The organism is Bradyrhizobium sp. MI1.10, assembly GCF_055811035.1.
In genome coordinates, this window is record NZ_JBVVPN010000006.1 from 28,970 (window position 1) to 84,764 (window position 55,795).

The 55,795-nt window shown below is 63.6% G+C and carries 54 protein-coding genes (1 of these 54 only partly in view); 22 read left to right on the forward strand and 32 right to left on the reverse strand.

The genetic code is table 11. From position 1 onward, the window contains the following. Positions 1-116: 116 nt before the first annotated feature. The gene (locus AC0L3K_RS08335; protein WP_219680264.1) at positions 117-377 is read right to left on the reverse strand and encodes a hypothetical protein; all 261 of its coding nucleotides are present in this window, start codon (positions 375-377) and stop codon (positions 117-119) included. A 134-nt stretch (positions 378-511) separates the two neighbouring features. Between AC0L3K_RS08335 and AC0L3K_RS08340 the strand changes: the two genes are divergently transcribed. Then, entirely contained in the window at positions 512-1,741 is a 1,230-nt protein-coding gene (locus AC0L3K_RS08340) for a lytic murein transglycosylase (protein ID WP_219680266.1), read from the forward strand. 31 nt (positions 1,742-1,772) lie between these two features. On the opposite strand, the gene AC0L3K_RS08345 is transcribed toward AC0L3K_RS08340, so the two are convergent. The 3 genes from AC0L3K_RS08345 to recJ form a co-directional block, all read right to left on the reverse strand. Further along, positions 1,773-2,570, reverse strand: a complete 798-nt coding sequence (locus AC0L3K_RS08345; RefSeq protein WP_219680267.1) for an aldolase — start codon at positions 2,568-2,570, stop codon at positions 1,773-1,775. 109 nt (positions 2,571-2,679) lie between these two features. Beyond that, the gene (locus AC0L3K_RS08350) at positions 2,680-3,489 is read right to left on the reverse strand and encodes an SDR family NAD(P)-dependent oxidoreductase (protein ID WP_219680269.1); all 810 of its coding nucleotides are present in this window, start codon (positions 3,487-3,489) and stop codon (positions 2,680-2,682) included. 44 nt (positions 3,490-3,533) lie between these two features. Then, complete coding sequence (gene recJ / locus AC0L3K_RS08355) at positions 3,534-5,375, reverse strand: single-stranded-DNA-specific exonuclease RecJ (protein WP_219680271.1); 1,842 nt, start codon at positions 5,373-5,375, stop codon at positions 3,534-3,536. A 278-nt stretch (positions 5,376-5,653) separates the two neighbouring features. Between recJ and AC0L3K_RS08360 the strand changes: the two genes are divergently transcribed. After that, positions 5,654-6,730, forward strand: coding sequence for a methyl-accepting chemotaxis protein (locus AC0L3K_RS08360; RefSeq protein WP_007591471.1), 1,077 nt, complete (start codon positions 5,654-5,656; stop codon positions 6,728-6,730). 160 nt (positions 6,731-6,890) lie between these two features. Here the strand turns inward: AC0L3K_RS08360 and AC0L3K_RS08365 are convergent, their stop codons facing one another. After that, positions 6,891-7,877 (reverse strand): helix-turn-helix domain-containing protein, encoded by a 987-nt coding sequence (locus AC0L3K_RS08365; RefSeq protein WP_007591473.1) that lies wholly within the window; start codon positions 7,875-7,877, stop codon positions 6,891-6,893. A gap of 499 nt (positions 7,878-8,376) precedes the next feature. Between AC0L3K_RS08365 and AC0L3K_RS08370 the strand changes: the two genes are divergently transcribed. From AC0L3K_RS08370 to AC0L3K_RS08380, 3 genes are all read left to right on the forward strand, one after another. Then, a complete protein-coding gene (locus AC0L3K_RS08370) occupies positions 8,377-9,390 on the forward strand; it encodes a formylglycine-generating enzyme family protein (protein ID WP_219680276.1) in 1,014 nt (337 codons plus the stop codon). 237 nt (positions 9,391-9,627) lie between these two features. Then, on the forward strand, positions 9,628-10,371 hold the full coding sequence (locus AC0L3K_RS08375) for an SDR family oxidoreductase (RefSeq protein WP_007591489.1): 744 nt from the start codon (positions 9,628-9,630) through the stop codon (positions 10,369-10,371). 10 nt (positions 10,372-10,381) lie between these two features. Further along, positions 10,382-10,798: a cupin domain-containing protein gene (locus AC0L3K_RS08380; protein WP_007591502.1), complete on the forward strand. Its 417-nt coding sequence runs from the start codon at positions 10,382-10,384 to the stop codon at positions 10,796-10,798. Between the two features lie 41 nt (positions 10,799-10,839). Here the strand turns inward: AC0L3K_RS08380 and AC0L3K_RS08385 are convergent, their stop codons facing one another. The 9 genes from AC0L3K_RS08385 to AC0L3K_RS08425 all read right to left on the reverse strand — a co-directional run bounded on the left by AC0L3K_RS08385 (position 10,840) and on the right by AC0L3K_RS08425 (position 19,748). After that, positions 10,840-11,838: a L,D-transpeptidase family protein gene (locus tag AC0L3K_RS08385; RefSeq protein WP_219680279.1), complete on the reverse strand. Its 999-nt coding sequence runs from the start codon at positions 11,836-11,838 to the stop codon at positions 10,840-10,842. A 12-nt stretch (positions 11,839-11,850) separates the two neighbouring features. Then, positions 11,851-12,912 carry a glycosyltransferase family 4 protein gene (locus tag AC0L3K_RS08390; RefSeq protein ID WP_219680282.1) on the reverse strand — a complete coding sequence of 354 codons (1,062 nt, stop codon included), beginning with the start codon at positions 12,910-12,912 and terminating at the stop codon, positions 11,851-11,853. Between the two features lie 135 nt (positions 12,913-13,047). After that, positions 13,048-13,257 (reverse strand): hypothetical protein, encoded by a 210-nt coding sequence (locus AC0L3K_RS08395; protein WP_007591507.1) that lies wholly within the window; start codon positions 13,255-13,257, stop codon positions 13,048-13,050. A 137-nt stretch (positions 13,258-13,394) separates the two neighbouring features. Then, complete coding sequence (locus AC0L3K_RS08400) at positions 13,395-14,399, reverse strand: 4-hydroxythreonine-4-phosphate dehydrogenase PdxA (protein WP_219680285.1); 1,005 nt, start codon at positions 14,397-14,399, stop codon at positions 13,395-13,397. Further along, complete coding sequence (locus tag AC0L3K_RS08405; RefSeq protein ID WP_473365753.1) at positions 14,396-15,958, reverse strand: tripartite tricarboxylate transporter permease; 1,563 nt, start codon at positions 15,956-15,958, stop codon at positions 14,396-14,398. Before AC0L3K_RS08405 ends, AC0L3K_RS08400 begins: the two co-directional genes overlap by 4 nt. A gap of 11 nt (positions 15,959-15,969) precedes the next feature. Continuing rightward, a complete protein-coding gene (locus AC0L3K_RS08410) occupies positions 15,970-16,452 on the reverse strand; it encodes a tripartite tricarboxylate transporter TctB family protein (RefSeq protein ID WP_035992756.1) in 483 nt (160 codons plus the stop codon). A 193-nt stretch (positions 16,453-16,645) separates the two neighbouring features. Then, positions 16,646-17,638, reverse strand: coding sequence for a Bug family tripartite tricarboxylate transporter substrate binding protein (locus AC0L3K_RS08415; RefSeq protein WP_007591514.1), 993 nt, complete (start codon positions 17,636-17,638; stop codon positions 16,646-16,648). A gap of 46 nt (positions 17,639-17,684) precedes the next feature. Next, entirely contained in the window at positions 17,685-18,944 is a 1,260-nt protein-coding gene (locus tag AC0L3K_RS08420) for a CaiB/BaiF CoA transferase family protein (protein WP_219680289.1), read from the reverse strand. 9 nt (positions 18,945-18,953) lie between these two features. After that, positions 18,954-19,748 (reverse strand): enoyl-CoA hydratase/isomerase family protein, encoded by a 795-nt coding sequence (locus tag AC0L3K_RS08425; RefSeq protein ID WP_219680291.1) that lies wholly within the window; start codon positions 19,746-19,748, stop codon positions 18,954-18,956. 117 nt (positions 19,749-19,865) lie between these two features. Between AC0L3K_RS08425 and AC0L3K_RS08430 the strand changes: the two genes are divergently transcribed. From AC0L3K_RS08430 to AC0L3K_RS08440, 3 genes are all read left to right on the forward strand, one after another. Further along, positions 19,866-20,531 carry a GntR family transcriptional regulator gene (locus AC0L3K_RS08430; RefSeq protein ID WP_246648619.1) on the forward strand — a complete coding sequence of 222 codons (666 nt, stop codon included), beginning with the start codon at positions 19,866-19,868 and terminating at the stop codon, positions 20,529-20,531. A gap of 189 nt (positions 20,532-20,720) precedes the next feature. Then, complete coding sequence (locus AC0L3K_RS08435; protein WP_007591519.1) at positions 20,721-21,692, forward strand: MBL fold metallo-hydrolase; 972 nt, start codon at positions 20,721-20,723, stop codon at positions 21,690-21,692. Positions 21,693-21,884: 192 nt separating this feature from the next. Further along, positions 21,885-23,705 (forward strand): peroxidase family protein, encoded by a 1,821-nt coding sequence (locus tag AC0L3K_RS08440; RefSeq protein ID WP_219680296.1) that lies wholly within the window; start codon positions 21,885-21,887, stop codon positions 23,703-23,705. A gap of 30 nt (positions 23,706-23,735) precedes the next feature. On the opposite strand, the gene AC0L3K_RS08445 is transcribed toward AC0L3K_RS08440, so the two are convergent. Next, positions 23,736-24,464: a haloacid dehalogenase type II gene (locus tag AC0L3K_RS08445; protein ID WP_219680299.1), complete on the reverse strand. Its 729-nt coding sequence runs from the start codon at positions 24,462-24,464 to the stop codon at positions 23,736-23,738. Positions 24,465-24,775: 311 nt separating this feature from the next. Here AC0L3K_RS08445 and AC0L3K_RS08450 point away from each other — a divergent pair, with 311 nt between their 5' ends. From AC0L3K_RS08450 to AC0L3K_RS08460, 3 genes are all read left to right on the forward strand, one after another. Beyond that, positions 24,776-25,051, forward strand: coding sequence for a hypothetical protein (locus tag AC0L3K_RS08450; RefSeq protein ID WP_473365754.1), 276 nt, complete (start codon positions 24,776-24,778; stop codon positions 25,049-25,051). Between the two features lie 90 nt (positions 25,052-25,141). Further along, positions 25,142-25,495, forward strand: a complete 354-nt coding sequence (locus tag AC0L3K_RS08455) for a hypothetical protein (protein ID WP_473365755.1) — start codon at positions 25,142-25,144, stop codon at positions 25,493-25,495. 2 nt (positions 25,496-25,497) lie between these two features. After that, positions 25,498-25,821, forward strand: coding sequence for a hypothetical protein (locus AC0L3K_RS08460; protein WP_473365756.1), 324 nt, complete (start codon positions 25,498-25,500; stop codon positions 25,819-25,821). A 91-nt stretch (positions 25,822-25,912) separates the two neighbouring features. On the opposite strand, the gene glpX is transcribed toward AC0L3K_RS08460, so the two are convergent. The 4 genes from glpX to AC0L3K_RS08480 form a co-directional block, all read right to left on the reverse strand. Continuing rightward, entirely contained in the window at positions 25,913-26,914 is a 1,002-nt protein-coding gene (gene glpX, locus AC0L3K_RS08465; RefSeq protein ID WP_007591522.1) for a class II fructose-bisphosphatase, read from the reverse strand. A 138-nt stretch (positions 26,915-27,052) separates the two neighbouring features. Beyond that, on the reverse strand, positions 27,053-28,369 hold the full coding sequence (locus AC0L3K_RS08470) for a homoserine dehydrogenase (protein ID WP_007591523.1): 1,317 nt from the start codon (positions 28,367-28,369) through the stop codon (positions 27,053-27,055). 29 nt (positions 28,370-28,398) lie between these two features. Continuing rightward, positions 28,399-29,619 (reverse strand): LL-diaminopimelate aminotransferase, encoded by a 1,221-nt coding sequence (locus AC0L3K_RS08475; RefSeq protein WP_018454429.1) that lies wholly within the window; start codon positions 29,617-29,619, stop codon positions 28,399-28,401. Positions 29,620-29,833: 214 nt separating this feature from the next. Continuing rightward, positions 29,834-30,109 (reverse strand): hypothetical protein, encoded by a 276-nt coding sequence (locus tag AC0L3K_RS08480; protein ID WP_035992760.1) that lies wholly within the window; start codon positions 30,107-30,109, stop codon positions 29,834-29,836. A gap of 255 nt (positions 30,110-30,364) precedes the next feature. Here AC0L3K_RS08480 and AC0L3K_RS08485 point away from each other — a divergent pair, with 255 nt between their 5' ends. After that, positions 30,365-32,173 carry a PHA/PHB synthase family protein gene (locus AC0L3K_RS08485; RefSeq protein ID WP_376707485.1) on the forward strand — a complete coding sequence of 603 codons (1,809 nt, stop codon included), beginning with the start codon at positions 30,365-30,367 and terminating at the stop codon, positions 32,171-32,173. Between the two features lie 65 nt (positions 32,174-32,238). Beyond that, the gene (locus AC0L3K_RS08490; RefSeq protein WP_007591527.1) at positions 32,239-32,637 is read left to right on the forward strand and encodes an MAPEG family protein; all 399 of its coding nucleotides are present in this window, start codon (positions 32,239-32,241) and stop codon (positions 32,635-32,637) included. Positions 32,638-32,659: 22 nt separating this feature from the next. On the opposite strand, the gene AC0L3K_RS08495 is transcribed toward AC0L3K_RS08490, so the two are convergent. The 6 genes from AC0L3K_RS08495 to AC0L3K_RS08520 all read right to left on the reverse strand — a co-directional run bounded on the left by AC0L3K_RS08495 (position 32,660) and on the right by AC0L3K_RS08520 (position 39,672). Next, the gene (locus tag AC0L3K_RS08495) at positions 32,660-33,247 is read right to left on the reverse strand and encodes a class I SAM-dependent methyltransferase (RefSeq protein ID WP_007591528.1); all 588 of its coding nucleotides are present in this window, start codon (positions 33,245-33,247) and stop codon (positions 32,660-32,662) included. Positions 33,248-33,261: 14 nt separating this feature from the next. After that, positions 33,262-34,308, reverse strand: a complete 1,047-nt coding sequence (argC, locus tag AC0L3K_RS08500) for an N-acetyl-gamma-glutamyl-phosphate reductase (protein WP_007591529.1) — start codon at positions 34,306-34,308, stop codon at positions 33,262-33,264. 99 nt (positions 34,309-34,407) lie between these two features. Continuing rightward, the gene (gene argC, locus AC0L3K_RS08505) at positions 34,408-35,406 is read right to left on the reverse strand and encodes an N-acetyl-gamma-glutamyl-phosphate reductase (protein WP_219680302.1); all 999 of its coding nucleotides are present in this window, start codon (positions 35,404-35,406) and stop codon (positions 34,408-34,410) included. Further along, entirely contained in the window at positions 35,403-36,071 is a 669-nt protein-coding gene (locus AC0L3K_RS08510; RefSeq protein ID WP_219680307.1) for an FMN-binding negative transcriptional regulator, read from the reverse strand. Before AC0L3K_RS08510 ends, argC (AC0L3K_RS08505) begins: the two co-directional genes overlap by 4 nt. Positions 36,072-36,365: 294 nt before the next feature. Next, entirely contained in the window at positions 36,366-39,023 is a 2,658-nt protein-coding gene (locus tag AC0L3K_RS08515) for a DUF3857 domain-containing protein (RefSeq protein ID WP_246648623.1), read from the reverse strand. 118 nt (positions 39,024-39,141) lie between these two features. Next, entirely contained in the window at positions 39,142-39,672 is a 531-nt protein-coding gene (locus tag AC0L3K_RS08520) for a DedA family protein (protein ID WP_354167694.1), read from the reverse strand. A 273-nt stretch (positions 39,673-39,945) separates the two neighbouring features. Between AC0L3K_RS08520 and parE the strand changes: the two genes are divergently transcribed. From parE to AC0L3K_RS08540, 4 genes are all read left to right on the forward strand, one after another. Next, complete coding sequence (parE, locus tag AC0L3K_RS08525; protein ID WP_007591536.1) at positions 39,946-41,988, forward strand: DNA topoisomerase IV subunit B; 2,043 nt, start codon at positions 39,946-39,948, stop codon at positions 41,986-41,988. A gap of 480 nt (positions 41,989-42,468) precedes the next feature. Next, complete coding sequence (locus AC0L3K_RS08530; RefSeq protein ID WP_007591537.1) at positions 42,469-43,251, forward strand: outer membrane protein; 783 nt, start codon at positions 42,469-42,471, stop codon at positions 43,249-43,251. A gap of 222 nt (positions 43,252-43,473) precedes the next feature. After that, positions 43,474-43,659, forward strand: a complete 186-nt coding sequence (locus AC0L3K_RS08535) for a hypothetical protein (RefSeq protein ID WP_007591540.1) — start codon at positions 43,474-43,476, stop codon at positions 43,657-43,659. 21 nt (positions 43,660-43,680) lie between these two features. Then, the gene (locus AC0L3K_RS08540) at positions 43,681-44,451 is read left to right on the forward strand and encodes an SDR family NAD(P)-dependent oxidoreductase (protein WP_473365757.1); all 771 of its coding nucleotides are present in this window, start codon (positions 43,681-43,683) and stop codon (positions 44,449-44,451) included. A gap of 109 nt (positions 44,452-44,560) precedes the next feature. On the opposite strand, the gene AC0L3K_RS08545 is transcribed toward AC0L3K_RS08540, so the two are convergent. Both AC0L3K_RS08545 and AC0L3K_RS08550 read right to left on the reverse strand, forming a co-directional pair. After that, entirely contained in the window at positions 44,561-45,328 is a 768-nt protein-coding gene (locus tag AC0L3K_RS08545; protein ID WP_007591542.1) for an outer membrane protein, read from the reverse strand. A gap of 179 nt (positions 45,329-45,507) precedes the next feature. Continuing rightward, positions 45,508-46,764 (reverse strand): FAD-dependent oxidoreductase, encoded by a 1,257-nt coding sequence (locus AC0L3K_RS08550; RefSeq protein ID WP_219680310.1) that lies wholly within the window; start codon positions 46,762-46,764, stop codon positions 45,508-45,510. Between the two features lie 119 nt (positions 46,765-46,883). Here AC0L3K_RS08550 and AC0L3K_RS08555 point away from each other — a divergent pair, with 119 nt between their 5' ends. Beyond that, the gene (locus AC0L3K_RS08555) at positions 46,884-47,018 is read left to right on the forward strand and encodes a hypothetical protein (protein ID WP_473365758.1); all 135 of its coding nucleotides are present in this window, start codon (positions 46,884-46,886) and stop codon (positions 47,016-47,018) included. A 142-nt stretch (positions 47,019-47,160) separates the two neighbouring features. On the opposite strand, the gene AC0L3K_RS08560 is transcribed toward AC0L3K_RS08555, so the two are convergent. After that, complete coding sequence (locus AC0L3K_RS08560) at positions 47,161-48,675, reverse strand: caspase family protein (RefSeq protein WP_219680313.1); 1,515 nt, start codon at positions 48,673-48,675, stop codon at positions 47,161-47,163. A gap of 211 nt (positions 48,676-48,886) precedes the next feature. Here AC0L3K_RS08560 and AC0L3K_RS08565 point away from each other — a divergent pair, with 211 nt between their 5' ends. From AC0L3K_RS08565 to fabA, 4 genes are all read left to right on the forward strand, one after another. Then, positions 48,887-49,852, forward strand: coding sequence for a helix-turn-helix transcriptional regulator (locus tag AC0L3K_RS08565; RefSeq protein WP_473365759.1), 966 nt, complete (start codon positions 48,887-48,889; stop codon positions 49,850-49,852). A 298-nt stretch (positions 49,853-50,150) separates the two neighbouring features. Further along, entirely contained in the window at positions 50,151-51,737 is a 1,587-nt protein-coding gene (locus AC0L3K_RS08570) for a DEAD/DEAH box helicase (protein ID WP_007591547.1), read from the forward strand. Positions 51,738-51,903: 166 nt separating this feature from the next. Then, the gene (locus AC0L3K_RS08575) at positions 51,904-52,971 is read left to right on the forward strand and encodes a GGDEF domain-containing protein (RefSeq protein WP_219682618.1); all 1,068 of its coding nucleotides are present in this window, start codon (positions 51,904-51,906) and stop codon (positions 52,969-52,971) included. Positions 52,972-53,079: 108 nt separating this feature from the next. Further along, positions 53,080-53,610, forward strand: a complete 531-nt coding sequence (fabA, locus tag AC0L3K_RS08580) for a bifunctional 3-hydroxydecanoyl-ACP dehydratase/trans-2-decenoyl-ACP isomerase (RefSeq protein ID WP_473365760.1) — start codon at positions 53,080-53,082, stop codon at positions 53,608-53,610. 60 nt (positions 53,611-53,670) lie between these two features. Here the strand turns inward: fabA and AC0L3K_RS08585 are convergent, their stop codons facing one another. The 4 genes from AC0L3K_RS08585 to AC0L3K_RS08600 all read right to left on the reverse strand — a co-directional run. Next, positions 53,671-54,081 (reverse strand): TfoX/Sxy family protein, encoded by a 411-nt coding sequence (locus AC0L3K_RS08585; RefSeq protein ID WP_219682617.1) that lies wholly within the window; start codon positions 54,079-54,081, stop codon positions 53,671-53,673. A gap of 136 nt (positions 54,082-54,217) precedes the next feature. Then, the gene (locus AC0L3K_RS08590) at positions 54,218-54,628 is read right to left on the reverse strand and encodes a HesB/IscA family protein (protein WP_081747958.1); all 411 of its coding nucleotides are present in this window, start codon (positions 54,626-54,628) and stop codon (positions 54,218-54,220) included. Positions 54,629-54,702: 74 nt separating this feature from the next. After that, entirely contained in the window at positions 54,703-55,074 is a 372-nt protein-coding gene (locus AC0L3K_RS08595) for an SUF system Fe-S cluster assembly protein (RefSeq protein WP_007591551.1), read from the reverse strand. Continuing rightward, positions 55,071-55,795, reverse strand: the 3' portion of a protein-coding gene (locus AC0L3K_RS08600; RefSeq protein ID WP_473365761.1) for a cysteine desulfurase. It continues 523 nt past the right edge of the window; the window shows 725 of its 1,248 coding nt (coding positions 524-1,248); the start codon falls outside the window, past its right edge; its stop codon occupies positions 55,071-55,073. Before AC0L3K_RS08600 ends, AC0L3K_RS08595 begins: the two co-directional genes overlap by 4 nt.

The window sequence follows — 55,795 nt, forward strand, 5'->3', positions numbered from 1 at the left end:
CGTCGGCCTCTTCGCCGCGCCGGGGGCGGCCCTCCCACCCCCCCCCCCCCCCCGGCGGGGCCCCCCCCGCCCCCGCCCGCCCGCCGCGCCCCCCCCCCCCCCCCCCCCCCACTCCATCAGTCGTTGTCGTGATGAATCACGGTCTTGCTGCGATTGCCGAATTCATCTTCCTTCTTGATCACCGTGGTGCGATCGGCAGGTTCACGCTCCTTGATGACGGTGGTGCGGTCGCGATCGCGGTCCCGCTCACGATATTCGTGAGACTGTCCGACCGTCACGCCGGCACCGACCGGACCGACGTGAACGCCGACTTCGTCGGCAAAAGCAGGCGCAGCGATGGCGGTGACCATGGCCGCGGCAAACAGATATTTCCTCATCTTCTTCTCCTCCAAATTGGTGCTGGGGGAATGCGGGAGTGCGACAGTTTGTTCCGGGGAACGCGGGGCCCGCGTCTGTTCCTCCAGTTCCAGGAACCGGTCACAGCCGCCATGTTTCCCGCTAGAATGCATCCATGAAACACGCTGATTCTATATCCTCTCGCAGCCGCCGCGCTCTGCTTCGATCGACGCTCGGAGCAGCCGCCCTCATCGCATTCCCAACGCGCATCCTGGCCGCGCCTCCGGGCTTCGAGGAATGGCGTGAGGGTTTTCGCGCTCGTGCAATGGCCAAGGGCATCTCGGCTGCGACATGGCAGCGCGCGATGGCGCGGGTCGAGCCCGACATGAGCGTCTTCAAGCAAATGCGCAACCAGCCCGAATTCCACGAGCAGGTCTGGCAATACATCAATCGCCGCGTCTCCGACTGGCGCATCATCAACGGCAAGATCGCGCTGAAGAACAACGAGGCGCTGCTCGCGCGCATCGAGCGCGATTTCGGCGTCGGGCGCGGTACGCTGCTGGCGCTGTGGGGCGTCGAGTCCGCCTATGGCGATCCGCTGGTGCAGCAGAACCACATGACGCCGGTGTTTCCCTCGCTCGCCGCCCTCGCCTGGAACGAGCCGCGCCGAAAAGCCTATTGGGAAACCGAGCTGATCAACGCGCTGCGCATTGTCGACAAGGGCTGGAGCACGCCGGAGCAGATGCAGGGATCCTGGGCCGGCGCAATGGGGCATTCGCAATGGATGCCGGAAGTCTGGCTCAATGTCGGCATCGACTATGACGGCGACGGCAAGGTGTCGCCGTTCGGCAAGCCCGACGACGCGTTGGGCTCGACCGCAAAATATCTCGTCAATCGCGGCAAATGGCACCGCGGCGAGCATTGGGGCTACGAGGTGCGCACGCCCGGTGAGATGAGCGGCAGCCGGACCTATGCGGCTTGGCAGGCGGCCGGCGTCACCCGCGCCGACGGCCAGCCGTTTCCGCAAGCCTCCGCATCCGCGCAGATGTGGACGCCGGTTGCGGGCGGGCCGACATTTCTGCTGGGACCGAATTTCAACGCGGTGAAGAGCTACAATCCCTCGATGAACTATGCGCTGGCGATCTGCCATCTCGGCGACCGCTGCCTCGGCGCCCCGCCTTTCATCCAGCCATTCCCCGGCTCCGAGCGCGCATTGACGCTCGCCGAGGTGCAGGAGATGCAGACGCGCCTGACCAAGGCGGGTTTCGATACCGGCGGCACCGATGGCCGTGTCGGCAACGACACCATGAAAGCGATCAAGGACTTTCAGCAGCGCGCGGGCATCACGCCTGCGGACGGCTATGGCGGGCTGAAGGTGCTGGCGAAGCTGCGCCAGGGGTCTTAGTTATGGCTCCATCCGGGCTACGACGCGATCGCTAGTGCCGGTACTGCGGCTCTTCCGCATCGAGCTGGCGGCGGATTGCGGCAAGATGCAGCCGCGCGGATTCGGAATCGCCCTCGCGCATCTGCCTGTAGGTTTCGGCCGCAATCGCGGGATCGACCGGCAGCACCTGTCGCCCGGTCGACATCGCCAACACCTGCACCTCGGCGGCGCGTTCGAGATAATAAAGATCGTCCCAGGCCTCCGCGATGGTCGGCGCCAGCACCATCACGCCGTGATGCTTCATGAAGATGATGTCGGCATCCCCCACGGCCGACGCGATGCGTGCGCCTTCGCGGTTGTCGAGTGCGAGGCCGTTGTAGTCGCGGTCCACGGCCGTTCGACCGTAGAATTTCAGCGCGGTCTGGCCGGCCCAGATCAGCGGATCCCCCTCGGTCATCGACAGCGCCGTGGCGTAGGGCATGTGGGTGTGGAAGGCGACCTTGGCGCGCGGCAGGCGCTTGTGCATCTCGGCATGGATGTAGAACGCGGTCGCCTCGGGCACGCCCTCGCCCTCGAGCACATTGCCGTGGAAGTCGCAGATCAGAAGTTTTGACGCGGTCAGCTCGCGGAAGGCGTAGCCGTAAGGGTTGACCAGGAAGAGATCGTCATGGCCCGGCACCACGGCCGAGAAGTGGTTGCAGATGCCCTCCTCAAAGCCGTTGCGCGCCGCCATCCTAAAGCAGGCGGCAAGATCCTCGCGCGCGCTGCGGATCGCGTCGCTCGCGAGATCCGGACGGTTCGATCGAAACGTTGCTGGCGTGGATGACGAAGAGTGAAGGCTGTGCGCCATGGCGGAAGGACACCTCTGTCGATCGGACGACGCCCGCGTTGTACAGGTCCGACGCCTGCGCGTCAGCCCCCGCGGGCGCCACCCTGCCCTTCGCAGCCCGCGCGGCGGGCTATTGCCGCCGCGGCACGCCGCCAGCATTCATGCCGCCGTCGATGACGAGCTCGCTGCCGGTGACGTAGCGCGAGGCATCGGAGGCCAGATACAGCACGCCAGAGGCAATTTCCGCAGCCTGACCGGCGCGGCCGAGCGGCGTTACGACGCGCGCACGCTCCTCGGGATCGATCGGCGCATTGCCCTGGTTGCCGGTCGCGCCCGTCGGGATCTTGCCCCAAATCGGCGTGTCGATGATGCCGGGATGGACGGAGTTGACGCGGATGCCGTCACAGGCCGCCGCGCACTCCATCGCGATCGACTTTGCGAACAGCCGCACGCCGCCCTTGGTCGCTGAATAGGCCGACAGCCCGGGCGCGCCGCGCAGGCCCGCAAGCGAGGACATCATGACGATCGAGCCGCCGCCGGTCTTGCGCATCAGGGGCAGGCAATGCTTGACCGAGAGGAAGACGCCGTCGAGGTTGATCGCGTTCTGCTTGCGCCAATCGCTGAGCGTCATGTCGACGATCGAGGGCACGGCAATGCCGGTGCCGGCGTTGGAGACGAGAATATCGAGCCGGCCAAAGCGCTTCGCGATCTCGGCTGTGATCTCGATCCAGCGCTCTTCGCTGGTGACGTCCTGCTCCAGGAAAATCGCCTTGCCACCGGCCTTGGTGATGCTATTGGCGAGCTCGGGGCCGCGCAGCTCGTCGATGTCGGTGGCGATGACGGTGGCGCCCTCGCGCGCGAACATCTCGACGACGGCCTCGCCGATGCCAGAGGCGCCGCCGGTCACCAGCGCGACCTTGCCCTCAACCTGCCCTGCCATGTTCACTCCCTTTTTTGCTATTCGTTTTTTGTTGTTTGCCGGACCTATCTAATCATGGATGGTCCCTGGTCGGGTAGCGCGACGTCGACGACGCGGAATTGCACACGCTCGGCGCCTTGGTAGCGATCGAGCGACAATGATCCCGCGACATGCAATTGCTGGCCGCGATTGGCAACGAGCGCATTGCCGAGCTTCTGTCCGATCGAACGGAACGCGATGCCGTTGACGATGGCGCCGTCGCCCGACTTGAAGCGTAGCCTCAAATGTGCCTGTCCCACCTCGTCGGCATAGACGAGCTGGTGCGCCGGCAGCGCCAACACGACTTCCGGATTGCCGCTGCCGAAGGGACCGGCGCGGTTGAGCGTCGTTGCAAGCTCGGTCGTCACCGCGCGCGCGGAGACCGCGCCGTCGATGTAGAGCTCGTTGACGTGGCGCGCCTCGGCAACGTCGCGGGCCAACGCATGCTCGAGGTAGGCGCGAAATTCGGCGAGCTTTTCCTTGCGCAGCGTGACGCCCGCGGCCATGGCGTGGCCGCCGCCCTTGAGCAGAATGCCGTCGGCGACCGCCTGGCGCACTGCCTTGCCGAGATCGACGCCGGCAATCGAGCGGCCGGAGCCGGTGCCGATGCCGCCGGGCTCCAGCGCGATCGCGAAGGCGGGCCGCGAGAACTTCTCCTTCAACCGGGACGCAACGAGACCGACCACGCCGGGATGCCAGCCTTCGGAGGCCGTCACGATCACGCCGATCTTGTCCTCGAGCCCGATCGAGGCGAGCGCCTCGGCTTCGGCCTGCGCTTCGGCCGCCTGCTCGATGATACGGCGCTCGCTATTGAGGCGGTCGAGCTCGGCGGCGATCCGCGCGGCCTCGACGCTGTCACCCTCCAAAAGCAGCCGCACGCCGAGATCGGCGCGGCCGATGCGGCCGCCGGCATTGATGCGCGGCCCCAGCATGAAGCCGAGATGCCAGGCCTCCGGCGGGCCGTTGAGCCGCGCCACGTCCATCAGCGCGGTGTGGCCGACATGGTCGCGCCGCCGCATTGCGATCAGGCCTTTGGCGACGAACGCGCGGTTGAGACCGATCAGCGGCGCGACGTCGGCAACCGTGCCGAGCGCAACGTGATGCAGCATGCCGAGCAAATCCGGCTCGGGCATCTCCGCGGTCCAGAAGCCGCGCTGGCGTAATTCACGATTGACCGCGACCAACGTCACCAGCACGAGGCCGACGGCGGCGAGATGGCCGAGGCCGGAGAGATCGTCGAGCCGGTTCGGATTGACCAGCGCATCGACCAGCGGCAGCTCCGTGCCGGCCTGGTGATGGTCGATCACGACGACGGACATGCCGAGACGTTTTGCTTCGGCGAGCGGCTCGATGCTGGTGGTGCCGCAATCGACGGTGACGAGCAGCGTGGCGCCCTTTTCGGCCAGCGCACGCACGGCTTCCGTGTTGGGCCCGTAGCCCTCGAAGATGCGGTCGGGAATGTGGATCAGCGGGTCAAGCCCGCAATGGCGCAGATGCCAGGTCAGCAGCGCCGCCGAGGTCGCGCCGTCGACATCGTAATCGCCGAAGATCGCTACCTTCTCGCCGTTCCCTGCGGCATCCGCGATCCGCTTCGCGGCGGCTTCCATCTCCGTCACCGTGAACGGGTCCGGTAGGAGCTTGCGGATGGTTGGATCGAGGAAATCGGCGACGGCATCGCTGTCGACACCGCGACCTGCCAGCACCCGCGCCAGCAGCTCGGGCAGTTGGTGGCGCTGCACGATGGCAAGCGCCTTCGCCGCCCCGCGCGCATCCAGCCGGTCACGCCAGAGCTTGTCGGTGAGCGAGCGCGCCACTCCCAGGAACGCCTGGGGCGCTTCGACGGGCAAGGCGGTGGCGGGCGGCGTCATGAACAGCGGTCGGTTTGAGGAACCTGGGAGCCGGAGGTATTGCATCGCCCGGCCGACGGAACGATTGGCCCGCAATCCCCCGGGATTTGCAATGTCTGCGCCGCACAAAGCGGTGGATTGCCGCTTTGCTGCGCGGACTGACTATCATTTGAGCATTCCGCAAAACAGCAAATTAAGCAGGCGTTAGGCGGAATCTTCGAAAAAGAATTGTATTCGATCTGTCAGTGATTGTTCCGGGTTCGTTGCAGATCAGACCTCATTGCCAAGGGAAGCCCCCGATGTCTGCTGCGCTGGGTCTCAAAGCCAAGCCGATCGCAAATGAATCCGCCGAGGATGATTCCGACATCTCCGCGCTGATCAACCGCCTTACGGCGGAGGTCAACCAGATCGCGGTCGATAAGACCAAGTCGATCCAGCAGATCACCAACCAGATGAAGATGCTGGCACTGAACGCGCTGATCGAAAGCTCGCGTGCCGGCGCACAGGGCGCGGGCTTCGCCGTGGTGGCGCAGGAGGTCCGTGGCGTCGGCCAGCAGGTCGAGACCATCGCCCGCGAGCTCGAAAGCCAATTGACGAAACGGACTGGCGATCTCGTCTCCTCGATCGACCGGATGAGCCAGCGCTCGCGCGGCGAGCGCATGGTCGATTTGTCGCTCAACGCCATCGAGCTCATCGACCGCAACCTCTATGAACGGACCTGCGACGTGCGCTGGTGGGCGACCGATTCCGCGTTGGTCGATTGCGCGGCCTCGCCCGACGGCGCGGCCGTGTCCCATGCCTCGCAGCGTCTCGGCGTGATCTTGGGGGCCTACACCGTCTATCTCGACCTCTGGCTCTGCGACCTCGATGGCAACGTCATCGCCAACGGCCGCGCCGACCGGTTTCACGCCGTCGGCCAGAACGTCGCCCACACCAAATGGTTTCGCGAGGCCAAGACCCTGCGCTCCGGCGACGACTATGTCGCCGGCGACGTCGAGAACCAGCCGCTGCTCGGCAATGCCCAGGTCGCGACCTATTGCGCCAGCGTCCGCGCCGGTGGACAGGCCAACGGCGCGCCGATCGGGGTGCTCGCCATCCATTTCGACTGGGAGGCACAGGCCCGCGCCATCGTGCAAGGCGTGCGTGTCGGCGACAGCGACAAGGCGCGCGTGCTGCTGGTCGACTCCAATCTTCGCGTGATCGCCGCTTCCGACGGACAAGGCATTCTCAGCGAACGCATCTCGCTGTCGCTCAATGGCCAGCGTTCCGGCTTCTATCAGGACGGCTCGGGCACGCTGGTCGCGTTCCATGCCACCCCGGGCTACGAGACCTATCGGGGTCTGGGCTGGTATGGCGTGATCGTCTGCGGGGCGTAAAGCTGAAGGCGGCCTGCCTATCCAACTCAAAACTGTGAAAACAACCCCATGCACAGTAGCCATCTGGTTGTTTTCATGACGGTTTTTTTCGCCGTTTCACGCCGGCAAAACACCGGCACGCATGCCATCATGGCGTCGTTCGCGGTCCAGACTCAGAGCGCTAGGTTCTGGTGATATCGTCTTCGACGGGCTGCACCGTCGCAATTCCAAGCGTTTGCGACGGACGCTCCCCGAACATTGCCAGGTAATATTGCGAAAACCGGCCGAGCTCGTAAAAGCCCTGTTGCATGGCGACGGCTGTCACGGTGGTCGAGCCAGGTGCGCTCTGGTGCAGGATCGAATGAACAGCGCAGAGACGCTTGTGCCTGAGGAAGGTGACCGGACCGAGACCGAATACCTCCTGAAAGGCGCGGTGGAGGGTGCGCCGCGATACGCCGAGCGCCGCGCAAATTTCCGACACGTGCACCGGACGGGTGCCGGCGTCGTCGAGAAACTCCTCGACCTTGCGGATCAGCCGGCGTGCGGAAGGGAGCCAGCCATTCCCGTCGGGTGGCAGCGACGACGCGACGTTGGCAGCCATGCATTCGGCGATCGATCGTTTCCAGAAATCGGCAGTTGATAGCGTCAGCCCATATTTGTTGTCGCGCAGGTGCGACATGATCCGGACCAGGCGGCGCGAGGCGATCGCGCCGGTCTCGATGTGCGCGCGGAAATGACCGCGGCTGCGCCAGGTGTCGGGATCGCTTAGCCGTGCTTCTCCGCCGAACAGCGTCGCGACCTCGTTGATGTCGAATCGCATGGCGGCGTAGGCGGAGCCGCCGTGAAAAACACCGTCATGTTCGAGCCGCGGCGGAATGACGAGCACATCATTGAGCTGCATGTCGAACGACCAGTGGGCGACGCGCTCTTCGGCCGCGAGCAGCATCCCGATGATCAGTCTGTCGTCGCTGGAAACCCGCTGCGTGCGCATGCCGACGTTGAAAGCACCAATGCTGAGCGAGAAGTCGCCGATGCCGACATGGGATAAAGTTCCGCGCAACCGACCGCGGCCGAGTTGCATCACATCGACATGCGAGCCGTGGACGGCCTGCTGAAGACCTTCGAAACCATCCAGCTTGCGCGAATCAACCAGAAGGAATTGCCCCATGGCTGTACCGTGTTACTGAAGCGCGACAATTCTGCGGCACGCGATAGCGAAGTACCACTACAACGCGAGGTGGGTACGACAAGCTGACTTCGCGTTTTCAGGCAAGTCATCGCCGAATTTGTCGCAAGATTTGCTCTCAAATGCCTCTGCACTGAAGGATCTGAGCCATGGGGCATTAGGTCTCACTGTCCGGGCAGACTGGCACAAATTGCACATCACAGCCGTCCAATCTTCGGGTATCATTTGCAACCTTAGCGATATTAAGCGGAAGCGTTCTGCGGGTGGCAGAGCGCACGCGGCATGGATTTGCCGCGTGTTCGAAGACGTGCGTGCAAAGGAAAGAGATGTGGACGCAATGCAGCGTCCTCCTCTGCCCGGAGCGCCAAAAAAGTGGGGGACCAGACAATGCGTCCAATGGGCCGGACAAGGAGCCATCGTCGAAGTCTGCCAGAGGTAGCGCAGTAGCATCGGGTGGAATGCGGGTATCGGAGCTTCCACCATGTTGCGAGCGGATCTGGATCACTGCGAGTGGTTGCCGGATGATTTGAAGACCGGCGAGATGGTCTTCATTCCCGGCGGAACCTTTCGCATGGGATCCGACCATCATTATCCCGAGGAAGCGCCGAGCCATCGCGTCGCTGTCGACGGCTTCTGGATCGACCGCACGCCCGTGACTAACCGGCAGTTCAAGCAGTTCGTCAACGCAACCGGCCATGTCACCGAGGCGCAGGTCGTTCCGGATCCGAAGGACTATCCGGGCGCGCTGGCGAAGATGCTCTACGCGGGATCGCTGGTGTTCTCCCCGCCGCCGCGCATCACCGATCTCACCGACTGGAGCCAGTGGTGGACTTTCCTGCGCGGCGCCAACTGGCGCCATCCCTATGGTCCCGGCAGCAACATCAAGGACCTCGACGACCATCCGGTCGTTCACGTCTCCTTTAGCGATGCGGCAGCGTATGCCCACTGGGCCGGCAAGGACTTGCCGACGGAGGCGGAGTGGGAGTTCGCCGCGCGTGGCGGCCTCGAGGCGGAGGAATACGCCTGGGGCGATGCGCTGGTGCCGGGCGGCAAGCACATGGCCAATATCTGGCAGGGCAACTTCCCCGTCCAGAATCTCGGCGAGGATGGGTACGAGCGTACCTCGCCGGTCATGGCCTTCCCGCCGAACGGCTACGGTCTCTACGACATGATCGGCAACGTCTGGGAGTGGACCTCCGACTGGTGGTCGTCGAAGCACGCCGCCGACGCTGCAAAGCCCTGCTGCATCCCCAAAAATCCCCGCGGCGGCGGTGAGCACACAAGCTACGACCCTCGCCTCCCCGACATCCAGATTCCGCGCAGGGTCCTCAAGGGCGGCTCGCATCTTTGCGCGCCGAACTATTGCCGCCGATATCGCCCGGCTGCGCGGCACGCCGAGCCGGTCGATACCTCGACCGGCCATGTCGGGTTCCGCTGCGTGGTGCGAATGCCGTCTGTAACCGAACGCCAACGAGAAGGACGTGCTGCAATCTAGCGAGCGCCGCTGGCGGATGCCGGCGTCAGCGGTGCGCTCCGTGCGTCGGACTATTTCGATACGCAACTTTATCTATCGGCGATTGGACAGACGTCTTCAGCATTTTTGGACAAGGCAGGCCGGTTACAGGCAAGAGCCTGCCCCATTTCCCCGGTAAGAGTCGCCTCATCGCTTTCGCGACGCGGGCGCCGTCGATCCTGAAAGGCTCGCGCTCGCAACGTGCCGAGGAGATAGGCCATGAAGATCGTCGTGATCGGCGGGACCGGATTGATCGGATCCAAGCTCGTAACGAAGCTCAAGCAACAAGGCCACGACGCTGTTGCGGCTTCGCCGAAGTCAGGCGTGAACGCCGTGACCGGGGAAGGCCTCGCAGCAGTGCTGGCGGGTGCGGATGTCGTGGTTGACGTTGCCAACGCGCCGTCCTGGGAGCCTGCCGCCGTGCTTGAATTCTTCGAGCGTTCGAGCAAAAACCTCGCTGCGACCGAGGCGGCTGCGGCCGTGAAGCATCATGTGGCGCTCTCGATCGTCGGGACCGAGCGCTCGCCCGACATCGCCTATTTTCGTGCCAAGCTGGCGCAGGAGACCATCGTCAAGGCATCTCCGGTCCCCTATTCGATCGTCCGCGCCACCCAGTTCTTCGAATTCCTCAGCGCCATCGGTGACATGGGTGCGGCCGAGGGCCGGATCGTCGTTCCCACGGCATTGTTTCAACCCATCGCGGCCGACGACGTGGCTGATCGCCTCGCAGAGGTCGCGATGGGCCAGCCGCTCAACGGCACGATCGATATCGCAGGACCTGAGAAGGCGCCCTTCAACGAATTCATCGCACGGCGCCTGAAGGCGTCCGGCGACGCTCGACCCGTGGTGGGAGACCCAAAGGCGCCGTACTACGGCGCTCCCATCGACGACACATCGCTGAACCCTCTCGGCGAGGCGCGGCTCGGCAAAACGTCGCTCGCAACATGGCTCGCGAGGCTTTGAGGAGACTCCCATGCGCAAATTGCTGATCGCAACCGCTGTCTATGCCGCATCATTCCTGACGGCCCATGCCGCCGAGACGGCGGCCCCCACGGCCAAGGTGACCGTCGTGTTCGACCAGGCGCTGCCCAATGTCCCGGGGAAGAGCATGAAAGGCGTGCTGGTCGAGTATGGTCCCGGAGGCTCCTCGCCGGCCCACATCCACGCGCCCTCGGCTTTCATCTACGCCACCGTCCTGGAAGGCGCGATCCGCAGTCAGGTCAATGACGGCCCCGCCAAGGTCTTTCACAAGGGCGAGAACTTCTCTGAAAAACCCGGCGACCGTCATGCCGTCAGCGCCAATGCCAGCGACACCGAACCCGCAAAATTGCTGGCTGTCTTCGTGGTGGATACGGCCGACAAGGAGCTGACGATGCCGATCCCGAAATAGCGCACAATCGGCGAGCGGCGTTGCCACCTCGAGGCGTTCGTTCATCCGGGGCTGCCCACGAATGCCACCGGCGTGCCTTTCGAGACACGGCCGGCGACGCGCTCGGCATCCCAATTGGTCAGACGCACGCAGCCGTGAGATTCCGCCTTGGAAATCTTCTCCGGCGAAGGCGTGCCGTGAATGCCGTAGCCCTCGGCAGACAGGTTGATCCAGACCGTGCCGACCGGATTGTTCGGGCCGGGCTTGATGGTGAAGGGCTTGCGGGAATGGACGCCCTTGAAACGATAAGCGGGATTGTAGCGATAGTACGGATTTCGGCTGACTTCCGTGACCTTGAGCGTGCCTGAAGGCGACGGCTTCTCTTCGCTGCCGACCGTCGCGGGATAAAATCCGATCAGCGCATTCGATTTGTCGAACAGTTTTACAGTCTGCCTGACCTTGTCGACCTCGATCCTGTCGGCCTTGGTGGAGATGCCCTCGCCTGCGCCTGATGTGTCCACCACGACGATGGTGTCGCCGGCGCGATCGAAATGGCGCCCGGAGTTGAGCGCGGCCAGGAGCTGCTCGCTCATGTGAAATTTCTCGGCCAGGGCCTCGCGCGCACTGGTGAAGCCTAGCTTTGTAAGCTCCATCATGTCCTCCATCTTCGACGGCAGCTTTTTCAGGAAAGGACCCGCCACGTCCTGCTCGGTGATGGCATAGGTCATCGTCACCGGCCGGTCGTCCGCCCGTAACGCGGTCCAGACATCGTCCGTCACGGTGTCCGAAACCGGCAGCTGCCGCGCTTCGGCATAGGCCCGCAACGCCTTTTTGGCGTTCTCGCCGAACCTGCCGTCGATCTCGCCGGGCGAGAAGTGCGCGCGGTCCAGCAGGACCTGCAACCGGACACCCGCCGCGGTCGGCTTATCGTTCGACAGGGTTTTCTTCGACGGCTCAGCGACCTTGATGGCAGCGGCGTCGATCTCCGCGGCGAACGCCGGCGGCGCAGCCAGAGCGAAGACCAGAAAGATGCAAATCTGCCCCGCTTTTCCGAGCGACATCGCCGGGTCCTTTCACGTTTCCGACGGTTCAGTGATCAACTCCCGAGCCGCGGCGGCAGCCAGTTTGCGGTACTGGTCTTCGTACTGCCTCGCCATTCGGCTCGCGGAAAAGCGCTCCTCGAAGCGGGCGCGCACCTTCCTTCGATCCAGCTTGCCCAATTCGCCGACTGCCCTGACGGCCTGCTCCTCGTTCTCGACGATGAAGCCTGTCAATCCGTGCTCGACGACTTCGGGGACAGAGCCGGAGCGATAGGCGATCACCGGGGTTCCGCATGCCATCGCTTCGATCATGACCAGCCCAAACGGCTCCGGCCAGTCGATCGGAAACAACAGCGCAGCGGCTTCGGCAAGGAAGGGCTGTTTCTCCGCGTCATCGACTTCACCAACAAGCTGGATGTTCTTACCGTCGATGTTGGGCTCGATGTGCTTCCTGAAGTAGGCTGTCTCGGCGCGGGGGACCTTCGCGGCGATGCGGAGGGGCATCTGGACCGCACGTGCGATGCGAATGGCGTCTTCCGGACCTTTGTCTGCGGTGAGACGCCCGAGAAACGCCAAATAGGACCCCTGTTCGTAGGACGGACGAAACAGGTTGGACGGCAGCCCGTGCTGGATGGTTCCGATCCATTTCGCATCGGGAAGCGGCAGGCGCTGATGATCGGAAATCGACACAAAGCATGCTTCAGGGAATTGCCTGGCTACGTCGGGTAGCCCGGGCAAGTCGAGGCGACCGTGCATGGTCGTGAGGAACGGCACGCCGAGACGGCTGAGCAACGGCAACGACAGCCAGTCGACATGCGCGTGGATCACGTCGAACTCCTTCGCACGCCTTGCAATCGCCTCCATCAGCATGGCGCTCGCGGCCGTCGGGTCCGCCCCCTTCCGCCCGAGACGCAGCGCGCGTGGCCAAACCGGATGAAGCGCACCATTCGTCCTGGAATCGCCGCTCGCAAACAGCGTGACCTCGTGGCCGAGCTCGACCAGCCCATCCACCAGCCAGGCCACTACCCGCTCGGTGCCGCCGTAAAGTTTCGGAGGGACGCTTTCGGCGAGGGGAGCAATCTGAGCGATGCGCATGAGAGGCTACCCGTTAAACCGCCGCACGCACGACCAGAATGATCGCGGCGGACAGAAGGTTCGAAATCGCGAGCAGCGTCCAATTCGGCCTGGCACTTGCGGCCGCGACCCGGCAGACGAGCCCTTCCATGAGCCTCAACATTCGTCGTCAGGAAGCCGATCGAGGAAGGCAATCCCGAATTGCGTGAGTTCTTCGGCATCGCTCCCGCGCGCTTTCCATCTCCCTTGCAGATGACGCTCAAGCAGGCAGCGACGACTATCCGCGGCATCGACGTGGCGATGCCGGGCGCGGTAAACGGACCAAGCAATATCCACCGCCGTTCGTAGCGGGTCGTCGTCGACCATGTTCCAACTCCGAGATTGGAGACGTTCATGCGACGGCAACTCGTTACGAGGACGGAAGTTTCCACTTCTTCCCGGAAAGTCCGAAACTGCGCGGCCACCGCAGACACAAGCAGGCGCCCACCTCCCCGTCGGAGAAATCAGGCGACGCGACGCACGGCCATCTCCGCGGCGAGCAACACCGCGGCACGACTGGCACCGACTGATGCAATGCCTTGGCCGGCGATGTCGTAGGCAGTGCCGTGCGCCGGCGTGCAGATCGGAAATGGAAAGCCGCCGAGCAACGTCACGCCGCGATCAAAGCCCATCAGCTTCATCGCGATCTGGCCCTGGTCGTGATACATCGTCAGCACTGCATCGAAGGCGCCGCTTTTGGCGCGCAGGAACACGGTGTCGGCCGGGAACGGCCCTTCGGCGGCAATGCCCTCGCGCTGGCCGGCCGCGACCACGGGTGCGATGACATCGATCTCCTCGCGGCCGAAATTACCGCCGTCGCCGGCATGCGGATTGAGACCGGCGACCGCGATGCGCGGCCGGGCGAAGCCGGCATTGCGCATGCAGGCATCAGTCAGCTTGAGCGCGCGATGGATACGTTCGCCGGACAGTCGCGCGGCGACGTCCTTGAGCGGGATGTGGGACGTCACGCGGGCATTCCAGAGCCGGTCCAGCACATTGAACTCGCTTGCGGGAGTTTTGAGTCCGACCACTTCGGCGGAGAACGCGATCTCATCGTCATACTCGGCGCGGGCCAGCCGCATCGCCTGCTTGTTGAACGGCGTAAAGCAGGCGGCATCGACCCGGCCGTCGCGGCCGAGTTCGAGCGCGTGCTTGTAGTTGGCAAGCGCGAACTTGCCGCCGGCGAGGCTCGCGATCCCCTGCTGGACCTCGCCGGGATCGAGGTGCCCGAGATCGACGAACAGCGTCTCGCCCTCCGCCGCGCGCAAATCGGCCCCCTGCTCCACCATGGTCAGCTCCGGCTTGACGCCGGCAATCCGCGCGCCCTGGTCGAAGACGCGCCGGTCGCCGATCACGACGATCCGGCCGCGGGCGCGGATGTCGTCCTGCACCACGAGCTTTGCGGTCAATTCCGGGCTGATGCCAGCGGGATCTCCCATTGCCAGTGCAATGAGCGGCTTTGCGGTCATATGATCACCTTCTCTCGAGCGGTCTCTCGAGCTGTGTTCTGGACTGTCGTCTCGTGGATCGACGGCGCAGGCTTGCGCAGCAAGCGCGCAAGCTGCAGCACGAGCGGAAGCAGCAACAGCACGATGCCCGCCACGATCAGGCATGTCACCAGCTTGTTGGCGAAGAATATCCCGAGCGATCCCTTGGACATCAGCATCGACTGCCGGAACGCGTCCTCGGCCTTGTCGCCGATGACGATCGCGAGCACGAGTGGCGCCAGCGGATAGAACAGCTTCTTGAAGAGATAGCCGACGATCCCGAAGCCGAGCATCATGACGACATCGAGATAGGAGTTCGACACCGAATAGGCGCCGACAACGCAGATGATCACGATCAGCGGCGCGATGATCACGAAGGGAATCCGCATCAGCGCCGCAAAGACCGGCACGGTCAGCAGCACCAGCACAACGGCGACGATGTTGCCGACATACATCGACGCAATCAGGCCCCAGACAAAGTCCTTTTGGTCGACGAACAGCATCGGCCCGGGATTGAGGCCCCAGATCATGAGCCCGCCCATCATGACGGCCGCGGTGGCCGAGCCGGGAATGCCGAGCGAGAGCATGGGCAAAAGCGCGCTGGTGCCGGCGGCATGATCGGCCGTCTCCGGCGAGATGATGCCTTCGACCTCTCCCGTGCCGAAGTATCGGCCACGGCGCGAGAAGCGTCGGGCGATGCCGTAGCTCATGAACGACGCCGCAGTCGGGCCGCCAGGCGTGATCCCCATCCAGCATCCGATGGCCGCGCTCCGCAGCAGCGCAACGCTATGTCGCGGCAGGCGGCCGACGGCACGAAACACCTCGCGCCACTCTATCTTCGACGAGACTGCGCGGGCATGAAACTCTTCCTCGACGGCGACGAGCAGCTCGCCGATGCCGAACAGGCCCATCACCGCGACGACGAAGTTCACGCCCTTGACCAGCTCGTCGACGCCCATCGTGAGGCGCACGCTGCCGGAGACAGTGTCGATGCCGATGGCGGCAATGGCGAAGCCGATCGCCAGTGCGACGACGGTCTTGATCGGCGCCGCCCCGCCCATGCCGACGAAGCTGGCGAAGGCCAGGAAATAGACTGCAAAATATTCCGCCGGCCCGAAGGCGAGTGCGACCTGCGCGACCCACGATGCGAGGAAGGTGATCAGGATGACGCCGATCAGCGCGCCGAATGCCGCCGAGCCAAAGGCGGTGGCGAGCGCTGTCGTCGGACGTCCATCGCGCGCCATCGGGTAGCCGTCGAAGGTGGTGGCGACAGACGACGGCTCGCCCGGGATGTTGAACAGGATCGAGGTCACGGACCCGCCGAACAGCGCGCCCCAATACATGCTGGAGAGCAGGATGATGGCAGAGACCGGCTGCATGCCGAAGGTCAGCGGCAGCAGCAGCGACACCCCGTTCGGAGCACCCAGCCCAGGCAGCACGCCGACGAGAATGCCGAGCAGCACGCCGATCACCATCAGCGCCAGATGCGGCAGCGTGATCGCGATGCCAAAGCCGTGAAGGAGTTCTCCGAGGTTGTCCATCGGCCTCTCCGTCAGAAGCCGAACGCCGCGGCGAGCGCGCCGTGCGGCAAGCTCACCTGGAACATGCGCTCGAACACGACGTAGAGCGCGAGCGCTGTCGCCGCCGCCATGCCAAGCGCGCGCGGCACGGATTGTTGTCTGGGGATCGCCAGCACCGCGAAGATGTACAGGGCTGAGGCGACGTACATCCCGGCCAACGGAATCGCAGCCACGAAAATCGCGGCCGGCACGAACAGGCCGGCAAGCCGGCGCAGCTCGATCGATGTGATGGCGATGGGGACGTTCGCCAGTGACGCAACCGGCATCAAACCGCGCACCAGGTTGTAGAAGCTCCCGAGCACGATGATGATCCCGGTCAGGAACGGGAACGTGCCGGCGTCCACGCCCGCGCTTGACCAGCCGATGCCGTTATCGAGACTGGAGACGACGACGGCCACACCAAAGCTGCCGGTGAGAACGGCGGTCGCAAGTTCGAGGGCGCGGCGCGAGATCATGGGCCGCTCCAGCGAAGCGCCAGATGTTTGCTCAGTCCTCGTCCTGAGGAGCGCGCTTTGGCGCGCGTCTCGAAGGACGGCTCCGGACGACATCCCATCCCCGGCCATCCTTCGAGACGCCCGCCTGCGGCGGGCTCCTCAGGATGAGGACGGTGGTTGAACTCGGCTGCGCGATCGAACGCCATCGGCCGCCTCACTTGACCAACCAGCCCTGCTCGCCCGCGACCTGCTTGACGTGCTCGAGGTCCTCCTTGATGAACTTGTCGAGTTCGGCGCCAGTCAGGAACGTGTCGACCTGGGAGGTTTTCTCGATGTAGTCCTTCCAGTCCGGCGTCGCCTGCACCTTCTTCATGAGGTCGACATAGAACGCGGCCTGGTCCGGGGTGACCTTGCCGGGGAGCCACACCGTCCGCGGTTGCTCATATTGCTTGATGTCGAGGCCCTGCTCGACGCAGGTCGGAACGTCGCCCCAGCCTTCGGTCGCGGTGACCTTGGCGCCCTGCGGCAGCCGCTTCGGGCTGAAAACGCAAAGCGGTCGTTGCGTTCCACCGCGCCATTGCCCGAGACTTTCGCTGGGATTGTTGACGTGGGAGTCGAGGTGTCCGCCGGCGAGCTGCACGGCAGTCTCTGCGCCGCTCTTGAAGGGGATGTAGGTCAGCTTGATGTGGCCGGCTTTCTCGATCATGCGGGTCAGCACCTCGTCGGTATCCTTCGACTGCGCGCCACCCATCTTGAATTCGCCCGAGGCGGCCGCCTTCAGATAGTCGCCCGCCGTCTTGTAGGGCGCGTCCTGCTTGACCCAGAGCAGGAACTCGTCCTGCGCCATCGCCGCGATCGCAGTGAGATCGGTGTAGTTGAAGGCGACCTTGGAGACGAGCGGCTGCTGCCAGGCATTCGACGTGCCGAAGATCACCTTGTAGGGATCGCCGGCGGACGCCTTGCCGTAGACATAGCCTTCCGCGCCGCTGCCGCCCCCTTTGTTGACGACGACGATCGGCTGCTCCACCAGCTTGTGCTTGGTGATGATGTTCTGCACGGCGCGCGCGAGATTGTCGGTGCCGCCGCCGGGCCCGGCGGTCGCTACGAACTCGATCGGCTTTTGCGGTTGCCAGGCACTGAGCGCCGGCATCGTGCCGGCGAGCACAATTGCGGCGGCGGAGAGCAGAAGTGTTGACGTCCGACCCATGATGTCCTCCAGCTGATTTTTGTATCTTGTTGTTTTCGACGTCCGGTCAGGCGACGCGTTCCTCGCGTCTTCCTGATGCCAGGACGATTGCGCCTTCTTTTTCGAGCGCTTCGATCTGCTTCTGGTCGAACCCGTGCTCGACCAGCACCTCGCTTGTATGCTCACCGTAGACCGGCGCGCCCGTGCGCACTTTGCCCGGGGTCTCCGAAAACTTGACCGGCAAGCCGATCGTCTTCACGGGTCCGAGCGTGGAATGCTCGACCTCGACGACCATCTCGCGCGCCAGCGTCTGCGGATCGCGAAGCGCCTCCAGCATGTCGTGCACGGGTCCGCACGGCACGCCCTTCTCGTCCAGCGCAGCGAGCCAGTGCGCCCGCGTCCGGGTGCGAAAGCGCTCGCTCAGGACAGCTTCGAGCTCCTTCAGATTGGCCATGCGGTCGGCCCCGGTGACGAAGCGCGGATCGGAGGCGAGTTCGCTCGCACCGAGGGCTTCCAGCATCAACAGCCAGTGCTTCTTGTTGGCGCCGCCGACCACCAGCCAGCCGTCCGAGGCCTCGAAGGCCTGGTACGGCGCGTTGAGCGGATGGGCCGAACCCATCGCACGCGGCGCAGTGCCAGCGGCCAGCGCTATCGTGGATTGCCAGTAGGTCTGCACCAGCGCGGCCTCATAGAGCGAGGTCTCGACCCACTGCCCTTCGCCGGTCTTGAGACGGTGCGTGTAGGCCGCGAGGATGCCCATGCTCGCCAGCAGGCCGGCGGTGATGTCGGACAGCGGCGGGCCGCATTTCACCGGCGGACCATCGGGACGTTCGCCGGTAAAGCTCATGATGCCGCTCATCGCCTGGGCGACCAGATCGAAGCCGCGGCGGTGCTTGTAGGGTCCGGTGCGGCCGAAGCCCGACAGCGAGCAATAGATCAGCGTTGGATGCTGCTTGTGCAGGTCTTCGTAGCCGAAGCCGAGGCGCTCCATGGCGCCCGGCGCAAAATTCTCGACCAGCACGTCGGCGCCCGCGATCAGCCGCCGCAACACCTGCTTGCCGCCCTCGGTCTTCAGATCCAGCACGATGCCACGCTTGTTGCGGTTCATCATCAGGAAGGAGGCCGCCTCGTCGCCAATCTTCGGCGGCACCGAATGGCGGGTGTCGTCACCGTTCGGCGATTTCTCGATCTTGATCACGTCGGCGCCCATGTCGGCCAGCATCAAAGTGCAGGTCGGCCCCGCCATGACATGGGTGAGATCGATGACCTTGAGGCCGGCAAGCGGCCCCGAACGGCCGGAGGTTGATTGCGAGCGATCGCTTTGCATCGGGGCGTCCTATTGGCCGCGCCATTGCGGCGCGCGCTTGGTGAGGAAAGCATCGAGCCCTTCGCGAAAATCCTGGCTCGTGTAGCACATCAGGATGAGGTCCTCGCCCTCGTCCGGCGTCAGCCGCCTTTGCAGACGCGCCACGGCCTGTTTGGTCGCATTCAGCGTCAGCGGCGCGTGGCTGGCAAGCAATCGGGCAACCTCGTCGGCGCGCCTGTCGAGCGCGGTAAGATCCTCGACGACCTCGCCGAGCAGCCCGACACTGGCCGCCTCCGTCGCGTCGACGAGGCGCGCGGTGAAGATCAGATCCTTGACGCGGGCAGCGCCGATCAGCGCGGTGAGACGACTGACATTGGACATCGACAGGCAATTGCCGAGCGTGCGGGCAATAGGAAAGCCGATTTTCGCGCTTTGGGTGCCGATGCGGAGATCACAGGCCGCGGCGATGCCCGCGCCGCCGCCGGTGCAGAACCCGTTGATCGCTGCTATCGTCGGCACGCGGCATTGCTCGAGCGTGGTCAGGACCCGATCGATGCGGTTTTCGTAGTCGATCGCGTCCTGCGGCGACTTGAAATCGCGGAACTGATTGATGTCGGTGCCCGCGGCAAAGGCCTTGTCGCCGGCCCCGCGCAGCACCAGCACCTTGATCGCGTGATCGTCGTTGATCTCCTCGCAGATCGCGGCGAGCCGCTCGTACATCGCGAAGGTGAAGGCATTGCGCGCCTGCGGGCGGTTGAAGGTGATCCGCCCGATACCGTCCTGGCGCTCGAAAACGAGGTCTTCCGCCACCACCTGCTGGTCCATTTCCTCATGTCCTTCTGCTTTTCTACATTTTTGAATGCAAAATGATCGATTTACAAGCTGGAACTTGCATTAATTCGCATATAGCTTCATTTTTGCATTCAAATGGACTTCAGACCCATGCTCCATGAGGAAGTCGTCGGCCGCATCCGGGCCATCCTGCTCGACGGCGAAATCCCGCCCGGCGCGCGGATTCCCGAGCGCGAGCTGTGCGAGCGGCTTCAGATATCGCGCACGCCGCTACGCGAGGCGCTCAAGGTGCTCGCCGCCGAAGGGCTCGTGCAGCTTTTGCCGCATCGCGGTTCGCGCGCCGCAAAACTGACCGACAAGGACATGCGCGACCTCTTCGAGGTCTGCCAGGGTCTCGAGGCGCTCGCCGGCGAGCTCGCCTGCGAGCGCATCATGGACGCCGAGATCGCCGCGATCGCCGCCGCGCACGCGGACATGGTGCGGCATTATCGCGAGCGCGATCTCATCCAGTACTATCGCGGCAACCGCGCCATTCACGAAGGCATCGTCGCTGCGGCCGGAAACCCGGTGCTTGCAGGGCTGTATGCGTCGGTGACCGCGCGCATCCGGCGCGCGCGTTATGTCACGCCGATGACGCCCGAGCGCTGGGCGGTCGCCGTGAAGGAGCACGATGCCATCCTGAACGCACTGCAGAGGCGCGACGGCGTCGGCCTCGCCCATATCCTGCGCGCGCATCTACGCCACAAGCGCGAAGAGGTTTTGCAGGCGGGCTTTGCTGAAACGGAAGGCAGTGACCTGGTGCCGCGGATTGCGTGAGACGGCATTCGCGACGCAGAAAGAAACTCGCGGCCCCCTACAACGCGCGGTCAAGAGACACAATCGCGACACAATCATTGATTGCATTCAGCCGTGCGGTCGGATCGTGCTGACGCGAGGCGATCGGCGCGGGCCGAATGTAACGCGCAAACAATTGCGCAAAACAAAAGACAAAAGCGGAGGAAACGCATGACAATCGATGTCTCACGTCGATCCTTGTTCGCTCTCGGGGCTGGCCTTGGTGCCAGCGCAATGCTCGGCAGCAGCGCGATGGCGCGCGCTCCCAAGCTCGGCACCCAGACGCCTTACTGGCACCGCTTCGTTCTCGGCGATGCCGAAGTCACCATCGTCTCCGACGGACCGCTGCCGCTCGGCGACCCCTCCGGGACCTTCACCGGCGTTCCCAAGGAAGAGGTGAAGAAGATGCTTGTCGACAATTTCCTGTCGCCGGACAATGTCGTGCTCGAACAGAACTCGCCGATCGTCAACACCGGCGACAAGCTCATTCTGTTCGATACCGGCATGGGCAGCTCGAAGATGTTCGGCGCCACCACCGGCCGGCAGCAGAAGAGCATGACCGAGGCAGGCATCAAGCCTGGGGACATCGATGCGGTGGTCTGCTCGCATGCGCATATCGACCACATCGGCGGCATCGTGGACGACGGCGGCAAGCCGCTGTTTCCGAACGCGCAGATCTACATCTCGCAGACCGATTTCGACTTCTGGACCGACGAAGGCAAGCTCGGCAGCGACGCCAAGGATTTCGTCGTTCACGCCCGCAAGAACCTGCTGCCGGTGCGCGACCGCATCGTGTTCTTCAAGGATGGCCAGGAATTCCTGCCCGGCGTTCAGGCGATCGCAGCGCCCGGTCACACCGTCGGCCATACCATCTTCATGGTCTCGTCGGCCGGCAAGTCCTTCGCCTTCATGGGCGACCTCTCGCACCATCCCGTTCTGCTGCTCGAGCGGCCGCGGATGGAATTCTCCTACGACACCGACCCGAAGCAGGCGGCCGAGTCGCGCGTCAAGCTGCTGACTATGCTTGCGGCGAACAAGACGCCCGTGATGTCCTATCACTTCGCCTGGCCGGGCTATGGCCATGTTGCCAAGGCCGGCGAAGGATTCCACTATTATCCCGAACCGATGCAGATGACGTTGTAATCGGCGGATCAGGTCCGGGTGGCGCACGCGCCGCCCGGGCCGTCCGAACGATCACCGCTGTCCGGCTGACCGGCAAGCAATTGCAATCCGCAATGTCTCCGGCGGCGTTGGCAGGCGGACATTTTGGTGTTATTGAACTACAGCTACTAATTGCAGATCGCATTTATTGACGTGAATTGTTTGGGAGCGTCAATGTCCCGCGAGAACGATGGTTTTGTCTTCCATCGTGACCGGCTCCAATGGGTCCCGGATGTTGTCTATCGGGCCGTCAACTTCTTTGTCACATGGGACAAACTGCCGACCCTGCTCGGAGCTGCCAATCTCTCGGCGTTCCGCGACCGGCTGCGTGAGCACAATCTGCACCATACCGGCTACGGCACGACATCGCCTCGCTGGAGCACGGGCAATGACCGCTGGCGTTCCGCCGACGGCTCGTTCAACAGCCTCGACCATCCGCGCATGGGGATGGCTGGCGCCCGGTTCGGACGCAATTTCGCGCTGCCCGAATGTGTACCGGGCAGCCTGGACGACCTGCTCGAACCCAGTCCGCGCTTGATCTCGGAGGAATTGCTGGCGCGCCGCGAATTCATTCCCGCGACCAGCCTCAATCTGCTGGCCGCCGCCTGGATCCAGTTCGAAACCCATAATTGGTTCAGCCATGGGTCCCCTAAGTCGGGAAACGAGTTCAAGATTCCGCTGAAGCCAAACGACGAATGGCCAGCGGATCAGCGGATCGACGGCTGCATGAAGATCCGTCGGACCGTTTGCGACGAGACGCCACGTGAACCATGGCTCGGCGCGACTCCCACGTTCCGCAACCTCAACTCGCACTGGTGGGACGCCGGACAGATCTACGGCAGCGACCGCGCGAGGCAGATGCAGATCCGTTCCGGGGCAGATGGGAAGATCGCTGTCGGCGATGATGGGATGCTTCCAGCCGATCCAGTCCATCCGGGCGCCGATCTCACCGGCTTCAATGACAATTGGTGGGTGGGGCTCAGCCTGCTGCACAACCTCTTTGCACGCGAGCACAATGTCATCTGCGACGGCTTGAAGACGCGGTATCCGACCTGGAACGACGAGGCGCTATTCCAGCATGCGCGCCTGATCAACGCAGCCCTGATCGCCAAGATCCACACCGTCGAATGGACGCCAGGCATCCTCGGCCATCCCGCACTGGACTTCAGCATGCACGCCAACTGGTCGGGGATCCCGTGCCGGGTGCTGCGCGCGGTGCTCGGCAAGGACAGCGAAGCCGCCTTTGGTATCATCGGCTCTCCGACGGATCAGCACAGCGCGCCGTACGCGATGACGGAGGAATTCACCGCCGTGTACCGCCTGCACCCGCTGATCCCCGAAAAGATGGATGTACGGCGGCTCGATAGCGCAGAGATTACCCCTAGCGATTTGGTCCATATGCAGGGCCCCGCCTCCCGCAAGTTCATGCAGACTCACGGCTTCGCCAACCTGCTCCACTCCTTCGGCACCGCTCATCCCGGCGCCATTCGCCTCCACAATTTTCCCAACTTCCTGCGCCAGTTCACGAAAGACGGCCAGCCGTTGCTGGACGTGGCCGCCATCGATATCATGCGCGATCGCGAGCGCGGCGTGCCGCGCTACAATCGGTTTCGCGAACTGGTCGGCAAGAAGCGGGTCAACACATTCGAGGAAATCACCAGCATCCCCGGCGCGGCCAGGAAGATGCGCGCGATCTACAAGGGCGACGTCGATCGCGTTGATCTGATGGTCGGACTATTGGCCGAGGACCTGCCGGATGGTTTTGGCTTCAGCGATACCGCCTTCCGCATTTTCATCCTGATGGCATCGCGGCGTCTCAAGAGCGACCGGTTCTTCACCGATGACTACCGGGCGGAAGTCTACACCAATTTCGGTCTGGACTGGATCCACAACAACGGAATGAAATCGGTGCTGCTGCGGCATGTGCCGCAACTCGGACCGGCGCTCGAGGGCGTCAACAACGCCTTCGCCCCGTGGAACGTGCTGCGAGGCTGAGCCTTGGCCCTCTGCAAAGTCGCAGCCACCTTAGCACCCGAGCTTGTCGGCGATTCCGCCAAAATCCCTGGCGACGATGTCCCAATTGCCGGTGGCCTCGAAATCGACCTTCTGGAGCGGACCGTATTCGGTCGGTCGCGCCACGAAAGCCGTCTTCAGCCCGTTCTTCTGCGCGGCAGCGAGATCGCCGTTGTGGGCGGCGACCATCATCACCTCTTCCGGCTTGAGGCCGAGCAGGCGCGCGGCGCCGAGATAGGTTTCGGGATCGGGCTTGTAGTGCTCGAACAGCTCGGCCGACATGATGAGGTCCCAGGGAAGCCCTGCGAACTTCGCCATGTTGGTGAGCAGCGCGACATTGCCGTTTGACAGCGGCGAGATCACGAATTTCGTCTTCAGCCGCGTCAGGCCCGCGACACTGTCGGGCCACGGATACAGGCGGTGCCAGCCCCTGGTGAGGTGATCGAGATCGGCTTCGGTCAGGCCTGGAATCGAAAATTGCGCGACCAGCTTTTCCAGCGAGCGGCGATGCAGATCATCGAGCATCACATAGCCGCGCTCGGGATGTTTGCGCACGTCATCCATCGAGGCCATGTACATGCCGCGCCAGCCGTCGACGAGTGCGGTCCAGTCGGCGGAGATGCCGCGGCCCTTCGCCCACCACATGAAGTCCGTGATCAGGCTGGTGCGCCAGTCGACGACTGTGCCGAACACGTCGAAGACGAGGGCTTTGACGGCGGAGAGATCGGATGTCGTGGTCATGTTTCGCTTCGCGGATTTTCCGCGCCCCGGCTGGCTTCGTCTCAGATGAAAGGCTTTAAAGCATGATCCTTTCCGTGCAACAATAGCGCTAGTCCCGCACATCAAACACGCGCAAGATGAACAAAGTGACGGGTCTCAACCAGTCGGGGTGCAGCGCATCTGTCATGACCACCATCCCTGTTGCATGTATATTGCTTGAGGATGCCCGCCTTCCGGACGAGGCATCTTTAATCGAGACGTTACGCGTTCGTCATCCTGGCTTGCGGTGGGACCGCAGCCCAGTCGCACCAAGTAACGATACCGACGGTCCGATGTTCATCCGCGTCGGCGATCATCTCATGACCATCCTCTTGATGCCCGCACCCATGCCCTACGATCAGCAGCTATGGCAGCGAGCCTCCTGGGTATGGCCGGAGGCTTTCCACGCCGCCGGCCGCCACCGCGCGCACCTCGTCGTCGGGACAATGGGCTCCGCCGAAGACAACTCAGAAACGAAAGCGCTTGGGTTCGCCGAGAGTGTGCGCCTTACGACTGCCTTTGTCGGCGCCGTGCTTGAAGCACTTCCCGGCTGTCTCGGCGTCGTCTAGCGCGGCAATGTGGGCCGCTCGCCCGAGATGTGGCTCGAGCAGTCACGCCGCTCGTTCGAGCCGTTTCCGGATCATCCGTTCGGATCGTGGATGGAAATCATTCCCTTCCGTTCCGGAGAGACCGTCGGAGCCTATACGGTCGGACTGTCCGCATTCATCGGACGCGAGATCGAATTTGAGGTGGACGGACTCGACCAACGCGGCGTCACGCTTCGTGTTGCCAACGCTTCGTCCTATTTGATTGCAAATGGCCTCGACAAAAACATCGAGAGCGGGACGGTGTACAAAGACGATGACGAGAACATCGGTCACGTTGCGGTGCTCCACCGCAACTCGCGCTTTCGGATCGGGCCGGTCATTTCGTTCTTTTCTCTTCAAGACCGAGCTGGAAGGCTCAAGACCAGATCATTCCGTCATCTCTCGCGCGAAATCACCCGCTTCTGATCATGCTGGGCAAGGTCGGGCTTTTCGATCCGGCGAAGTCAGAGAACCTGATAGAGCTGCGGCCAGATCACTACGTATCGGAAGCTCGCCTGGAAATCCTCGATGGCGGCGTATCGCAAGAGCTGTCCAAAATGCTCGCGACCGACGCCTATGCCGAGGCGGACACGAATGCGCGCCGCGCGCTCGCGAGCGGAGACATTGCGTCAGCGAGGGCTTTTTTGCTGCCTTGGGCTGAGGAAGTTGGTGAGCTCCAAAAAGCGCTCCAACTCGCTCTGACCTTGCGCGATGCGTTCTTGTTCATGCCGGCCGCGCCGCGCAGCCCTTAGTAGACAGGCGATGGATCATGTCCATCCTGGTGCTGTATGCGACGACGTCCGGCTAAATTCGCCGAACGAACGCAGGCGGACGTCGCTGACACTAGTCCAAATGGAACTTCGCCAGTTCGCGATGCTCGGCCTTGATGTAGCGCACGGTGCCGGTGACGGAACGCATCACCACCGTCTCGGTCTCGATCACGCCGTCCTTGCGGAATTTGACGCCTGACAGCAGCGAGCCCGTGGTGACGCCGGTGGCGGCAAACAGGCAGTCGCCGCGCGCCATGTCCTCGATGCCGTAGATCATCTTGGGATCGTTGACGCCCATCTTGGCGGCGCGTTCGCGCTTCTCTTCGGAGTCGAGGATGAGACGGCACTGCATCTGGCCGCCGATGCAGCGCAGCGCCACGGCCGCGAGCACGCCTTCCGGCGCGCCGCCGGTGCCGAGATACATGTCGACGCCGGTATTGTCGGGGTCGGCGCAGTGGATCACGCCGGCGACGTCGCCGTCGGTGATCAGGCGCACGGCGGCGCCGGTCGAGCGTACGCTCTCGATGATGCTGGCATGGCGCGGCCGGTCGAGCACGAGAACGGTGATGCCGTCAGGCTTGACGCCCTTGGCCTTGGCGAGGCGGTGGACGTTTTCGGCCGGTGTCGCATCGAGCTCGACGACGCCCTTGTCATAGCCGGGACCGATCGCGAGCTTCTGCATGTAGACGTCGGGCGCGTGCAGCAGCGTGCCGCCGTCGGCCATCGCCATGGTGGCGATCGAGCCCGGCATGTTCTTGGCGCACAGCGTGGTGCCTTCGAGCGGATCGACGGCGATGTCGACCTGCGGGCCGGCGTTCATGCCGACCTTCTCGCCGATGAAGAGCATCGGCGCCTCGTCGCGCTCACCCTCGCCAATGACGATGGTGCCCTCGATCGGGAGCTTGTTGAGCTCGCGCCGCATCGCGTCCACCGCGGCCTGGTCGGCCGCCTTCTCGTTGCCGTGCCCGCGCAGACGCGCCGAAGACACCGCCGCCCGCTCCGTCACACGCACGATCTCCAGCGTGAGAATGCGCTCGAGCAACGCTTGCGGCGGGACTGAAATATGGGTCGACATCGGCTCACTCCTTCGAAACAGTTTTGGACGGACATCTCCGTCGCATCAACTCGTAACACCCACAGTTCGTTCGAACCGTGTCTTATTCTTGGAGCATGACCTTTCCGGAAAACCGCTTCACACTTTTCCGGGTCATGCTCAGTTCTTCTCGATCCTGATGACCTGGGGTCGCCCACTGATCACCTTGTCCTTCTGCACGGCCGCGAGCGCGCGGCGCACGGCGTCCTCGTGCGTGGCATAGGTGATGAGGATGACGGGCACCGGGACCGCCTTGCCGTCTGCCGGCGCAGCGCCGCCATTGGGATGGCGCTGCACGATCGACTCGATCGAAATCTTCTGCTCCGCAAGCCGCGTCGCGATCGCAGCCGCGGTGCCCGGGAAATCGCGTGCCAGAAGTCGGATGTAGTAGCCGCCCTCATGGCGCTCCATCGGCGCCTTCTTGGTATCGCGCAGCTGCGAAATCGGCCGGCCGAACGGATTGGCGCGAATGCCGCGCGCGACGTCGGCGATGTCGGCCACGACGGCGGATGCGGTCGCAGCGCCGCCGGCACCGGGGCCGACCAGCGTGATCGGCGGGATGCCCTCGCCATCAATCGTGACCGCATTGGTGACACCCATCACCTGTGCGATCGACGAGGATTTCGGAACCATGGTCGGATGCACGCGCTGCTCGATGCCCTTGGCGGTGCGAACCGCGACGCCGAGGAGCTTGAGCCGGTAACCGAGATCGTCAGCGGCACGGAGATCTTCCGGCGCGATGGAGGAGATACCTTCGACATACACCGCGCTTTGAGCAACTTTCGTGCCGAAAGCGAGGCTGGCGAGAATGGCGAGCTTTTGCGCGGTATCGTGGCCGTCGACGTCGAAGGACGGATTGGCCTCGGCATAGCCGAGCCGTTGCGCGTCCTTCAGGCATTCGGCGAAGGACAGGCCCTCCTGCTCCATCCGGGTCAAGATGTAATTGCAGGTGCCGTTGAGGATGCCGTAGACCCGGTTGATGCCGGTTCCGGCAAGGCCTTCGCGTAACGTCTTGATGACAGGGATCGCAGCGCCGACGGCTGCCTCGAAATTCAGCGCGCCGCCGTGCTTTTCGGCGGCCTTTGCCAGCTTGAGGCCGTGCTTTGCCAGCAACGCCTTGTTGGCGGTGACGACGGATTTACCGGCAGCGAGCGCGGCCTCGACCGCCGACAAGGCGGGATCGCCGGAGCCCCCCATCAGCTCGACGAAGCAGTCGATGCCGGGATGCGTGGCGAGGGCAAGCGGATCCTTGACCCACTCGACGCCGCGCAGATCGACGCCGCGTTTCTTGGCCTTCGAGCGCGCGGTGACGGCGACGACGCGGATGCCGCGGCCGCTGCGGCCGGCAAGCACGCGCGCCTGCGTTTCAATCAGACGGACAACTTCGGCGCCCACGGTGCCGAGCCCCGCTATGCCCACTTTCAGGGGTGCAACCATGATGCCTTGGAAAACCTGCGGAAGAGAACTTAACGCCGAGTGGCGAGCGGAACGACGTTGTGCAACGTTTCGATGCCGCTTTCAAGGAAGCGGCGCACGCCGCGCGCGGCCTGCCTGATCCGTTGCTCGTTTTCCACCATGGCGATACGGACATATCCTTCACCATGCTCGCCGAAGCCGACGCCGGGCGAGACCGCGACACCGGATTTCTCCACCATCAGGGTCGCGAACTGCATGCTGCCGACGCTGCGGAAGGCTTCCGGCAGTGGCACCCAGGCGAACATCGACGCCTCCGGCGGCGGGATCTCCCAGCCGGCACGGCCGAACGATTCCACCAGCGCGTCGCGCCGCTTGCGGTAGGTGTCGCGCATCTCCTTGATGCAATCGTCCGGTCCGTTCAGCGCGGCGGTCGCTGCGACCTGGATCGGCGTGAACGCACCGTAGTCGAGATAGGATTTGACGCGGCCGAGTGCCGCAATCACGCGCTCGTTGCCGACCGCGAAGCCCATGCGCCAGCCAGCCATCGAATAGGTCTTCGACATCGAGGTGAACTCGACGGCGACGTCCATCGCGCCCGGCACCTGGAGCACCGAGGGCGGCGGGTTGCTTTCGTCGAAATAAACCTCGGCATAAGCGAGATCGGACAGGATCAGGATCTCGTGCTTCTTCGCGAACGCGACCAGGTCCTTGTAGAAGTCGAGGCTCGCAACATAGGCGGTCGGGTTCGAAGGATAGCAGACGACGAGCGCCAGCGGCTTCGGGATCGAATGCACGATCGCTCGCTCGACCGCCTCGAAGAATTGCGGCGTCGGCTCTGAGGGCACCGAGCGGATCACGCCGCCCGCCATCAAGAAGCCGAAGGCGTGAATCGGGTAGCTCGGATTGGGACAGAGGATGACGTCGCCGGGCGCGGTGATCGCCTGCGCCACGTTGGCAAACCCCTCCTTGGAGCCGAGCGTCGCCACCACCTGGGTGTCGGGATTGAGCTTCACGCCGAAACGGCGGGCGTAGTAGCCGGCCTGGGCCCGGCGCAGCCCGGGGATGCCGCGGGAGGCCGAGTAGCGGTCGGTGCGCGGCTTGCCCAGCGTCTCCTTCAGCTTCTCCAGCACATGCGCCGGCGCCGGCAGGTCCGGATTGCCCATGCCGAGGTCGATGATGTCGGCGCCGGCATTCCGCGCGGCTGCCTTGGCCCGGTTGACCTGTTCGAATACGTAAGGCGGAAGGCGGCGGATGCGGTAAAACTCTTCCATGGCTCTCTCGGCTCCGGGCAACCGGTCAGGACAGAATCGACAGGCCATAAAGACCAGGCGGAAGGCGCCCGCGTCCTTCGCGAAAATTACTCAAGATCAAATACTTAGAGCAATTATCGACGACGTTGACTGAAGTCGTTCGCCCTGACTCTCGGCTGAACTAAGGTCTTTTAGCACGGCGAGGCGGAGGCGCCAGCGATTACCTTGCAGGGCCCTATTTCGCGTCCTTGGTGGCGACCGCCTGACGGTCGCGCGCGGCAGCAAGCTCGGCCTCGATCTTGGCGCGTTGGTCCGGCGGGATGACCGCCTGATCGCGATCCGGAGGCAGATCGTGCACCGGCAGATAGCTCCCGGCCTCCCTGGGATGCGCTTGCGCATCGGAAGGCGTCATATCCGCAAGCTGACTCGAGCAGCCGCCTAGGGCGAGCGCCACCATCAGCAGCGCGCCACAGATCCGCCGCGACTTTTGCAGGTCCCTCAACGCCAACACTAGGGAAATCCCCACTTCGTCCCAAAGCACGGCCCCGGGCAACCTTACCCAAGCCCGCGCCCAAGCTCAAACCATTGCTGCCCAAATGGTGCGAGCGAGAAAATAGCCCAGATACCCACCAAGCCGAGCGGTGCGGCTCGATTGTGACGGAACCAAGAAAATTTGTCGCACTGCAACACATCTTCGCGAGTGTTTAACGCCAAACATGCGAGCTTCGCGGTGACGAATACGGAATGAATCGTTACTGTTCTGCTCATGAGTATGGCCACGATCGATACGCCCAAACCCGAGACGAAGTTCGATGCGGAAACCTTCGCGATGAATGTCGCGCGGGCGATGGAGAGCGGCGGCAAGGCGCTCGCCGCATACCTGAAGCCGCGCGAAAGCGGCGAGGTGCAGGATCGTCCGCCGGCCGAGCTAGCCGAGGTCGTCAAGACCTTCACCGCCGTCGCCGAATACTGGCTGTCGGATACGTCGCGGTCTTCCGCACTCCAGACCAAGCTCGCCAAGGACTATCTCGACCTCTGGGGCTCGGCGGCGCGCCGCATGGCCGGTCAGGACGCCCCGCCCGCGATCGCGCCCTCGCCGCGCGACAAGCGCTTTGCCGATCCGGAATGGAAGTCGAACCAGTTCTTCGATTTCGTGATGCAGCTTTATCTGCTCACGACCAAATTTGCGCAGGAGCTTGTGCGCGACGCCGAGGGGCTCGATCCGCAGACACGCCGCAAGGCCGAGTTCTACGTCCAGCAGCTCACCAACGCGATGTCGCCGTCCAACTTCGTGCTAACCAATCCGGAAGTGCTGCGCGCGACGGTGGCCAGCAGCGGCGAAAATCTCGCGCGCGGGCTGAAGATGCTGGCCGAGGACATCGCCGCCGGCAAGGGCACGCTGAAGATCCGTCAGTCCGATCCGGACAATCTCGTCGTCGGCGTGAACATGGCGACGACGCCCGGCAAGGTGATCTACCAGAACGAGATGATGCAGCTGATCCAGTATGCGCCGGCGACGGAGAACGTGCTGCGGACGCCGCTCCTGATCATCCCGCCCTGGATCAACAAGTTCTACATCCTCGACCTCAAGCCGGAGAAATCCTACATCAAGTGGTGCGTCGATCAGGGCATCACCGTGTTCGTGATCTCATGGGTCAATCCCGACAAGCGGCTCGGTGCCAAGAGCTGGGAAGACTACATGAAGGAAGGCCCGCTCACGGCGATGGACGTGATCGAGAAGGTCACCGGCGAGATGAAGGTGCACACCGCCGGCTATTGCGTCGGCGGCACCATGCTCGCGACCACGCTGGCCTGGCTCGCCGAGAAGCGCCGCCAGCGTGTGGCGTCCGCGACATTCTTCGCGGCACAGGTCGACTTCACCCATGCCGGTGATTTGCTCGTGTTCGTCGACGAGGAGCAGATCGCATCCCTCGAGCAGGACATGAAGGCGGCCGGCGTGCTCGAAGGCTCGAAGATGGCGATGGCCTTCAACATGCTGCGCTCCAACGATTTGATCTGGTCCTATGTCATCAGCAATTACCTCAAGGGCCAACAGCCGAGCGCGTTCGACCTGCTGCACTGGAATTCGGACGCGACGCGCATGACCGCGTCGAACCATTCGTACTATCTGCGCAATTGCTATCTTGAGAACCGGCTCTCGACCGGCACGTTGGTGCTGGACAACACCTTGCTCGATCTCTCCAAGGTCATGGTGCCGATCTACAATCTCGCAACCCGCGAGGACCATATCGCGCCGGCAGAATCGGTGCTGTACGGCTCCCAGTTCTTCGGCGGTCCGGTGAAATACGTATTGTCCGGCTCGGGCCACATCGCCGGCGTGGTCAATCCGCCCGCCTCGAACAAATACCAGTACTGGACCAACGACAACGTGAAGTCCGCCAATGTCGCCGAGTGGATGAAGGGCGCGGTCGAGCACAAGGGCTCGTGGTGGCCGGACTGGCGGCAATGGCTGGGCGCACTCGATCCCGAGGAAGTCCCGGCCCGCACGGTCGGCAGCGAGGCGTTTCCCCCGATCGAGGACGCGCCCGGCAGCTATGTCAGGGTTCGCGCATAGCAGAATCTTCCGCGCTTTCGTATAAGCTCCACGCCTGCGGCAGAAATTGATGAGGGGACCGGGTTATGACGCGTGAATTGTTCTGGCTGACACTGACGGTGGTCCTGACCGGAATCCTCTGGATTCCCTACACCATCAACCGCTGCCAGATTCGCGGCCTCGGTGGCGCGATGGCCAATCCCTCGCGCACCGACAAGCCGCAGTCGGAATGGGCGAACCGTCTGATGTTCGCGCATGACAATGCCGTCGAGAACCTCGTGCTGTTCGCGCCGCTGGTGCTGATCCTGAACGCGATCGACTATTCCTCGAAATGGACGGTGCTTGCTTGCGCCGTCTATTTCTGGTCCCGCGTCGCGCATCTGATCGTCTATGCGCTCGGGATCCCGGTGTTCCGCACATTGGCCTTCACCGTCGGCTTCATCGCGCAGGCCGTGCTGGCCGTCGCGATCTTCAAGGTGGTTTGAGATCAGGCCTTGTAGTCTGAAATCAGGCCTTGCGAACGACGAGATGCAGCATGTTCGCCGGCGTCTCGTCGAAGCTCTGGATCACGTTCCTGTCCGACGACAGCGTGATCCATGGACCTGCGCTGGCGTAGGTCGCCTCGAGCCATTCCGGCGACGCATAATTGTAATAGCGCCCGAGACTGTCCCGGCCATCGCCCTCGCCCATCTTGTAGCTGGCGTAGAACACGCCTGACGGCCTGAGCGCGCGACGAATCTGCGCCAGGATGCCGGCGAGTTCGTCGCGCGGTACGTGCAGGAGACAGGCGCTGGCCCAGACGCCGTCATAGGCCTCGTGCGCGTCAAGCTGGTCGAACCGCATCGCCTCGACGGCATGACCGAGCCGCTGCGACGCGATCTCGGCCATTTCAGGCGAGCCGTCGGTGGCGCGCACCGAAAAACCTTCGGCCAGCATCACCGCCGAATGATTGCCGGCGCCACAGCCGAGCTCGAGGATCGAGCCGCCGGACGGCAGCAGAGCGAGAAAGCCTCGCAGCCGCGTCGAGGGCGCCTTCGCCCAGTCCGCATAGGACCTGGCGTTGCTCCGATAGAATTGCAGAGTCCCTTGGTCCACGGCGGCCACTCCGATCAGGGAAACAGCGCGATCTGCTCCAGTCCAGCGGTCTCGGGAAATCCGAACATCAGGTTCATGTTCTGGATCGCCTGACCGGCCGAGCCCTTCACCAGATTATCAAGCACCGAAATCACGATGGCGCGGTTCTTGATCCGGTCGGCGATGACACCGATCTGGACATAGTTCGAGCCGCGTACGTTCTGGGTCTGCGGTAGCACGCCCTTCTTGACGACATGCACGAACGGCTCGTTCGCGTAGGCTTTCTCGAGGGCGGCCCGCAAATCGTCCGGCGTCGCGCCATTGAGCTTGACGTAGGACGTGCAGAGCTCGCCCCGCGACATCGGTATGAGATGCGGCGTGAAATTGACGGTCACGCTCGCGCCCGCCGCGACGCCGATCTCTTGTTCGATCTCCGGCGCATGCCGGTGCGTGCCGACCGAATACGGCGAAATCCCCTCGCCCGCCTCGCTGAATAGCGTGTTCTGTTTCAGGCCGCGTCCGGCGCCGGTGACGCCTGACTTGGCGTCGATCAGGATGTCATCGACGTCGATCAGATTTGCTTTCGCCAGCGGCACCAGCGCCAACAACGCTGCCGTCGGATAGCAGCCGGGACAGGCGACCAGCCGCGCCGCGGCAATCTTCTCCCGATAGAATTCGGTCAGGCCGTAAACGGCTTCGCCCTGCAACTCGAGTGCCTGATGTTCGTGGCCGTACCACTGCGCGTAGGTGTCCTTGTCGCGCAGCCGGAAATCGGCGGACATGTCGAGGACCTTGATCTTCGGGTTGGCCTTCAGCACGGCCGCGATGATCTGCTGCGTGGTGCCGTGCGGCAGCCCGCAGAACACCGCATCGAGCTTGCTCCAGTCGACCTCTTCCCATTCCACGAGTTGGGGCAAATCCAGCATGAAGAAATGCGGAAACACCTCGCCCATCGATTTGCCGGCGTGGGTGTTGGCGGTGAGCGCGACGATCTCGGCATTCGGATGCCGCGCCAACAGGCGCACCGCATCGGCCCCGGTGTAACCGGAGGCGCCGAGAATGCCGATCTTCTTCGAGCTCATCACGCGTTCCTTTCAGGCGTCACTGGATCGTCTTGCCGGGCCGAAAGTTGCAGCATCGCTTCGTCCGCCGGGCTGGCCTCGCGAGCAACGCTCGATCGGCTACTCGTCGGCAAGGCCCAACATCAGTCGCATGTTCTGCACGGCCGCGCCGGAGGCGCCCTTGCCGAGATTGTCGAGCCGGGCGACCAGCACCGCCTGGTGATGTTTGTCGCTGGCGAAGACGTAGAGCTCGAGCATATTGGTCTCGTTGAGCGCTTCCGGCTCAAGCTTGCCGCCCTTGGTCGCTTCGTTCTGAAGCGGCATCGCCGAGACGTATTTCGAGCCGGCGTAACGCTTTGCCAGCGCGGCGTGGAGATCGGCGCCGCTGGGCTTGCCGGGCAGCGTGTCGAGCTGGAGCGGCACCGAGACCAGCATGCCCTGCCGGAAATTGCCGACGGAAGGGATGAAGATCGGCCGCCGGGTCAGGTTCGAATAGAGCTGCATCTCCGGCAGATGCTTGTGTTCGAAGCCGAGGCCGTAGAGTTCGAAGGACGGCGCGCTGCCGTCCTCGAAAGTCGCGATCATCGACTTGCCGCCGCCGGAATAGCCGCTCACGGCATTGACGGTGACGGGATAGTCCGCAGGCAGCAGGCCGGCATCGACGATCGGTCGCAGCAGCGCGATCGCGCCGGTCGGATAGCAGCCGGGATTGGAGACCTTCTTCGCAGCCTTGATCTTGCCAGCCTGATCCGGCGTCAGTTCCGGAAAGCCATAGGCCCAGTCGGGCGCGACCCGGTACGCGGTCGAGGCATCCAGCACCTTCGGCCCCGACGGCCCCATGCTGTCGATCAGCGCAACCGTTTCCCTGGCAGCATCGTCCGGCAGGCAGAGGATGACGAGGTCGACCTCCTCCATCAGCGCCTTCTTGGCGGCGGGATCCTTGCGCTTGTCCTCGGCGATGGTCTTCACGACCACGTCGTCCTGGAGCTTCAGCCGCTCGTTGATGCCGAGCCCGGTGGTGCCGGAGCCGCCGTCGACGAAGACGGTGGCGGGCTTCGTCGCAGCGCCGGCCTTGGGGGCGTTTTTGGTGTCAACGAGGCTGGCTTCAGAAAAGGTCATGGCGCGCTCCTTTCGAGCATGTTGGTTTCGGGTGCGAAGGCCTCCGGCCTCACGTCCTGCATCAGTTGCGAGATTTCCCTGGCGTCGGCACCGGCTTGCGCGCCGAGCGCATTGGCGATCGCCGTATAGTCGGCGTCGGACTTGTGCTGGTTGAGCTTGAAGCTGCCTTCGACCTCTTCAACCGCCATGACCAGCCCTACGATTCCCTTCTTCAACGCTTCCAGCCTGCCGGCCGTCATCTTGCCCGACGTCCATGGCGTCTTCGGCAACAGCCAGTTTTCGAACTTCTCGCTGAGCGTGTCGATCTGCACCGCCAGCTCGTCATCCGACAGAAGCCGCACCGGCCCGCTGAGATGCACCGACTGGTACAGCCAGGTCGGCACCTGATCCGGCGAGACGTACCAGTCCGGCGACACGTAGGCATCGGGGCCGTTGACCGCGAGCAGCCAGGAGCTCGTCCCGTCCGCAAGCTTTAGCAGCGGATTGTGACGGGCGACATGAAAGGCAGCCTGCGGGGTGCCGTCCGCGGCATAGGTCAGATAGAACGGAATTGGCGAGGCGACCGGCTTGTGGCCGTCGAAGGCGCACACGGTGCCGAAGCCGCGCGTGTCGGCAAATTTCAGGCTCGCGGCGCGGTCTTGCTTGAAAAAGGGTGGCGTGTACATCGTTGTCTCCTGCTGGGCCTCCTTGGGGGCCGCCGGATCAGATCGCGCTGACAGGAGAGAGAATGCCGCGGATCGGATCCAGCGGCAAAGACGATGATCTCAAACGCGATCGACCGCCCAAACCGCTAAAGAGCGGCGGCGGCGGGCGAACAAAATGGTCGCGGCGCTGATCATGGCGGGCGGCTATAAGGCCAGATCGGCGAGCCGTCAAGGTATTGGAACCGGTCATTCCGGGCTGCCGTAGCCAAGAGAGGGGGCCGGTGCGCTCGATCGGCTGGCCTGCACTCGCCGTCGCTACCACCTGGCCATGCCGAGCCGGCTGAAGAGAATCTCCCAAAAGGAACCTGCGCGGGTTAGCTCGTATAAATGGGCGCTTGCCTGGCCGTTTCCAAGATTGGACGCCTTGCTGTACCACTTGATCGCCTGCCGGGTGTCCTTGGACACGCCCGTGCCGCTCTCATACGCCCACCCCAGATTGTATTGGGCCAACCCGTCGTTCTGATCAGCGGCCTTGCGCAGCAAGGATATACCCTTGGCGAGATCCTGCGGCACGCCTTCGCCTTTGATGTGCAAGAGGCCCAGACGTGTTTGCGCGAACGTCAAGCCCTGGTCAGCCGCCTTCGAAAACAGATCGAAAGCCAAAGAGAAGTCTTGGGGAACGCCGCGTCCGTCCCAGTACATAGCTGCAAGTCGGGATTGGCTAAAAGCGTTCCCCTGATCCGCCGCCTTGGCGTACCAGTCGGCCGCCTGCTTCTCGTCGCGAGCTGTACCCAGGCCCATCTCATAGACGTACGCAAGATTCTCCTGGCCGTAGGCATCGCCCTGTTCGGCAGACAGGCGAAACCATTTGATGGCCTCCGCGCTATTGCGCTTAGTCCCACTTCCGTTCCGGTACATCGCTCCCAGATAGAATTGCGCACGTGCGCTTCCGATTTCAGCCAGCGGCTTCAAGCGCTCCATCGCGCGTTCAAAATCATGCGCAAGATATGCGCTCACGCCGTCCTTGAAGTCGGCGCTGACGTCGATGACCGAGGATCCGCCTTTCGAGGTCACGCCGATCAGCCCGTACTTGAACTCGTCAAGCTTATCGAACCCTTTCTCGATTGCCGGAGCAAACTCTGCCGGACAGACCGGCGCATCGAGTGTAAGGCGAAGAACTGCGTTGGAACGAATGGTTCGGCCATCGAGGTCAATGGTACCACTTACGTCAATCCGGCCGTGAACGTCTCCGTAGCCTGTCCTGCCCTCGAAAGTCGCCGAATAGACGACCGGCGCCGGTTTTTCGTAGAAGAAAGTGTTTTCGGGAATCGTGAGCGAAGCGGCCTCGCGGTATTCCATCGGCCGACAAACAAACGGCCGCCCGCTCGCCTGGCGCGCAACCAACCGCAAGAGCGATTGCCTTGGATCCGTCAAAGGCAACATCCTGACGCGCGTGGGCCGATCAACTTCGAGGGCTTTGCTGATCTGAAATGTTGACGTGATGGCGTAGTTGTCCGTCAGCTCGCGCGGATTGGGGTAAGTATAATCACCGGTGCCGGTCAGGCCGGCCTGCTCGATCAGCCGGCTGGCGGCCATCCGCCGATCCGCATCATCCAAGCCCTGCGCGACCACGCGTCCTAATTGTGCACCGACGCCTGTCCCGGACAGGATCGACCGGACCTCGCGCTTCCCGTCCTTGCCAAGGACGTAGTCCGTTTCCGCGGCCAGCCGGAAGCGCGCCGGCTCGGTCATGGGGATGCGGCCCAAGGCACCTCTGTCGATGTTGAGGACCGGCTTGCCCGCAAGCTCCGGCGGCAGCGATCCGAAGGCAAAGAGAGAGGCTGTCGGATCGAGGTACTGGTCAATCTCCGGGACGTAAGCGATCGCGTGGTCAAAATTTGGCGTCGCCACTTCGGTGAGCGTGTACCTTGCGTCCGAGTTCACCGCGACCAGATTGGCTTCTATGCCCTGGGCGGCGAGCAGCGCCTTGAACAGTGTCGCATGCGCCTTGCAGTCGCCATAGCGCGACGCAAGCACGGCCGAGGCGGGCTGAGACGTCCAGCCGCCGTCCTCGAGGCCAATGCCGACGTAGCGGATATTACGGGCCACCCAATTGTAGATGCGCTCGATCTTCGCGCGTGCGCCGATGGCGTCGCCGACGATCTCCTGCGAAAGTCGTGTAATCCTCTCATCCGGTCGCGCCATGGGGGCGTTGCGGGAGTTCAGCGTCGCCGCGAAAGCGGAATAGTCAGCAAACGTGCTCACCTCGAAACGCTCTGCACCCGCGAGAGTCTCCTCGTCGATCTGCCGGGGTCTCGGCGCGTCTTGCCGGAAACGCACCCGATGGATGATCCGATCGTTCACTCTCTCTTCATGGTGCTCGACGTTGCGCAATGCTATCCGCAGCGGCCTGGATGCCGGTCCGTCAACGGTCACTTCGAGTAACTCGGGTGGCTGGTTAGCCGGCTCGCTCCAAAAGCGCGCAAACTCACCCGGAAATCTCGGCTGCTTGGCCTTGTAGACCAGACGCCCGCGGATGCTGTCGCCGGGAGCAACATGCGGAAAGGCGATGATCCTGTCGCGCACCTCGTCGAAATAGGGCGATGAGGAATCTGTCGATGCCGGTTGATCGCGAATGGCGCGCTGATCCACCGCGACCACGCCGCCGTCTGCCTTGAGAGTGGCAAGCTCGATTGACGTCAAATCGTCAAAATAGCTGTTGTATTGAAAACGTTGCTGCGCGATGGCTGCTGCGCCCTTCTCGTCGAGCGCCTTGATTTCGAACTCGAAGACCTCGGTGCTGAGCCCGTTCTCATCGAAGCTAACGGCATCGCGGGCCACCGTTCGGCGCCAGCCCGGGTCGATCCAGCCGGGTCTACCGTCGCTATCCGGTGACTCGGCGGCACGCAATTTCATGCACGGCGACGAGAGCAGCAATGCTGCCAGAAAAGCTGAACAAATTCGTACGATCATATGCTGAGCGCTCGGCCCTCAGGTCGGCAGCTCAACTAGCAGGTGAAAATTACCAGCCGCACTCTCGGAAAGAACAACTTTTAAGTTTCTCCACGACCCTTCCAATCCGTGCGTCTTGTCACACCACCCGCCAGAGCCATTCCATGATCTTGGCGATCACGTCGCCGAACAGCAGCAGCGCCGCCGACCAGATCAGCGCCGAGACGAAATTGGCGGCCTGGAAGCTCCAATAGGGCATCTCGAAAATGCCGGCTGCAAGCGGCACGGAGGCACGCAAGGGGCCGAAGAAGCGGCCGATGAAGATGCTCGGCACGCCCCAGCTGCGCACGAAGGCCTCACCCTTGGGCAGGAGTTCCGGGTAACGCGAGAGCGGCCACATCTGGGCGACCTTCTCCTTGTAGCGATAGCCGAACCAATAGGAGACCCAGTCGCCCAGCGCCGCGCCGACGCCGCCGGCGATCCAGACCGGATAGAAGCTGATGCCACTCGCGCCGATCAGCGCGCCGATCGCGACCAACGCGCCCCAGGCCGGGATCAGCAGCGAGATGAACGCGAGCGACTCCCCGAAAGCGAGCAGGAACACGATGGGAGCTGCCCACGTCTGATGAGCGCGCACGAAATCGGCCAGCGCGTGCGCAAACTGCTCCATTCAAAATAGCCTTTCCGCCCTGCCCGAAGGTGCTGCTCGATGAAAAGGACTGGTAAGCCAAGGACTTGTGTGACATCAAGTCACAAAGTCAGGTCCAGACCGGACCGGACCGTCACATTGCCGGGAACTGGTGGGGCTGCGGCGTAAAATTGCCGGGATTGGCTCCCAACCACACCGCCCGGCCCGCCCTGCGATAACCTTTCAAGGTCAGAAGTGGCATAGTCGGCCCAACCGATTCGCCGCTCATGCGGCCCTCAAAGCGCATAAAGATATATGTCCAAGCAGTTGAAGCCCAAAGCAAAAGACGATTTTTTCGGCGGCGATGAGCCGAAGCCCCGCGCAGCCAAGGCCGCCCCGCGCGCGGGCGGCGCCGAGGCCGACTACACGGCAGCCGACATCGAGGTCCTCGAAGGTCTGGAACCGGTGCGCCGCCGGCCCGGCATGTATATCGGCGGCACCGACGAGAAGGCGCTGCATCACCTCTTCGCCGAAGTTATCGACAACTCGATGGACGAGGCGCTGGCGGGGCACGCGACCTTCATCGGAGTCGAGTTGAGCGCGGACGGCTTTTTGACCGTCACAGACAACGGCCGCGGCATCCCGGTCGATCCGCATCCAAAATTTCCGAAGAAGTCGGCGCTCGAAGTCATCATGTGCACGCTGCACTCGGGCGGCAAGTTCGACTCCAAGGTCTACGAGACCTCGGGCGGCCTGCACGGCGTCGGCATCTCCGTGGTGAACGCCCTCTCCTCGCTGCTCGAGGTCGAGGTCGCGCGCAGCCAGAAACTGTATCGCATGACGTTCGAGCGCGGGCACCCGAAGGGCAAGCTCGAGGATCTCGGCAAGATCAACAACCGCCGCGGAACCCGCGTGCGCTTCAAGCCGGACACCGACATCTTCGGTGCCAAGGCCGCGTTCAAGCCGCAGCGCCTGTTCAAGATGACGCGTTCGAAGGCGTATCTGTTCGGCGGCGTCGAGATCCGCTGGAATTGTGCGCCCGAACTGCTCAAGGGCGTCGACGACGTGCCGGCGGAAGCGACGTTCCACTTTCCCGGTGGCCTCAAGGACTATCTGGCGGCGGCGATCCATGCCGACACGCTGGTGCATCCCGACATCTTCTCCGGCAAGTCGGGCCGCAACGGCGCGCATGGCGCCTGCGAATGGGCGGTGGCCTGGACCGCGGATGCCGACGGCTTCCTCTCCTCCTACACCAACACCGTGCCGACGCCTGACGGCGGCACGCACGAATCCGGCCTGCGCAGCGCGCTGCTGCGCGGCCTCAAGGACCACGCCGAACGCGTCGGCCAGGGCAAGCGCGCGTCGTCCATTACGTCTGAAGACGTGATGGTGGGTGCAGCCGTGATGCTCTCGGTGTTCGTGCGCGAGCCTGAATTCCAGGGCCAGACCAAGGACCGCCTTGCCACGGCCGAAGCGCAGCGCATCGTCGAACAGGCGATGAAGGATCCGTTCGACCATTGGCTGTCGGGCAATCCGAACCAGGCCAACAGGCTGCTCGACTTCGTGGTCGACCGCGCCGAGGAGCGGCTGCGCCGCCGGCAAGAGAAGGAGACCGCGCGCAAGACCGCCGGCAAGAAGCTGCGTCTGCCCGGGAAGCTCGCCGATTGCAGCGATGCCGGTCTGGACGGCTCGGAACTCTTCATCGTCGAGGGAGACTCGGCCGGTGGCAGCGCCAAGCAGGCGCGCGACCGCAAGACCCAGGCTGTGCTGCCGCTGCGCGGCAAGATCCTCAACGTCGCGTCCGCCGGCAAGGACAAGCTGACGGCAAACACGCAGCTCGCCGACCTCGTGCAGGCGATCGGCTGCGGGATGCTCGCGCAGTATCGCGAAGAGGATTTGCGCTACCAGCGCATCATCATCATGACGGACGCCGATGTCGACGGTGCCCACATCGCTTCGCTGCTGATCACCTTCTTCTATCGGCAGATGCCGCGGCTGATCGACGAAGGCCACCTCTTCCTCGCCGTGCCGCCGCTCTACAAGCTGACCAACGGCACGAAGTCGGTCTACGCCCGCGATGACGCGCACAAGGCGGCGCTGATCAAGAGCGAGTTCAACGCCAACGCCAAGGTCGAGGTCAATCGCTTCAAAGGCCTCGGCGAAATGATGCCGGCGCAGCTCAAGGAAACCACCATGGATCCGGCCAAGCGGACCATGCTGAAAGTGGTTCTGCTCGCCGACGACCGCGACACCACGGCGGATTCGGTGGAGCGCTTGATGGGCACCAAGGCCGAAGCGCGCTTCGCGTTCATCTCGGACAAGGCCGAATTCGCCAATGACGATTTGCTGGACGTCTGATCCGCAAGCGCTACCCGGTCGTATCCCATCCAGAGCCCCGGCATGAAGCCCGGGGCTCTTTTGTTTTTGGGGACGACAACCGCTCTTTCCCGCCGATCCTGCCCGCCGATCCTGCCCGACCATCCTGCCAACAGTCCGCCTCGATTTCGGTGATTCCCTGCCTCGTCGCATCGCGACTCGGCCAACGACTCACCCAGTCAGGCTGATGCAGGATTGCCTCCGTTTCGGACAAAGCCGGATTCACTAACGAGAAGTTACCAAGATACAAATCGCAAAATTCGGCGTATCACTTTGATAATGCAGGATTATTGTATACTTCGACAGCGACACTCGGAATCCTTGCCGTGCGGCGTTTCCCGGCAACTGTGCCTGCTCTGCAACAGCATTTCGGAGAGAAGCAGGTATAGTCCGGGACATCAGATGACACGGACTTCAGTGCGCTCGCGCCTGCCAGACAGACCAAAGCTTGGGGATTTTAAGATGAAGAAGATTTTGCTCGCACTGACCGCGGTTGCCGCGATGACCGGTTCGGCCTCGGCCGCTGACCTTGGCGCCCGTCCCTACGTGAAGGCCCCGATGGCAGCGCCTGTCGCCAGCTGGACCGGCTTCTATCTCTTCGGCGGCGCCGGCGGCGGCCTCTCGGCCGCTGACCAGCGCGTGCAGACCACGGTCGGCGCAGTTCCCCTGACGATCGATCAGCGCCAGGGTGGCTCGGGCTGGTTCGGCACCGTCGGTCTCGGCTACGACTGGCAGTTCAGCGGCACCTGGGTCGCCGGCGTATTCGCTGACGGTCAGTTCGGCAGCATCCGTGCTACCATCCAGGATCCGATCGCTGGCATCACTGGCAACCAGAAGCTGGAAGATTCCTGGGCCGCTGGTGTCCGCCTCGGCTGGCTGGTCGCTCCGAACGTTCTCTCCTACGTCAACGGCGGTTACTCGGGCGCTCACTTCGGCCAGACCAACTTCATGACCCTGGCCGGCGTGCCCGCCGGTATCCATCTCAACAGCTACAACCGCAATGGCTGGTTCGTCGGCGGCGGCGTCGAGAACAACCTGAACATCTTCGGCATCCAGTCGCCCGGCTGGTTCATGAAGACCGAATATCGCTCGGCCTTCTACAACGCCAAGACCCAGAACGAACTGTTCGATGCTGGCAACGTCCTTGTGGGCCGCGACATCCGCGCCAACACCTGGAACCAGACGATCTCGACTTCGCTGGTCTACCGCTTCAACTGGACCGGTCCGGTCGTCGCGAAGTACTGATCTGATCTGACCTAATCTTCAGACGTCAAAGCCCCGGCATCGCCGGGGCTTTTTCGTTGTACGGTGCTTCAGCGGACCTTGCGTGGACATGCATTCACCCTGCGGCCTGCATCAGCAGCCATTGTATCCCGACCACGGCTACGGCTAGTCTCCCGGCAAGTTTTCGGGCCGCGGCTATCGTCATGCTGCGGCACGACAGAGCGGACCAATGGGGAGGAATGCATGCGCAGATTTCTGCTTGTAGCAGGCCTGTTTGCCCTTGCCGTCGGGCTGCTCTGGATCGGGCAGGGCACGGGCACCGTCGCGTGGCCGCGATCGAGCTTCATGGTCAACCAGTTGCAATGGGCCGGCTATGGCGCAGCCATGGCCGGCTTCGGGCTGGTGCTGATCTGGCAGAGCAACCAATAAAAGAAACCAGGGAATAGCAGCATGACATCCAGTCGGTTCGATCTCCGCGGCAAGGTCGCGATCGTCACGGGAGGCAATGGCGGCATCGGGCTCGGCATGGCCCGTGGCCTCGCCGACGCCGGCGCCAACATCGCCGTGGTCGGACGCAACGAAGCCAAATCTACCGCCGCCGTTGCCGATCTCAGTCAACGCGGCGTGAAGGCGATCAGTGTTCCCACCGACGTCACCGACAAGGCGGCCATCGCCGCGATGGTCGAGCGTGTCGTCGGGGACCTCGGCCGCATCGACATCCTCATCAACAATGCCGGCATGAGCATCCGCAAGCCGCCGCACGAGCTCGAGCTCGACGAGTGGAATACGGTGATCAACACCAACCTCACCAGCGCCTTCCTGTGCTCGAAGCTGGCCTATCCGGCGCTGAAGGCGTCCGGCAACGGCAAGGTGATCAACATCGGCTCGATGATGTCGATCTTCGGCGCGAGCTTCGCGACGGCCTACGCGGCGAGCAAGGGCGGCATCGTTCAGTACACGCGCGCCTGCGCCAACGCATGGGCGCCCGACAACATCCAGGTCAATGCCATCCTGCCGGGCTGGATCGACACTGACCTGACCCGCGGTGCGCGGCAGCAGGTATCGGGATTGCACGAGCGGGTGCTGGCACGCACGCCTGCGGGGCGGTGGGGCGACATCGACGATTTCGCCGGCATTACCGTGTTCCTTGCCTCGTCCGCCTCTAACTTCGTCACCGGCACCGCGATGCCCGTCGATGGCGGGTTCTCGGTGATGGCGTAGATCGTACGCGATAAACCTGCACACAAAAAAGAAGCCCCGGACAATGCCGGGGCTTTTGAATTTGGGTAGTGATCGTCTTTTATGGCTGCTTGGTCGTTCGTTGACCCACTCAGTAGCGGGCGATGACTGGCGCGTCGAACTTGTAGCTGGCGCGCACGACGGCCCACTGGATGTCGCGCGGCTTGGCATCGAAGCTGTAGTTGCCCGACGTGCCGCCAAGTTGATAGGTCTGGCTGGCGAAGGCTGCGTAGTTGTATTCGAGGCCGACGATCCAGTTGCGGGTGATGCCGTATTCCCAGCCGGCACCGACGGTCCAGCCGTTGGCCCAATGGGTTTGACCGCCGGAACCGGTGGCCGGACCGACCGTATCGGTGACCGACAGACGGTTGTTCACGCCGGCATAGCCGCCTTTGATGTAGAACAGGTTGTTCTGCACGGCGAAGCCCGCGCGACCGACGACGGTGGCAAGCACATTGGCGCGCCAATCAAAGACGTTGCCGCCCGGAGCAAATGCCGTGTTCACGACCGTGCCCTTGTTGTCGAGGCCGGAGATCGTGCCTTCCATACCGAAGACGTAGTTGTTGGCCTGCCAGTTGTAGCCGATCTGGGCGCCGCCCATGATGCCGGCGCTGCGCTGACGGTAGCCCTGCCCCAGGGTCAGATCGCCGAACGGCGCGCCGGTCCCGTTGTTGATGAACTGCTCGTTGGTCCATGCGCCGCCGATGTGGCCGCCGACATAGAAGCCGGTCCAGTTGAACATCGACTCCATATAGGCCGGCGCCTTCGTGTAGCGCGCGCCGAGATCGGCGGCGGAAGCGGCGCCCGTCGAAACCAGAGCGGTCGTGCAGGCGAAGGCGGCAATCAACTTGGTACGCATGGTACACCCCGTGTCCTTTGATGGGTGCACGCTCACACGCAGGTCTTACTCAAATTTGAATCAAGACAGTTAAGACGCCGGATTGGCAAGCAGCGCGCCTTCAATCCATCTGAACTGTTGTACGCAGGCAACGCCCTGAGCGCGATTTAACGCCGCGTTATCCCTACCGGGTCCTTGCGCTACCGTGCCGCCGCAGCCTTCGACTGCACGTGCTCGGGCCGGACGCCAAGCGCGATCAGGCGCGCCGGAATGCCCTGGAGCCACGGCAGCGCGGTGATCAGGCGCACGATGAGCGGCACTTTCAACGGCCGGTCGCCGCCTCGCAAGGCGCCGCTGATGATGTTGTTCTGCACGATCATCTGCATTCGCTGCGTCATCTTCACCGGGAATTCGCGGCGACGGCGCACGGCGTCGAGCTCGTTCTCCGACGGACAGCCGTGCTGCAGCTTGTCCGCCAGCAAATTTGCGGTCGCGACCGCATCCTGCACGGCGATATTGACGCCGACGCCGCCGACCGGCGACATCGCATGGGCGGCGTCGCCGATGAGAAGCAGGCCCGGCTGCGTCCAGCGCTTCAGGCGGTTGATCGCAACGGTCAGCAGCTTGAAATCGTCGAAGCTCTTCACGTCGGCAATGCCGTTCTTCAGGATCGGCGCCATGCGGACGACCTCGTCAAGCAGCGCCTGCAATCCCCTCGCCTTCACCGCGTCATATTGTCCCTTGGCGATGACATAGGCGCACTGCCAATAGTCGCCGCGGTCGAAGGTGATCATCATCTTGCCGGGCTCGACGCGCGCGAACACGTTCTCGGTCTCGTTCGCCTTGCGGCCGACCCGAAACCACAGCACGTCCATTGGCGCGCCGATCTCCTCGACCTCGAGGCCGGAATGCTCTCGCACGGTCGAATGCCGGCCGTCACAGGCGATGGTGAGATCGGCTTCGATGTCCACGATGCCATCAGGCGTATTCGCCCGCACGCCGGCGATGGTCTCGCCGCGGCGGATCAGATCGACGGCCTCCGTGTTCATCATCACCTTCAGCGAGGCGAAGCGCTGGCCGGCCTCGCGCAGGAAGTTCAGGAAATCCCATTGCGGCATGAAGGCGATGAAGGGGTACTTGGTGCGGAGGCGGCTGAGATCGGCGATGCGAACGGGGGTACCGCCGAACAGGCCGTCCATCTTCTGCAAGCGCTGATGCGGCAGCTTCAGAAATCCGTCGATCAGGCCGAGCTCGTCCATCACCTGGAGTGTCGAGGGATGCACGGTGTCGCCGCGGAAGTCGCGGAAGAAATCCGCATGCTTCTCCAGAACCACGACATCGATGCCGGCGCGCCCGAGGAGATAGCCGAGCATCATGCCGGCCGGTCCGCCGCCGACGATGCAGCACCGCACTTTCAACGAAGAGCCCTGGGGATGCTGCGAGGTATCGGGTTTCACGGCCGGGCCCTCATTTACGGGTCAAGGTTTCTGTGCAGTGCAACAAGCAAGATTCATTTGCCGCGATTGTGAATGGCCGTTAGCCTCGCCGCCAATTCCGACTCATTCAGGAAATTGCAGTGCAGACAATCCTCATACTGCTCGGCGTCTGGATCCTGATCAACGTACTTTTCGTCTTGATCATGATCGCACCGCGCAGGCCGCCGCTTGCGCCGGCGCGCATCGAACAGAACGGTTATCCGTACGAGGAGTAGGAGAAGTTCCTGCTGCGCCGCGTCATCATCTCGATCGCGATGGGCGCGTTCTTCTTGCCGACTCCGCCCTTGATCGAGGCCGTCAAGCGCTTCATCAGGAAGCGCCGCGAATAGCTACGGCGGACGCGTCCTGCTCGACACCTCAATTGTTGCTGCGGTTCGCGCTGCGGAAGCTCTTGATCTCCGACACGCTGCCGTCGCGATAGGTCAGCTCCACCGAGATGAACTGCGTTGCCGGCGCGAGCTTCATGTAGAGCGGCATGCCGGCGCTGATCGCGCTGGGATCGCGCATGTCGCAGCCCGGCATCTTCAAGACCTGGTTCGGAACGGCGGTGTCGATGCCGATGCGCACCTCGCGGATGGCGCAGCGGTAGGACACGAGGTGCGTGTAGTAGACCAGCAGCCCGTTGAACTCGCGGAATGACAGCCAGCTCGTCGCGGTCATGTCGAGGATCTTGCGCTGGTCGCGGATCAGCGCGGCTTCGGGATCGAACCTGATCGGGAACGGGCCCTGCATGTCACCGGACTGGTCGACATAGCGGACCTCGATGGTGCCGGCTTGCGCGTCCGGCGGCAATTCGATCGACGGGTTCGGCATTCTCTTGCGCGTGCGCGGGTCGAGCGTATCGATGAAGCCGGTTTCGCGGAAGTCGCCATTGCCGGCCATGCGCCAGGAAACGCCGAGGGTCGGATCGGCAAAGGAGAACACCACGCTCCAGCCGCCATTGTGGCGCGAGAAGCTCGCGATCGGCGCGTTGGTGGTCTCCTCCTTCGGCACGCGCGGCACCGACACCGGTGGCAGCGCCGCGAGCTTCTGCGCCGGTGGATCGGCCGGGCGCGCGGCGGCATCCTTGGCGATGCCGCTGAGGAAGACGTCGTCGACCATCTGATCGAAATAGACCGGCACTTGCCTGTGCTTGACGGTGTCGGCCATCTCGCTGACGAGACGTCGCGTACGCTGCGCCACTTGCACCAGGTTCTCGCCGGGCTGGAGCAGCTCCTTGGCGAAGGTGCGCGTGAACACCGAATTGGGGTTGGCGTCGTCGTTGGAGAGGCGGTCGAGCGCGGTCTGGCGCGGGCCCGCCGAGAAGACCGAGAACACGCCTTCGGGCAGCTGTACCATCGGGGCAAGCCCGCCACCACCGGAGACGGCGCGGGTACCCTTGCGCTCGAACGGGTTGTTGCGGCAGGCGTCGAACACCAGGATCGAGGTTCGCGCCTTCTTGTTCTGGAGGCGCTCGACGATGCGATCGGCCAGGATGGAGGCGTCACGCACCAGCTCTTCCTGCCCTTCCGTGGCCGCCGGCACGTCCGTCGGCAGCAGGTAGTTCTGGCCTGCGATTTCGAAGCCGTGGCCGGCATAGAAGAAGAACGCGGTGTCGCCGGGCTCGATCGTCCGATCGAACGCGAGCAGCGTCTCCGAAAATTGCTGCCGGCTCTGGTTTTCGGCGACCATCACCGAGAAGCCGAGCTGCTTTAGCGTATCGCCCATGGTGCGGGCGTCGTTGACCGCCTTGAGCAGCTTCGGAACGTTCCTGTAGTCGTTGTTGCCGACGACGAGCGCAACGCGCTTCTCGGCACAGGCGGGAAGCGCGAAACCGCTGAGGCCGGCCGCGAGGCCAAGCGCTGCCAGTACTCTGAAAAGCCGACGCGTCATCGAAAATCCCTCAAGAACGGCCCACGCCGGTTCCTTCGAACAGCGGTTCATGGGAACCGCGTCGTTGATGTGATAGTCGGCCCAGCCATAGCGCTGGTTCAACAGCCCTGAGGACTCAGGTTCTGTCGTCTAGCCTATGGCAGATCCCGCTGGAATCTGCTTTTTCTCAATCAATTCTTGTGGGCAATTCCGCTGGAAGCGAGGGACCGCCGTGTATCGCTGGTGCACCGACGAGGTCGAGCCGCACGACCGCTTCGACTTTTGGCGCGAGGTGCGCGCCAGGGGCCTGTTCGGCGTCACCGCCGAACTCGAGCGCGAACGCCGCGCGGACTTCTTCGGCGAATTCTCGCTGCGCCAGCTTGGCGGAGCCGGCCTCGTCGAACTGAAGGCCTCGCACTACACGGTCGAGCGCAGCCTGACCGACATCGCTCACGCGCCGGGCGACAGCATCTGCGTCTATCAGCAGCTCGGCAGCGGCGGCTGGTTCGGCGGCATGGGCGGCAGCGACTTCACGATCGCCAATGGCAGCTTCGCCACCAGCCACACCGACTTGCCCTATCGCACCACGCCGATGGGCGCAGGAGGCTTCCACCTGCGGATCCTGAAGATTCCCGTGATCGGCCTCTCCACGCAGGACAAGCGCATGCGCGAGCTTGCGCCCCGGACGTTCGACGATTCCACCCTGGCGCCCCTGCTTGGCGCCTGCTTCGCCGATCTCGGTGCGGTTGCCGCAGGTGACGACGGCGCCGCCGATGCCGCTTCCCTCGTCCAGGCTTTAGCCCATCTGGCGTTGATCGAGCGCGGCATCCTGCGGTCCAGCGGCCGCCTCGGGCAGGCCGCGCTGCGGACCGCCCGGCTCTCGCACGCACGGCGCCTGATCGCGCGCCACCTGCAAGACCCAAATCTGGCGCCGACCATGGTGGCCGACCTGCTCGGCATCTCCGTGCGTCACCTGCACATGCTGTTCGAAAGCGCGGCCAAGAGTTTCTCGCAAACCGTGACGGAGGAACGCCTGAACCGGAGCCGCCGCTTGATGCGCGAAGCCCCGGACCGGTTGATCGCCGACATCGCGACCTCCTGCGGCTTCGACAGCCTCGCGACCTATTACCGGGTCTTCAACGCCGCCTACGGGATGGCCCCCGGCGACTTCCGGGCCCAAGGTTCGGAAGGGCGTTAGCCGACGTTTGGACAGCTCCGGCCGATCGCCGGATTGGGCGGAAAACCGCAGCCTCGCCCGCTATTTGGGCGAAAACCTCAGGTTTTTTAGGGCCTTCCCGCGCCTGCTCCATTGACTTTGGCCGATTCCCGCCTATGTTCCGTGGCGACGCGGCTCAGATCGAAGAGCGATTCCTGAGCCTGGCGCTTTGTTCGCGTGAGTCAGCACCCCCAGCTTCTTTGAGAGCGCGCCGTTTCGGGGTGGAACGCGACAGCCTTATTACCCTCGATTCCGAACGGCGGTTTCGACCAGAGGCTCAATGTCTTTTACCCATCTCGGACTATCCGAAAAAGTCCTCGCCGCAGTGGCGGCCACCGGTTACACCACCCCCACCCCCATTCAGGAACAGGCGATCCCTCACGTCCTCGCTCGCAAGGACGTGCTCGGCATCGCCCAGACCGGCACCGGCAAGACCGCGGCCTTCGTGCTGCCGATGCTCACCATTCTCGAAAAGGGCCGCGCCCGGGCGCGCATGCCGCGCACCCTGATCCTCGAGCCGACCCGCGAACTCGCGGCGCAGGTGAAGGAAAACTTCGACCGCTACGGCGCGGGCCAGAAACTCAACGTCGCCCTCCTGATCGGCGGCGTTTCCTTCGGCGACCAGGATGCCAAGCTGACGCGCGGCGTCGACGTGCTGATCGCAACTCCCGGCCGCCTGCTCGACCACACGGAGCGCGGCGGCCTGCTGCTCACCGGCGTCGAGCTGCTCGTCATCGACGAAGCCGACCGCATGCTGGACATGGGCTTCATTCCCGACATCGAGCGCGTCTGCAAGCTCGTCCCGTTCACGCGGCAGACCCTGTTCTTCACCGCGACCATGCCGCCGGAGATCCGGCGCATCACCGAAACCTTCCTGCACAATCCGCAGAAGGTCGAGGTATCGAAGCCCGCCACGACCGCTGTCACCGTTACGCAGTGCCAGGTCCCGGCCGGGCGCGAGGCGCACGAGAAGCGCGAGCTGCTTCGCCGACTGCTGCGCGAGGCCAAGGATCTCCAGAACGCGATCATCTTCTGCAATCGCAAACGCGACGTCGCCGTCGTTCACAAATCGCTGCAAAAGCACGGCTTCAGCGTCGGTGCGCTTCATGGCGACATGGACCAGTCGGCCCGCACGGCGGCACTCGAGCAGTTCCGCAAGGGCGAGCTGCCCCTCCTGGTCGCGTCCGACGTCGCCGCCCGCGGCCTCGACATCCCCGAGGTCAGCCACGTCTTCAATTTCGACGTTCCCCACCATCCCGACGACTATGTCCATCGCGTCGGCCGCACCGGTCGCGCAGGCCGGTCCGGCATGGCGATCTCGCTCGTTACGCCGCTCGACCAGAAGTCGATGGTGGCGATCGAGAAGCTGATCGGCCAGAGCATTCCGCGCGCCGAAGGCGATTTCGAAGTCCGCACCGATGCATCCGATGCGAGCGAGCGTCCGCGCGAGCAGCGCGGCCGTGAACGTTCACGCGGCGGACGCGGCAAGCCGCAGCGCGGTCGCGATCGTGAACGCAGCCATGAGCCGCGCGAACCACGTGGCGAGGCACAGCCTTCTGCCGAAGCACGGTCCGTTCCCGAGGCAAGGCCCGCTTCCGAAGCAAAGCCCGCGCGCGAGGCAAGACCTTCGCGTGAAGCAAGACCTTCGCGTGAAGCCAGACCTTCGCGTGAGGCAAGACCTCCGCGCGAAGCCAGGCCAGCATCCGAGCCGCGTGACGGTGCGCGCCAGCAGGCCAATCCGTCGCATGTGCCGTCGATCGGCCGTCCCGAGCCGCGCCGCCAACGCGAGGCCGACAGCGAGCCGGGCGACCACTCGCATCTGCCGGCATTTCTGCTGCGTCCGGTTCGCTCCCCCGCCGGCGCCTGAAGCACGATACGCGCCCGGCTTTGGTTGAAACCAAGCTGGCGCGCACTTTTTCGGATGCATTCGTGGACGTATATTTACGGGGCGTTCACGATCGTCCGTTAGCCTACGAACATAATTTAAGTATTGCTGCGGTCGCCGGCACGCTGATCGCTGTGGGGTATGTTCCGTGGTCAAGGTGCTCGACGAACACGAACGCACGATGGCGTTCGCCGAGGTAGCGCTCGGTCAGATCCGATCGCTACGGCAGACGGCAATTCCCCGCAATTACGAGATCTGGTACGTCTACGCCACCGGCTACAACGCTCCACTCAACAAGATCATCAACGAGACGCTGGCGCGGAGCGGCAATCTCACCGAAGCCGATCTCGATCAGATCTACGAGACCTACCTCTCCCACATCAAGACTACCGACCGCATCGACAAGGTCGGCGCGCGCGTCATCGGCGAGATCGACGACGTGATGAAGGTCCTCGGCGACGCGCTCGGGATGACCGGCTCCTACGATGCCAGCCTGTCGGGCGCGACCGAAAAGCTGTCATCGGCCAAGAGCCGCGAGCAGCTCAAGTCGATCGTCGAGACGCTGCTGCATTCGACCCGCGAGATGCGCGAGACCAACAAGGCGCTGGAAGACCGGCTGACGCTGTCGAAGAGCGAGATCAGCAACCTCCAGCAGAGCCTGGAGGCGATCCGCGCAGAGAGCCTCACCGATCCGCTGACGGGGCTCGGCAACCGCAAATATTTCGATCGCATGATCGACATGGCCGTGGAAGGCGCGCTCGCCTCCGGTGAGCCGCTGTCGCTGCTGCTGGTCGACATCGATCATTTCAAGTCGTTCAACGATTCCTACGGTCATCTCACCGGCGACCAGGTGCTGCGGCTGGTCGGCCTGTCGCTGAAGCAGACCATCAAGGGCCAGGACATCACCGCCCGCTATGGCGGCGAGGAATTCGCGGTCGTGCTGCCCAACACCGCGCTGCGCCAGGCCCTCACGGTGGCCGATCACATCCGCCGCGCGGTGATGGCCAAGGAATTGAAAAAGAAGTCCACCGGCGAAATCCTCGGCCGCGTCACCATCTCGGTCGGCGTCTCCATGCTCAAGCCGGGCGACGACACCGATGCGCTGATCGAACGCGCGGATGCCTGCCTCTACGCCGCCAAACGCAACGGCCGCAACCGCGTGATCTGCGAGGCCGATCCGGAATTCGCAGTCGAGACACACAACCGGGTGGCGTGACGCCGAAGCCACGCACCGCCACCCGCGCTTGACATTCTGACCGGACAAACGACATCTCTCTCGCCGCCTTGAGGGGTCCGCCCGCGAGCATCCGGAGGACTTGTCGTCTTGCCCAACCCGCATGATTTTCACACGCCGCAACCGTCCTACACGAGGGATGAGCTGCTGAGATCGAGCGAGGGCGGCTATTTCGGCCCGGGCAATGCGCAATTACCGGCGCCGCCGATGCTGATGATGGATCGCATCACGGAGATCAGCCTGGACGGCGGCGAGTTCGGCAAGGGCCATATCGTCGGCGAGTTCGACATCGCGCCGGGCCATTGGTTCTTCGATTGCCACTATCGCGGCGATGCCACGATGCCGGCCTCTCTGGGGCTGGATGCCATGTGGCAGATGGTCGGCTATTGGCTGGGATGGTCGGGCTCCCCGGGCAAAGGCCGCGCCATCGGCGTCGGCGAGGTGGAGTTCACGGGCTCCATCACACCGGACACACGATGCGTGCGCTACGAGGTCGTCATGCGCCAGGTGAGGCGCGGCAGGCTGGTCCTGGGATTTGCCGACGGCAGCGTGCTGGCTGACGGTGTCTGCGTTTACATCGCCAAAGACATGAGGGTTGGCCTGACCAAGGCCGTGGAGTGAAGTCGCGTAGGGTGGGCAAAGGCGCACAGCGCTGTGCCCACCATCTTCCGCTCCGCGACCTTAGCGGTGGGCACGCTTCGCTTTGCCCACCCTACGAACCGCCTTCTTGGCTGCTTGATTCTTCGCCGCCTTCTTGAGCTTGGGCCGCTTCTTCACCTTGGCGCGCTGGGCGGCGGCGAGCGCGGCCCTCGCCCATTGCGAAAGCTCCTCGGAATCGTCGAACAGCCGAGCCGGCAGCTCCCAATAGGAGTTCACCACCACGGTCTTGGCGCGGGTCGCGTATTGGAACGGCTTCGAGCCTTCCGCTTCAAAATCCGGGATGGTCACCTCGTCGGCGCGGAAAAACAGGCCGGCGCGCAAGGCCAGCGCGAAATTGACGCCGTCGGCGGAGATGCCGTAGCCGGAGAACATTTTTCGGATGGCGACGGGGCCGAAATCGGCGAACAGGTCGATCAGGAATTCGCGGTTCATGGCAGGCTTCCCGGGGCGAGCAGCCCAGCGTTCATACCACCGCCGTCATTGCGAGCGAAGCGAAGCAATCCAGGCTGTCGACGCGGAGACAGCCTGGATTGCTTCGTCGCAAGTGCTCCTCGCAATGACGGAAAAACTACCCGTCGATCTGCGCCGGGCGCAGCTCGACCGACTCGCCGCAGCCGCAGGCGGAGATCTGGTTGGGGTTGTTGAAGACGAACTGGGCCTGCATCTTGTCGGCCTTGTAGTCCATCTCGGTACCGAGCAGGAACAGCACGGCCTTCGGATCGACCAGGATCTTGACGCCCTTGTCCTCGACGACCTCGTCGGTCGGGCGAACATCATGGGCGTATTCGACCGTGTAGGACTGGCCGGCGCAGCCGCCGTTCTTGACGCCGACGCGCAGGCCCACAATCTCGGAATCGGCGCGCTGGGTCAGCTCGTTGATGCGCTGGGCAGCAGCATCCGTCAGCCGCATCACTTGTGGGCGCGGCCGCCGCGGTTTCGGAGTGGATGCTGGTGTCGAGCCCGACGATATCTGTGTCATGTCAATGATGTGGTCCGTTGCCGAGCGAATTCAATGCCAAGGATCTAACGAGTATCTAAAGCCAGGGTTACGCGTCACCACATGTTGAGCACGAGGCGGGCCTCGTCGCTCATGCGTTCCGGCGTCCAGGCCGGCTCCCAGACCACCTTGACGTCGACCACGCCGACGCCGGGAACGCTGGCGACCGCGTTCTCGACCATGGTCGGCAGCTCGCCGGCAGCCGGGCAGTTCGGCGTCGTCAGCGTCATTTGCACGTCGACCGAGCGATCGTCCTTGATCTCGACCTTGTAGATCAGGCCGAGCTCGTAGATGTCAGCCGGGATTTCCGGGTCGAACACGGTCTTCAGCCCGGCGATGATCTCGGTGGTGAGACGCTCGGTCTCCTCAGGCGGCAGCGCCGACTGGGTTTCCATCGGATTGGCTTTGATTTCGGCCGTGTCACTCATGCGAACAAATCCCGCGCCTTCAACAGCGCCTGTGCCAGATGATCGACTTCTTCTCGCGTATTATACATGCCGAACGACGCCCGGCATGTGGCCGTGACGTTGAACCGCTCTAAAAGCGGCATCACGCAATGGGTGCCGGCGCGCACCGCGATGCCCTGGCGGTCGATCACGGTGGCGACGTCATGGGCGTGGGCGCCGTTGAGCTCAAAAGAGATCACCGGGCCCTTGCCCCGTGCCGTGCCGATCAGCCGCAGCGAGTTGATCTCGCGCAGCTTGTCCTGGGCGTAGGTGACGAGATCGTGCTCGTGCGCGGCGATACGCTCCTTGCCGATCGAATTGACGTAGTCGATGGCGGCGCCAAGCCCGACGGCCTCGACAATCGCCGGCGTGCCGGCCTCGAATTTGTGCGGGGGATCCCCATAGGTGACGATGTCGCGCGAGACTTCGCGGATCATCTCGCCGCCGCCGTTGAACGGACGCATCGCGACCAGGTGGTCGTACTTGGCCCAGAGCACGCCGATGCCGGTCGGACCGTAGACCTTGTGGCCGGTGAAGACGTAGAAGTCGCAGCCGAGGTCCTGGACGTCGACTGGGATATGCACCGCGCCCTGGCTGCCGTCGACCAGCACGGGAATGCCGCGGGCGTGGGCGATCTTCACGACGTCCTTGACCGGGACGATGGTGCCGAGCGCGTTCGACATCTGCGTGATCGCGACCAGCT

Excerpts from the sequence above, each read along its gene's own strand:
- AC0L3K_RS08335 (WP_219680264.1), bottom strand. The coding sequence starts at position 377 with ATGAGGAAATATCTGTTTGCCGCGGCCATGGTCACCGCCATCGCTGCG.
- AC0L3K_RS08340 (WP_219680266.1), top strand. The coding sequence starts at position 512 with ATGAAACACGCTGATTCTATATCCTCTCGCAGCCGCCGCGCTCTGCTT.
- AC0L3K_RS08345 (WP_219680267.1), bottom strand. The coding sequence starts at position 2,570 with ATGGCGCACAGCCTTCACTCTTCGTCATCCACGCCAGCAACGTTTCGA.
- AC0L3K_RS08350 (WP_219680269.1), bottom strand. The coding sequence starts at position 3,489 with ATGGCAGGGCAGGTTGAGGGCAAGGTCGCGCTGGTGACCGGCGGCGCC.
- recJ (WP_219680271.1), bottom strand. The coding sequence starts at position 5,375 with ATGACGCCGCCCGCCACCGCCTTGCCCGTCGAAGCGCCCCAGGCGTTC.
- AC0L3K_RS08360 (WP_007591471.1), top strand. The coding sequence starts at position 5,654 with ATGTCTGCTGCGCTGGGTCTCAAAGCCAAGCCGATCGCAAATGAATCC.
- AC0L3K_RS08365 (WP_007591473.1), bottom strand. The coding sequence starts at position 7,877 with ATGGGGCAATTCCTTCTGGTTGATTCGCGCAAGCTGGATGGTTTCGAA.
- AC0L3K_RS08370 (WP_219680276.1), top strand. The coding sequence starts at position 8,377 with ATGTTGCGAGCGGATCTGGATCACTGCGAGTGGTTGCCGGATGATTTG.
- AC0L3K_RS08375 (WP_007591489.1), top strand. The coding sequence starts at position 9,628 with ATGAAGATCGTCGTGATCGGCGGGACCGGATTGATCGGATCCAAGCTC.
- AC0L3K_RS08380 (WP_007591502.1), top strand. The coding sequence starts at position 10,382 with ATGCGCAAATTGCTGATCGCAACCGCTGTCTATGCCGCATCATTCCTG.
- AC0L3K_RS08385 (WP_219680279.1), bottom strand. The coding sequence starts at position 11,838 with ATGTCGCTCGGAAAAGCGGGGCAGATTTGCATCTTTCTGGTCTTCGCT.
- AC0L3K_RS08390 (WP_219680282.1), bottom strand. The coding sequence starts at position 12,912 with ATGCGCATCGCTCAGATTGCTCCCCTCGCCGAAAGCGTCCCTCCGAAA.
- AC0L3K_RS08395 (WP_007591507.1), bottom strand. The coding sequence starts at position 13,257 with ATGGTCGACGACGACCCGCTACGAACGGCGGTGGATATTGCTTGGTCC.
- AC0L3K_RS08400 (WP_219680285.1), bottom strand. The coding sequence starts at position 14,399 with ATGACCGCAAAGCCGCTCATTGCACTGGCAATGGGAGATCCCGCTGGC.
- AC0L3K_RS08405 (WP_473365753.1), bottom strand. The coding sequence starts at position 15,958 with ATGGACAACCTCGGAGAACTCCTTCACGGCTTTGGCATCGCGATCACG.
- AC0L3K_RS08410 (WP_035992756.1), bottom strand. The coding sequence starts at position 16,452 with ATGATCTCGCGCCGCGCCCTCGAACTTGCGACCGCCGTTCTCACCGGC.
- AC0L3K_RS08415 (WP_007591514.1), bottom strand. The coding sequence starts at position 17,638 with ATGGGTCGGACGTCAACACTTCTGCTCTCCGCCGCCGCAATTGTGCTC.
- AC0L3K_RS08420 (WP_219680289.1), bottom strand. The coding sequence starts at position 18,944 with ATGCAAAGCGATCGCTCGCAATCAACCTCCGGCCGTTCGGGGCCGCTT.
- AC0L3K_RS08425 (WP_219680291.1), bottom strand. The coding sequence starts at position 19,748 with ATGGACCAGCAGGTGGTGGCGGAAGACCTCGTTTTCGAGCGCCAGGAC.
- AC0L3K_RS08430 (WP_246648619.1), top strand. The coding sequence starts at position 19,866 with ATGCTCCATGAGGAAGTCGTCGGCCGCATCCGGGCCATCCTGCTCGAC.
- AC0L3K_RS08435 (WP_007591519.1), top strand. The coding sequence starts at position 20,721 with ATGACAATCGATGTCTCACGTCGATCCTTGTTCGCTCTCGGGGCTGGC.
- AC0L3K_RS08440 (WP_219680296.1), top strand. The coding sequence starts at position 21,885 with ATGTCCCGCGAGAACGATGGTTTTGTCTTCCATCGTGACCGGCTCCAA.
- AC0L3K_RS08445 (WP_219680299.1), bottom strand. The coding sequence starts at position 24,464 with ATGACCACGACATCCGATCTCTCCGCCGTCAAAGCCCTCGTCTTCGAC.
- AC0L3K_RS08450 (WP_473365754.1), top strand. The coding sequence starts at position 24,776 with ATGTTCATCCGCGTCGGCGATCATCTCATGACCATCCTCTTGATGCCC.
- AC0L3K_RS08455 (WP_473365755.1), top strand. The coding sequence starts at position 25,142 with ATGGAAATCATTCCCTTCCGTTCCGGAGAGACCGTCGGAGCCTATACG.
- AC0L3K_RS08460 (WP_473365756.1), top strand. The coding sequence starts at position 25,498 with ATGCTGGGCAAGGTCGGGCTTTTCGATCCGGCGAAGTCAGAGAACCTG.
- glpX (WP_007591522.1), bottom strand. The coding sequence starts at position 26,914 with ATGTCGACCCATATTTCAGTCCCGCCGCAAGCGTTGCTCGAGCGCATT.
- AC0L3K_RS08470 (WP_007591523.1), bottom strand. The coding sequence starts at position 28,369 with ATGGTTGCACCCCTGAAAGTGGGCATAGCGGGGCTCGGCACCGTGGGC.
- AC0L3K_RS08475 (WP_018454429.1), bottom strand. The coding sequence starts at position 29,619 with ATGGAAGAGTTTTACCGCATCCGCCGCCTTCCGCCTTACGTATTCGAA.
- AC0L3K_RS08485 (WP_376707485.1), top strand. The coding sequence starts at position 30,365 with ATGAGTATGGCCACGATCGATACGCCCAAACCCGAGACGAAGTTCGAT.
- AC0L3K_RS08490 (WP_007591527.1), top strand. The coding sequence starts at position 32,239 with ATGACGCGTGAATTGTTCTGGCTGACACTGACGGTGGTCCTGACCGGA.
- argC (WP_007591529.1), bottom strand. The coding sequence starts at position 34,308 with ATGAGCTCGAAGAAGATCGGCATTCTCGGCGCCTCCGGTTACACCGGG.
- argC (WP_219680302.1), bottom strand. The coding sequence starts at position 35,406 with ATGACCTTTTCTGAAGCCAGCCTCGTTGACACCAAAAACGCCCCCAAG.
- AC0L3K_RS08510 (WP_219680307.1), bottom strand. The coding sequence starts at position 36,071 with ATGTACACGCCACCCTTTTTCAAGCAAGACCGCGCCGCGAGCCTGAAA.
- AC0L3K_RS08515 (WP_246648623.1), bottom strand. The coding sequence starts at position 39,023 with ATGATCGTACGAATTTGTTCAGCTTTTCTGGCAGCATTGCTGCTCTCG.
- AC0L3K_RS08520 (WP_354167694.1), bottom strand. The coding sequence starts at position 39,672 with ATGGAGCAGTTTGCGCACGCGCTGGCCGATTTCGTGCGCGCTCATCAG.
- parE (WP_007591536.1), top strand. The coding sequence starts at position 39,946 with ATGTCCAAGCAGTTGAAGCCCAAAGCAAAAGACGATTTTTTCGGCGGC.
- AC0L3K_RS08530 (WP_007591537.1), top strand. The coding sequence starts at position 42,469 with ATGAAGAAGATTTTGCTCGCACTGACCGCGGTTGCCGCGATGACCGGT.
- AC0L3K_RS08535 (WP_007591540.1), top strand. The coding sequence starts at position 43,474 with ATGCGCAGATTTCTGCTTGTAGCAGGCCTGTTTGCCCTTGCCGTCGGG.
- AC0L3K_RS08540 (WP_473365757.1), top strand. The coding sequence starts at position 43,681 with ATGACATCCAGTCGGTTCGATCTCCGCGGCAAGGTCGCGATCGTCACG.
- AC0L3K_RS08545 (WP_007591542.1), bottom strand. The coding sequence starts at position 45,328 with ATGCGTACCAAGTTGATTGCCGCCTTCGCCTGCACGACCGCTCTGGTT.
- AC0L3K_RS08560 (WP_219680313.1), bottom strand. The coding sequence starts at position 48,675 with ATGACGCGTCGGCTTTTCAGAGTACTGGCAGCGCTTGGCCTCGCGGCC.
- AC0L3K_RS08570 (WP_007591547.1), top strand. The coding sequence starts at position 50,151 with ATGTCTTTTACCCATCTCGGACTATCCGAAAAAGTCCTCGCCGCAGTG.
- AC0L3K_RS08585 (WP_219682617.1), bottom strand. The coding sequence starts at position 54,081 with ATGAACCGCGAATTCCTGATCGACCTGTTCGCCGATTTCGGCCCCGTC.
- AC0L3K_RS08590 (WP_081747958.1), bottom strand. The coding sequence starts at position 54,628 with ATGACACAGATATCGTCGGGCTCGACACCAGCATCCACTCCGAAACCG.
- AC0L3K_RS08595 (WP_007591551.1), bottom strand. The coding sequence starts at position 55,074 with ATGAGTGACACGGCCGAAATCAAAGCCAATCCGATGGAAACCCAGTCG.